Source organism: Variovorax sp. OK212, from assembly GCF_900112425.1.
Classification (GTDB): Bacteria; Pseudomonadota; Gammaproteobacteria; order Burkholderiales; family Burkholderiaceae_C; genus Variovorax.
Window position 1 is genome coordinate 1 of sequence record NZ_FOLP01000002.1, and the last position, 56277, is coordinate 56277.

Consider the following 56277-nt stretch of genomic DNA (forward strand, 5'->3'; position numbering starts at 1 on the left):
CCATCTTGAGCAGCGCTTCGTTGACCATGGCCCGGATCGGGCGCAGCGGATGATCTGCAGGCACGAAGTCCTCCAGGCGGCGCATCGTGAACAGGTTCTCGGTGAAGGTGTCGGCTCCGCGCATCGTCCTGGGATCTTGTTTGCAGCTGTCGGGGGATCAACTTCCAACGCTTGCGCAACATCGCGCGCTGACTGGTGAGAAGTATTTCAGCAGCCTGCTAGGTGGCATGGTCGCAAGGCCACGAAGCTTTCGGTACTACCGAACAACGTGAATGAAGAATTGGGAATTTTCCGAATGACTGCGATGAGTCAATTAAATCGATGACTTTACCGAGGATTGCCAACTTCGATAGCGTGCTTCGATCATGTGGGCGACAGCTTCGTACGTCTCCCAGCTATCGGGCAAATAATATTCAGATTGATATTTCGTATTGCTTAATTTTTCGTAGTCCGCGAGATAGCCCGAAGGCCCGCTCCTGTAATAGTCCCTTGCAAAATCCTCACCCTGTGCACTGAAATCAAGCAGCGACAGTTTTCCATCCATGAATTTCCAAAAGAACACTCCCGGGGCTACCTTCTTATTGCGAAGAGCGCTAATTTCACCAGCAAAACCAAATTCCAATGATTTGCTCAGAAGAGCATTAAGCGCGGCCCAGGCAAAGAACATTCCAATATGAGTAGCGCCCGCCTGTGATGGAAGGTCTCCAGAAAATTCAGTTCCGCCGTAATGCCAGCTTGCCTCATCAAAGCTCATGATGACTTCGCTTTCTTCTTTTGTAGCATAGTCAGCGCCTTTTTCAGCGTTTGCGAATCCGAGGTATCCGAATTTATATTTCTATCGAGTTGCTCTAACCATTTCAGATAGCCTACCCGAAAAACATCGAATCCTTCGGGTGTGACATCACGCAGGTAAATCACAAATTCGTCTGCAAGGTCTTGTGTATCTTCAGAGAGTATGCGGCGCACCAATCCATGCTCTTGCGCAAACTGCAAAAATGTCCCGACCACCTCCTTTTGCCGTCTGCGAGACCGCTCCGTTAATTCCGGCGTTGCCTCAACAGCAAATTGATTGACTCTTACTAATATCCAATCAGGATATTTAGATAGAAATTCCTTGTACGCGAGAGGTGCCCCTTTTGCCATCATGGCCTCCTTTCGATTCTTGAAATTTTGGCTACTAAGACCGTCTGATTCGTATTTCTATCCCAGACGTATACCCCACCTGCTGCTCGGGTATCTGCTTCATGTTGCATTTGCCTCGCCTTATCGGCGGTCAAACTGGTGGTCTCGACAACATCAATAACTTGCCCATTTTGAATCACAACATGATCCAATCGGCGGCCTGTTTGTGTGACGGGATCAAGAATAATATTGCCCTGTTGATCACGTAAGTATTGTTCATTTTGGATCGAGGCTCCGGGATAAATTCCGCACCATAGATACCGCATGCACTAAGCTGAACGATGGCACACGCAATCAAGCAACATCACATTGCCTCAGTCAATTTGCTCGCTCCGTGGTGATGCGTGCTTGGCATGCGAAAAATTTTCGCAGCATCAAAGATACCACCTTGGCCTTCATTCAATGCCAAAATTCCCTACCAAATCAAGAACAAAATTAGCTCTTTCATTGTATTCCGGGGCCAACTCCTGGAATGCTGAAATCAATTCCTTTTTGGTGTCGTCTGATGTTTTTTGAAGGGGCGCCGCAAGTTGTTCGGTCGCTTCAATGGCGGCATCTGGATCCAATAAATCCTCGGAGCAATACTCCAGAAATATTGCAATCTCAATAATTGATCGGGCAAGATTTTCATCCACCAATTGGAACCACCTTTACAGTAATAACGTTGTGCCCATCTACATTTGGTGTGATGTAGTTCTTTCACTAAAAAAACTGGTCGTCCATGCGGAATTAGGCTTCGTCATGGCTGCCGCTGCGCGACCACATTTGTGAAAAACCAAACTCGCGGGAGCGAAATTATGAAAGAACCTCACCGGCTTTCAAGGAATTTGTGCACGCTGTTGACCGCGAGATCAACTCAAAGTCGATCGAATCAACGCCTATGGATTAATTTCACTAGATTTATTCCAGTCGTCAACATTTGTTGAGAACTCCGGAGTTCGCCTGACCGGCTCAAACCGCCCGCACCCCCACCGCGTGCGCAATGAAATTCCGCACGATGCTCGACGTCTCCCCTCTGCGATACGCCAGCGTCAGCCGCGTCACCGGCGCCTTCCCCTCGATCGGCCGGTAGACCACCCCGTTCACCTGCAGTTGCGCCATCGAGGCGGGCACCACCGACACGCCCAGTTCCGCCGCCACCAGGGTCACGACCGAGCCGATCTGGGGCGCCGATTGCCCCAGCACCGGCTCGAAGCCCGCCTTGCGGCATGCCGACACCACCGTGTCGAACAGGGTCGGCCCGACGGCGCGCGGCGTCATCACGAAGGCATCGGCGCGCAACCGCCGCAGGTCGACGGCCTCCGACGCGGCAGCCGGATGGCGCGCGGGCAGCGCCACCACCATGGGTTCTTCGGACAGCAGCCTGAATTGCAGCCCCTCGCTGCCCGCCGAACCCGGCCGCAGAAAGGCAGCATCGAAATCCCCGTCGCGCACGCCGGCGCCCAGGCGGGTGGTGTTCGACTCCTCCAGCGTCAGGTCGACTGCCGGATAGGCACGGCGAAACGACCGTATCGCCGACGGCACCGCCGGGTTGAAGATGGCCGAGCCGGTCATGCCGATGCGCAACGCGCCCAGCTCGCCGCGCGCGCCGCGCTGCGCGGCCTGCATCGCCTTCTCGGCCTGCAGCGGAATCGCACGCACGCTCTCCAGGAAGGCCTGGCCCGCCGTCGTCAGCTCGGCGCCGTGCGGCACGCGGCGAAACAGCTGCGCGCCCACCTCGGCCTCGAGGTCCTTGATCTGCTGGCTCAGCGGCGGCTGGCCGATGCCGACGCGGGCCGCGGCACGCGTGAAGTTGCGTTCTTCCGCAACGGCGATGAAGTAACGGATGTGGCGCAGTTCCATAGGTATCTGTCCAACGTATCGAGATAAGCAGTGCCATATATTGGACTGGCAGGCGGCCGGGGCGTCAAATCGGGGCATGTCTTCCCTTGTTTCCTCGTCTCCTGTTTCCTCGTCTCCTGTTTCGTCGACCCCTGCTTCGTCGTCCCTCGTCACTCGCGGCTGCGCTACCTATCGCCGCATCAGCATCGCCCTCTTCCTCGCCGGCTTCGCCACGTTCTCGCTGCTGTATTGCGTGCAACCGCTGCTGCCGGCCTTCACGCAGGAGTTCGGCGTGAGCCCGGCGGCGAGTTCGCTGGCCTTGTCGCTGAGCACCGGTTTCCTCTCGCTCGCGATCCTCTGCGCCAGCGCGCTGTCCGAGGCGCTGGGCCGGCGCGGGCTGATGTTCGCGTCGATGTGCGGCGCGGCGGTGCTCACGGTGGGCGTGGCGCTCACGCCCAGCTGGCATGCGCTGCTGGTGGCGCGCGCGCTCGAAGGCCTGGTGTTGGGCGGCGTGCCGGCGGTGGCCATGGCCTACCTTGCGGAAGAGATCGAGCCCGACGGGCTCGGCTTGGCAATGGGCCTCTACGTGGGCGGCACGGCCTTCGGCGGCATGATGGGGCGCGTGGGCATCGGCGTGCTGACGGAGCTCAGTTCATGGCGCGTGGCAATGGCCACGCTCGGCGTGGTCGACCTGCTGGCGGCCATCGGCTTCGTGCTGCTGCTGCCGGCCTCGCGCAACTTCGTGCGCCGCACGGGTTTTGCGCCGCGCCGCCACATCGGGCACTGGCTGGGCCACCTGCGCAACAGCGGCATGGCGTCGCTGTTCATGATCGGATTCCTGCTGATGGGCGCGTTCGTCACTGTCTACAACTACGCCGGCTTCCGCCTGATGGCACCGCCCTACAGCCTGAGCCAGACGCAGGTAAGCCTGATGTTCGCGGTGTACATCTTCGGCATCGTCGCCTCGTCGGCGGCGGGCGCCATGGCCGACCGGCTGGGGCGCCGCCCCGTGCTGGTGGCAGGCATCGCGGTGGCAGGCCTGGGCGTGCTGATGACGCTGCTGCACGCACTGGCCGGCATGGCAACGGGCGTGGTGTTTCTCACCATCGGCTTCTTCATTGCGCACTCGGTGGCCAGTGGCTGGGTCGGGCGCATGGCGTCGCAGGCCAAGGGGCATGCGGCCTCGCTCTACCTGCTCGCTTACTACGCCGGGTCGAGTCTCATGGGGGCGGTGGGCGGATGGGCCTGGACGCACGGCGGATGGCCGGCCGTCGCAGGTTTCACCGGCGCGCTGCTGGGCGCTGCGCTGTTGCTGGCCCTCAACGTGGAGCAACGCACGCGGCAACAAGCCGCTGCGCAGGCCTGAGCGCGGTCAGGCCTGCGCCTGCCCGTCGCCGGTGCGGTCATGCACCCAGCGCATGGCCTGCTGCTCGGCATGGCGCAGGGCTTCCGCTTCGGTGCCGTAGGAGGCGTTGTCGGTATCGGCGGGCAGTTCGATGTCGGCCTGGTCCGCAGACTGTCCGCGGCAGATCACCACGGGTCTGTAGGTCTGGTCGTCGAGCCGCTCGGCACGGCACAAGAAGAGCCTGCCGCGGTAGCTGAAGGTGACGAGGCGTTCCTCGAAGGCGGGGGTACTGGCTTCCATGATGGCGTGGCTCCTTGATTGCTTGATGCCGGCTTTGTTGGCTCCAGTCTGCGACCCGCTCTCGCCCGCCCTTGTGAGACCCGGCCCACGCCGAGCGTCGGCAAGAAAGCACCCGCCGGCGCGCGCGCACCGCTTAGGTTTGCATGCATGGAAGACATGCTCTCGCTCATTCAATGGCCGGCGTTTGCCGCATCGCTCGCAGCCGCCTGGTTCGTCGCGTCGACGACCAAGGGCCGGCGCAACGCCGGCTTCTGGATCTTCCTTCTGAGCAATGCGCTGTGGGTGGCGTGGGGCCTGCACACGAGCGCGTGGGCGCTCATTGCGCTGCAGGTCTGCCTGGCCGCGCTGAACGTCCGCGGCCTGTTCAAGACCGAGGACAAGCAACAAACCTAGACCGCTGGACCGTGGGCTCAGCCCGGGTGCGGCTGGTCCTGTTGCGCGACAGGCGCGACAGGCCGGCCCTGCTGGTCGAGCGCGTAGCGCAACGCCGCCTGCAGCGCCGGCCAGCCCGCGAAGGCCAGCGCCTGGTTGAACGAATCCCAGCGTGCGCCCAGCGCCTTCATGCGCTGCGACAGCACCGGGTCGCACCCCACCAGCGCAGGCCGCGCATGGCCGTGCCGGGGCACGGCCTCCACCAATGTGCAACCCAGCCGCGAAGCCATTTCCGCGGTTCCCTCATTGCCTTGCCGTGGTCGACGGATCATCTCTGCTGCTCCTTTCGTGCGCCATGACCAACGAGGGTACCCAGCCGCATCGCCGTTGCCGGTCAGTTCGCGACACGGCGCGCTGTAGGAAAAACGGGAGTCATCGCACATGGCCTACAGACAAGATGCGCCCGCAGGGCCAAGGTGGCGCCATGACCCATCCCATCGAACTCACCATCGAGGAGCCGCTGCCGGGTGCTTTTGTCTGGCAGCTGCTCGAAACCGACGACAAGGGCACGCACCCGCGCGTGCTGAGCAAGGCGTACGACGCCGCGGAGAGCTACGAGCTGGCGCTGTCCGCCGGCCAGCGCGCGCTGAAAAGCGCGATTCGCGACAAGGCGAATACCGCGCCGGGCTGACCGGCACCGCTCCGCGCTAGGCGGGGTTCACCGACACAGGCCGCGTGAGAGCGCCGGGTGACCGGGCGCCTTCCGAGCGCGCCCCCTGCGTCATCTCGGTCATCCACGACACCAGCAACTGGCCGTAGGCCTGCCGCCACATCTGCTTGGACAGCGCGTGGTCGGCATCCGAGATCACGCGGTACGTGACCGACCGCACGCGCTTGAACGCGGCCAGGTAGTTGGCCATCACCGGGTGCGGCACGATCTGGTCGTGTTCCGATTCGACGATGAGCACGTCGCCGCGAAAGGCGGCGCACGCCGCCAGCGCGCGGTTGTCCTCGGGCCCCACCAGCGAGCGCCGGTACGCCAGCAGGTCGGAGCGGCTCAGTTGCCCCTTGGGCTTGTTCCATTCGCGGTCGCGGTACAGCGCCGGCGCGCGCAGTGCGAGCCAGCGCACGTGCCGCATCGCGCTCACCAGCGTGGCCAGGTAGCCGCCGTAGCTGCTGCCCACGATGGCAATCGATTCCGGGTCGACCGACGGGTGCCCCACCAGCGTGTCGTAGGCCGCGAGCACGTCGCGCAGGTTGTCCTCGCGCGTCACCTCCAGCCGTTGCGCCGCATGCCGCGCATGGCCGCGCAGGTCGAAAGTGAGGCACACGCAGCCCAGCGCGGCGATCTCGTGCGCCCGCGCAATGTATTGCTCCTGGCTGCCGTCCCAGCCGTGCACCAGCAGCACGCCGGGCACGACGTTGGAGGCGGCCACCAGCGTGCCGTCGATGTGCTGTCCGTCCACGGGAATGTCGATGGTGTTATGTCGGGTGGGCATGCGGGGTCAGCAAGGCGTATTTGGTCAGCGGGCCGACGCGGCTGTCGGTGCCCTGGTAGTGAACGATGGCGCCGGGCGGCGCGAGCACGCCCTCGCCGTATTCCTCGTGCGTGGAGGCCTGCACGCACCAGCAGGCGGGCTCCGCACCGAAGTGCTCCAGCGCCACCAGTTCGGCCCCGCTGGCGCCGCCCAGCCGCCACGACTGCTCGAGCACGCCCGAGCGCCACGCGCAGCGCGCGCCCACGCCCTGCGCCACGTCGTAGTTGACGCGCGAGGCGAAGAAGCCGGGATAGCAGTCGATCACGGCCTGGTGATAGCGCATCGCCTGGTCGATGGCAAGCCGCAGGTCGGGTGGCAGCCCGGTGCTGGCCAGCAACATGTCGAAGCCGCCGCGCACCAGCGTGAGGTCGGAGCCGCCGTACACCTCGGCGCCGGCGTTGTCGCGCGTGAGGCGCTGGCGGCCGTGGTAGCTCACCGTTGCGTGGCCGACGGTGACCTGCCCCACGCTGAAGGTGGCCGGCCGGTCGAGGTTCTCCTCGAGCACGACGCCGTGCTCGCCGATCTCGGCTTCGTCCATTTCGGCCAGGCATTCGTCGAGCGCATCGGCGCTCACGGCCACGCGCTGGCCGCGGCCGCCGGTGGCGCGCACCGGTTTCACGCGCACGGGCCCGGCCTCGAGCAGCCTGCGCCCGGCCCAGCGCGCGTCTTCGTGCGAGAACGACGAAAAACCACGGAGCACCGACTGCGACACACGCCCCGCGAACGACGGCGACCAGCCCTCGGGCCGCGCGGCCTCGCGCCCCGCAATGCCGTGCGTGATCGCCTTGGTCGCCACGAAGGCGTGCGGCACCACGCCGCCGAACAGGTCGTGCAGCGACGCGATGCCCAGCGACCGCGCAATGCCGGCGCTCGCGAGCGTGTCGCTCGGCACCACGTACAGCGGGCGCAGGTAGATGCCCGACGGGTCATGCTCACCCGCGAAGTCGAGGCCCTTCAGGGCCGCGAGCCGCTCCGCGAAGTTACGCCGCGTGGCGCGCTCGTGGTCGCTGCAGTAGGCCTGCGGGTCGGCACTCCAGGTCACGGTGCTGCCGCGCGGACTGGTGACTTCGCGCGCGGTGGCTGCAAGCGGTAGTGCACCGGACGCGTCCGGCACGGCGCAGTGTCTGGCCTGCGCATCGATGCTGACAAGGGACTCCATGGGCATCTCCTGCATGCGTGGGTGGCACATGCGCCACGCCCGTACCAACCGGCAAGGGCGTGGCAGCGAACTCGCTGAATGCGTGGCTTTGTCTCGGCGCCTGTCTTGTGGCTTGTTCAGGTGCTTGCCTGGCGGCTTGTCGTGGCGGCTTGTTTCAGCGGGTCACTTCGGCGTGCCGCCGGGCACCGGCTTCGGCTTGCCGGGCCGGCGCGCATCGCGCGTCTCGGCGCGGCGCTCGCCGGCCGCCGCGGCGCGGTCGGCACCCACGGCACCGCCTTCGGGCGTCTTCGACTCGTCTCCGGCGGGGGCGCGCACCATGCCCGGCGCACGGCGGTCCTTGCGGGCTTCACCCGCCATCTCCGACTTGCCGGTCGCCACGCCCGGTGTGTTGGGCGGCACGGCCACGCCGGGCGGATTCGACTGGGCATGAGCGGCACCGGCGGCCATGAGGCTGGCGAACATCAGCGCGGGAACAAGTTTCTTCATCGAAAGCTCCTGGAAGGCAAAAGGGGAAGGGACGGGGAGAAAGCGGAAAAACCAAGGTGCAGGGTCACCGTCACCGCCCACGCACCGCGTAGGAAATCGGCCCGTCCGCGTAGGAGAAAATCACGCCGCAACACCCGCACCCACACCCACACTCATGCTCACTCGCCTGAACGCCGCCCACGGCACATGCCGCAGCGCCTCGTGCAGCGGCAGCAACCCGCCGCGCAGCGTGACGCGCTCGCCGGTCAGCAGGTTCTCGAGCACGGTGCCCTCCTCCCACGCCGCCGGCAGCCGCACCGCGGTGCCGCGCCACGTATCGCCGCCCGGCAGTTCCGGCACGCTGCGCTGCCCCGGCGCAAGGCCGAGAAACAAGCGCCCCGCCACCACCAGCAGCGCCTCGTCGCCAAGCCGCCGCTCGAAGGCGACCACGTGCCGTGCCAACGCGCCTTCGGCCGCCAGCCCCTCGTAGCTGCCCTCGCCGAACAGCTCGGGCTGTGCGCGCCGCAGCGACAGCAGCCGCCAGATGAACCACAGCTTGGCGCGCCCGTCGTGCGGCGCGGCGGCCAGCGCCTGCACCCGCACCGCCAGCGCGTCGCCGGCCGAGGCCTCGGCCATTGCGCGCAGCTCGTCGAGCCGGCGCTGCCGCACCGCGTAGTCCACCGGGCGCCGGTTGTCGGGGTCGACCAGGCTCAGCTCGATCAGCTCGCTGCCCTGGTACAGGTCGGGCACGCCTGGCGACGCGTACTTCAGCAGCGTGAGCGTGAGCCCGTTCCACGCGCCGAACCACGAGAGCCGGTCGGCCAGCTTCTGCACGTCCGACAGGCATCCGCCGTCTTCCAGGTTGGCCAGCATGCTGCGCACGAAGCCCTCGAGCGCGGCCTCGTACTCGGCGTCGGGCTGGGTCCAGCGCGTGCGCGCCTTGGCCTCGCGCGCGGCCTTCTGCATGTACTGCCAGATGCGCTCGGTGAAGGCCGGCGCGCTGGCCGCATCGAGCCCGCCCGGCGGCAGCGTGCCCAGCAGCGTCTGGTACAGCAGGTACTCGTCGGCGCGCGAGGGCGCGTCGTCGGCCTCCAGCTTGCGGCGCGTGTCGCGGCACAGGCCGTGCCAGCGGGTCAGTGCCAGCACCCATTCGTTGGGCATCTCGGAGAGCACGTCGATGCGGTTGCGCACGTCTTCCGAGCGCTTGTTGTCGTGCGTCGAGGTCGCCAGCATGGTGTGCGGCCAGCGCAGCGCGCGGTCGGCGCTCAGCGCATGGAACTCGTCCACCTCGATGCCGAAGCGGTCGGGCTCGCCGCCCACCTCGTTGAGCGAGCTCAGCGGAAAGTAGCGGTAGAACGCCGTGTCCTCCACGCCCTTGGCCGTGACCGGCGCGCTGAACTGCTGGAAGCGCACCGCGAAGCGCCGCACGCGCTCGGCCAGCGCGGGCGGTGCGCCGTCCACCGCCTGGCCGCGCAGCGCGCGCCGCACGAAGCCGAACACCGAGCGGTCGGCGTCGCTGCTCTGGCGCTCGGCGGCGGCGGTGGCCTCGCGGATGAAGCGCTCGTCCTGCGCCGAGGGCGTGTCGACGATATAGGTGCGGTACACCGGCATGCAGGCGGCCACGTCGGCCAGCGCGCGGCGCAGCGCATTGAGGGTGTAGTCGCGCGTGCCGCGGTCGGCCCGCGCAATGCGCAGCAGCTCGCTCGACAGCACGTTGAGTTCCGACGACAGCGCGTTGCGCATCACCTCGCGCCGCCCGGCCTGCGAGAGCGCATGAAAGCTCTGCGTTTCGCCTGTGAAGCGGCGCCACGCATGGCCGATGGTCTCGGCGGCCGTGGTGTCGACCAGCACGCCGTTGGCCACGTTGGCAAAGCGGTAGCCGGTGGTGCCGTGCACGTGCCAGCCCTCGGGCACCTCTTCGTCGTTGGCCGCGATCTTCTCGGCCACCACGTACAGCGGGCGCACCGGGCGGCCCTGCGCGTCGTGCGCGGGCAGCACCAGGCCCGCGCGGCGCGCGTAGCCCTGCTGCAGCTTCTCGAAGTAGCGCGCGGGGTCGTACAGGCCGTCGGGGTGGTCGATGCGCAAGCCGTCCACCGTGCCGGCCGCCGCCAGGTCGAGCGCGAAGGACTGCGTGGCCTCGAACACGTCGTCGCGCTCCATGCGCACCGCGGCAAGGTCGTTGATGTCGAAGAAGCGGCGGTAGTTGATCTCGTCTGCCGCCACGCGCCAGTAGGCCAGCCGGTAGGCCTGCGCCTCGATCAGCGCATGCAGCGCATCGCGCGCGGCGGGCGTGGCCAGGTTCAGCTCGGCCACCGCCGCCGCCAGCGCCTTGGCCACCGACGGATGCCGCTGCGCGAGCCGCGCCAGGCGGGCCTTCAACAGCTCCTTGTCGCGCGCCCGTTCGGCGCGCTGCTCGGGCTCGGCCGTGTCGCGCCCAGGCAGGTGGCCGAAGGCGGTGGCAATGCTCGCGAGGCTGGCGGCATCGTCGGCCGAGGCGTCGAGCTGCGCCAGCGCGCGCGCCAGCACCGCCGGATAGCGCTCGGGTGCTAGCGGAAAGCGGTGGTCGAAGTACATCAGCGCAAAGCTGCCCTGCTCGGGCTCGAAGTGCACCGCCAGCTCGCCGCGGCCGAGCACCTCGCCGTAGTGGCCGCCGAGCACCGGCAGCAGCACCTTGCCGGTGAGCTCGACGTTCAGCGGCTGCCAGTCGATGTCGAAGTGCTGTGCGTAGAGCGAGGCCGGGCCGTTCTCCAGCACGTCCATCCACCACGCGTTGTCGGCGCCGAACACGCCCATGTGGTTGGGCACCATGTCCAGCAGCTGGCCCATGCCGTGCGCCTGCAGCGCCTGCACGAAGCGCGCGAAACCCTCCTCGCCGCCCAGCTCGGGGTTCACCTCGTCGTGCGCCACCACGTCGTAGCCGTGCATGCTGCCCGCGCGGGCCCGCTGGATCGGCGAGCAGTACACGTGGCTCACGCCCAGGCGGGCCAGGTACGGCAGCACGCGAATGGCGTCGTCGAAACCGAAGTCCTTGTGGAACTGCAGCCGGTAGGTGGCGCGCGGCACGCGGGCCTGCAGCGCCTGCGGCGTGCTCGGGTCGCGGCGCAGGCGCGGCGACGGCCGTGCCGCGCGCAGCTGCGCGGCCAGGCTCACCATGCGCTCGCTCTCGGCCAGCGCGCGCAGCGTCAGCGGCAGCTTGCGCCGCCAGTTGGGCTGCTCGCTCACCGTGCCGGGCATGTTGGCCTGCTCGACCACGCCCGCGGCGTCTTCGAGCTGCACCATCATCAGCGCCGACGGCGCGGCGGCCAGGTAGGCGTGCACCGCCTCCACGATGCGCGCGGACGGCAGCGCCTGCCCCGCGGCCTCGGCGATTTCCTCACGGCTCAGCAGGCCGCCGCGCTCCGCCGCCAGCATCAGCTCGATGCGTTGCTGCGCGCGGTCGAGCAGTTGCTTGTCGAACACGCGCTCGTCGGGGAACAGGCCCAGCTCGAGCCGCACCCGCAGGTCGTGGCCGGCCCACCAGCCCGCGAAGGTGGCCAGGTCGTGCGTGCTCACGGCCACCAGCGCGGCCGGCGGGTACGCCTGCGGCGGCTTGAAGCCCGGGCCTTCGTGCGGCGACAGGCGCTCGAAGTACAGCAGCCGGTAGGAGAGCACGTCGGCGCGGGCCAGCGCCTCGCGCACCGCGTCTTCGACCGTGCCCAGGTCTTCGCCCACCACCATGCAGCGGTGGCGATGGCTCTCGATGGCGACGATGGCCAGCATCTCGTCCAGCGGGTAGTACACGTAGGCGCCGTCGTGCGCGCCGCGCCCCGGCGGAATCCAGAACAGGCGCATGAGCCCCATGACGTGGTCGATGCGCAGCGCGCCCGCGCCCTGCATGCCCGAGCGCAGCGTCTGGATGAAGAAGCGGTAGCCGTCGGCGCGCAGGCTGTCGGGCCGCAGCGGCGGCAGGCCCCAGTTCTGGCCGGCGGGGTTGAACTCGTCCGGCGGCGCGCCGATGCTCGCACCCGCCGCGAGCACGCGCTGCGCGGTCCAGGCGTCGGAGCCGGCGCGGTCGACCGACACCGCCAGGTCCACGTACAGGCCCACGCCCATGCCCACCGCCTCGCAGCGCGCCGAGGCCTGCGCCAGCTGGCGCGCGGCCTGCCACTGCAGGAACTGGTGGAACTGCACGCGCTGCGCATGCTGCACGGCAAAGGCCGTCACCTCGGCGGAGTCGGGGTCGCGGCAGGCCTCGGGCCACACGGGCCAGCCCCACATGGCGGGGTCGGTGGCCAGGAAGTGGGCGTGCAGCGTCTCGAACAGCGCGTGCTGCCGCAGCCCCTCGCCGCGCTCGGCCACGAAGGCGAGAAAGGCCAGGCCCGTCGCGTCGGCCGCAGCCAGCTCGGGCAGGTGGCGCTCGCGGAAGTGCTCGAACAGCAGCTCGAGCACCTCGAACTTCACCGCCGCCACGCCGGGCAGGTCGACCAGCGGCTCGGCGCGCAGGGCCGCCAGCCGCGACTGGAACGCGGGCGAGCGCACCAGGTGGCGCGCCGGCTCGCAGTCGGCAAAGCCGTCGACCGCCTCGACGTCGATGTACAGCACGTTGAGCTGCTGGCGCGACGACGGGCTGTACGGGCTGGCATGCGCCGGGTTGGCCGCGAACAGCGCGTGCAGCGGGTTCAGGCCGACGATGTCGGCGCCCTGCGCGGCCATGCGCACCACCAGGTCGTCGAGATCGCCGAAGTCGCCGATGCCCCAGTTGCGCGGCGAGCGCAGGCTGTACAGCTGCACCGCCGGGCCCCACACGCGGCCGCCGTCGCGCACGGCGGCTGGCCGGTAGCAATGGCCGGGCGTGGCCAGCACCAGCGTCTCGCCGGGCAGGCCGTCGATGTGCAGCCGGTGGTAGCCGGGCGCCAGCGCCTGGGTCATGGGCAGGATGCGCTCGCACAGCTGCACGCCGTCGCGCTCGGCGCGCGCGCTTTCGTGCAGCGCGCCGGCATCGGCCTCGCCCTGCAGCGTGCGGCCGCTCTCGTCGGTCAGTTGCCAGCGCAGCGTGCGGGTCGAAAGCGGCAGGCGCAGCGGCACATGCCACTCGCGGCTGCCCGCGGCCACCGCGCGCACGGGCGGCAGCGCCTCGGCCCAGCGTGCGTGGTGCACGGCCTGCAGCGCGCGGTGCGCGTCGGCCACGCTATTGATGGGCACGCCGAACTCGGCCAGCAGCGCCAGCAGGCTGCGCGGCGTGGCTTCGCGCCGGATGCCGAACGCGTCGTGGTACGCCGTGGCAATGCCGAAGTGCTCGCACAGCGATGCGAGCACGCCGGCGGCGTCGCGACGGAAAACTTCTTCGTCCGCTTCATGCACCGTGCGCGTCCTCCAGCGTGACGAGCACCGCGCCGCTGTCCAGCCGCAGCGCGCCGCCCTGCCCGTGCGGGCCTTGCGGGTCTTGCGGGTCTTGCATGTGCACACCCTGGCTGTACACCTGCACGCCCGGCGATGCGGCGACCGGCTCCGCCGCCTGCGCACCGAAATGCGCCAGCATGTGCAGCCGGCCCGCGCCCAGGTCCCAGTGCACGCGCAGCGTGTCGTTCTCGCACAGGAAGACGCCCGCGCCGGCCGAGCCCGCCAGGCGCGGCACGATCAGCCGGTGCCGCAGCGCCAGCAGCTGCTGCACTTCGCTGAACTGCTCGAAGTGCTTTCTGGCGCCGCGTTCGCGCCAGTTGAGCTTGGAGGCGAGAAAGGTCGACTCGGCATTCGGATCGGGAATGCGCGCGCGCGCCGCCTCGTCGGCAAAGGCCGCGAAGCCGCCGAACTCCGAGCGTCGGCCGTTCGACACCGCCTCGGCCAGCTCGGGCCCGAAGTCGCAGAAGTACAGGAACGGCGTGGACGCAGCGAACTCGTCGCCCATGAACAGCATCGGCACGTGCGGCGACAGAAGCAGGCAGGCCATGGCCGCGCGCACGCGCACCGGGTCGCCCAGCGCGTGGATGCGCTCGCCGAAGGCGCGGTTGCCCACCTGGTCGTGCGTCTGCAGGAACGACACGAAGGCCTGCGGCGGCAGCCGCGTGCTGGGCTCGCCGCGCCGCTCGCCGTTGCGAAAGGCCGACGGCTGCCCCTGGTAGATGAAGCCTTCGGCCAGCGCGCAGGCGAAGCGGCACACCGGGTTGTCGGCGTAGTCGGCGTAGTAGCCGTCGCGCTCGCCGGTGGCCAGCACGTGCACCGCATGGTGCAGGTCGTCGTTCCATTGCGCGGTGCCCGCCACCGGCAACCCGTGGCCATCGCGCGCCAGCATCGAGGCCTGGTTGGTGTCGTTCTCCAGCACCAGGTGCACATGGCGCTCGCGGCCCGGGCCGGCCAGCACGGCCTCGCGGATCTCCTGCACGATGTGCGGATGCGAGCCGTCGCGAATGGCGTGGATCGCGTCCATGCGCAGCCCGTCGAAGCGGAACTCCTCGATCCAGTAGAGCGCGTTGTGCACGAAGAAGTCGCGCACCGTGCGCGAGAGCGGCCCGTCGAAGTTGATGGCCGAGCCCCACGGCGTGCGGTGCGCGGGGTTGAAGAACTCGGGGCAGTAGCCGTGCAGGTAGTTGCCCTCGGGCCCGAAGTGGTTGTAGACCACGTCGAGCAGCACCATCAGCCCGAGCCCGTGCGCGGCATCGACCAGCGCCTTCAGCTCGTCGGGCGTGCCGTAGGACGCATCGGGCGCGAACTGCAGCACGCCGTCGTAGCCCCAGTTGCGCCGGCCCGGAAAGTCCGCGAGCGGCATGAGTTCCACGGCCGTCACGCCCAGTTCGGCCAGTTCGCCCAGCCGCTCGCGCGCGGCGTTGAAGGTGCCTTCGGCGGTGAACGCGCCCACGTGCAGCTCGTACACCACGGCTTCTTCCCACGGCCGGCCGCGCCATGCGGTGTCGCGCCAGGCGAAGCGGCGCGGGTCGATCACCACGCTCGGGCCGTGCACGTCCTCGGGGTTGAAGCGCGAGGCCGGGTCGGGCACGGCCGTGCCGTCGGGCAGCTGAAAGCGGTAGCCGTCGCCGGCCACGGCGCCGGTGAGGTCGAGCCGGTGCCAGCCGTCGGCGTCGCGCGACATGGCATGCGTGGCGTTCTGTGCGCCCGGCGCTCGGTGCTCGAGCCGCACCTCGGCTTGCGACGGCGCCCAGAGCGCGAAGGCCACGCCGGTGTCGTGCGCGGTGGCGCCGAAGGGCATGCCGTGCGCGTGGTGTTGCGCGGTGGAGTTCATGTTGTTCATGTGGGTCATCGGGATCACGGCCTGACGTCGGGCCGGCTCAGCACCACGAGCGAGCGGCATTGCAGCGGGTACGCCGGCTCGGCCCAGGCCGGCGCGAGCGCGGCGGCGTCATCGGTGGTGGGCGGCGGCGTGGTGCTCGCGGTGTCCACCAGCAGGCGCCACGCGCCGTGCCGCATCACGGGCAGCGTGAAGTCGATCTGGTCGTGGTGCGCGTTCAGCAACAGCAGGAAGTCGTCGTCGTGCTGCGTCTCTCCGCGCGGCCCGCGGTCGGCAATGCCGCCGCCGGGGATGTACATGGCCATGCAGCGCGCATTGGCGTCGTTCCAGTCCTCGGTGCGCATCTCCTGCCCATCGGGCTTGAGCCAGTGCACGTCGGTCACGGTCTCGCCCGCGGCCGGCTTGCCCGCGAAGAAGGTGCGCCGGCGAAACGACGGGTGCGCGCGGCGCAGCGCGACCATGCGCTCGACGAAGGTGGTCAGCGCCAGCCGCTCGGGCGTGGCGGACCAGTCGAGCCAGCCCAGCTCGTTGTCCTGGCAGTAGACGTTGTTGTTGCCCTGCTGCGTGTGGCCTCGCTCGTCGCCGGCCAGCAGCATGGGCACGCCCTGCGACAGCAGCAGCGTGGCCAGCAGGTTGCGCTTCTGCCGCTCGCGCAGGGTCACCACCTCGGGGTCGTCGGTGGGGCCTTCCACGCCGCAGTTCCACGACACGTTGTGGCTGTTGCCGTCGCGGTTGTCCTCGCCGTTGGCGTCGTTGTGCTTGTCGTTGTACGACACCAGGTCGTGCAGCGTGAAGCCGTCGTGCGCGGTCACGAAGTTGATGCTCGCGCCGGGCTGCTTGCCCGACCAGCCGTACAGGTCCTCAGACCCGGTGACGCGCTTGGCCACCTCGCCGATGAGCCCGCCGTCGCCCTTCCAGAAGCCGCGCATGCCGTCGCGGTACTGGTCGTTCCACTCGGCCCAGCCCAGCGGAAAGTTGCCGACCTGGTAGCCGCCATGGCCCAGGTCCCAGGGCTCGGCGATGAGCTTCACGCGGTTGAGCGTGGGGTCCTGGCGGATCGCGTCGAAGAAGCCGCCGAGGTTCTCCACCTTGCCGCTCTCGCGTGCCAGCGCCGAGGCCAGGTCGAAGCGGAAGCCGTCGACGTGCATCTCCTCGGCCCAGTAGCGCAGCGAGTCCATCACCAGCTGCAGCGCGTGCGGATGCTCCAGGTTCACGGTGTTGCCGCAGCCGGTGAAGTCGTCGTAGTAGCGCCGGTTGTCGGCGTTCACGATGTAGTACGAGGCGTTGTCCACCCCGCGCATCGACAGCGTGGGCCCGAGCTGGTTGCCCTCGCAGGTGTGGTTGTAGACCACGTCCAGGATCACTTCGATGCCCGCCGAGTGCAGCGTCTTCACCATGGTCTTGAACTCCTTCACCTTGCCCGAGGCGCTGTAGCGCGTCTCGGGGGCGAAGAAGGCCAGCGTGTTGTAGCCCCAGTAGTTCTGCAGCCCCTTCTCGGCCAGGTGGCGGTCGTTCAGGAAGCTGTGCACCGGCAGCAGTTCCACGGTGGTCACGCCCAGGCGCTTCAGGTAGTCGACCACCGGCGCGCACCCCAGCCCGGCGTAGGTGCCGCGCAGCTCGGGCGGCACGTCGGGGTGGTTCATGGTGAAGCCGCGCACGTGCATCTCGTAGATCACCATGTCCTGCCGCGGCACCGAGGGGCGGCGGTCGTCGCCCCAGGTGAAGGCGGTTTCGAGCACGCGGCCCTTGGGCATCAGCGGCGCGCTGTCGCGGCGGTCGAACGACAGGTCTTCGCGCTTGCCGCCCACGGTGTAGCCGTACAGCGCGTCGCCCCAGCGCAGCTGGCCCACCAGGTCCTTGGCGTAGGGGTCGACCAGCAGCTTGTTCGGGTTGAAGCGGTGGCCCTCCTCGGGCTTGTAGGGGCCGTGCACGCGGTAGCCGTAGGCCTGGCCGGGGCGCGCCTCGGGCAGGTAGCAGTGCCACACGCCGTCGGTGCGCTCGCGCAGCACGATGCGCTGCAGCTCGTGGCGGCCGCGCTCGTCGAACAGGCACAACTCCACTTTCTGGGCGTGCAGGGAGAACAGCGCGAAGTTGACGCCCTCCCCGTCCCAGGTGGCGCCGCGCGGGTAAGGCTTGCCGGGCCAGACGGCCGTGATCGTTGGATTGGTTTTTCGTGTCATTCAGTGGCCGGGGCTGACTCAAGCAAGCGGGCAAGCAGGCGATGCGGGGACAGGCAAGGTTCAGCGCGGCGGCCGGTCGTCGTAGCGTGGCGGCGGGTTGGTCGTGCCCACCGTGGTGACGGAAGGTGTGTCTTTCACGGTCTTCGCGTCCTTCACCACCGCCTGCCGCGGCCACCAGCGTTCGATCTGCGCCTTCGCCCAGTCCTTGCCAGCCAAGCCGAATGCCAGGGCCAACGCAAAAACCACGCCCGCCAGGATCACCAGGAAGCTTTCGCGCACGATGTCGCCGCCCACCTTGATCTGGTCGAGCGCGATGAGGATCACGAAGGCCATCACCGCGTACTGCGCCACCTTCGCGAAAAGCATGGCGTCGTGCACCTTGACGCTGCGAAAGTAGCTGCCTACCGCCTCGCCCACGAAGCGCGCGAAGTAGGAGCCGAAGGCCAGCACCAGCAGCGCCACGAACACGTTGGGCACGAACCACACGATGCGCCCCAGCAGGTCGGCGATGTAGCTCAGCCCCATGCCGTTGAAGGCGATGAGCAGCGACGCCAGTATCACCAGCCAGTACGCCAGCACGCCGAACAGGCTGCAGGTGTCGCCCACCCAGCCGCCCTGGCGCAGGAAGTTGTCCAGCCCGGCGCGCTCGGTCAGCACGTTGAAGTTGATGGCGCGCAGCGCCCGGGTCACCGCGAAGCGCACCGCCTTGGCGATGAGCCAGCCGACCACCACGACCACCACCGCGACCAGCAGGCGCGGAATGAACGCGCCCACCTGATACAGGATGGCGCGCAGCGGCTCCAGGTGAATGCCGAAGTTTTCCATGATGAGTGTCTTCCGGGGGTGAGAGGCTTCGGGTCTTCGGATCGGGCGCGTCAGCCCTGCGGCGTGCCGACGAGCGCAAGCACGCCGTGCAGCGGCACCTGCACCCAGTCGGTGCGGTTGTTGAGTTCGTAGCGCAGCTCGTAGAGCGCCTTCTCCAGCTCGAACAGCGAAAGCAGCTCGGCGTCGATCGGCGCGCCGTCGGGCGCGGCCAGCGCTTCGGCGTAGCCCTTCAGGAAGGCCTCCCGCGTGGCGCGCTCCCAGGCGATGGCGGGCGGCGCGAGCTTCTCGGCCTCCTCGGGGCTTTGCGCCACGCGGCGCAGCGCCGACCAGCGCGCGTAGTTGAACGAGCGCAGCATGCCCGCCACGTCGCGCAGCGGCGAGCTCTTGGCGCGGCGCTCCTCGAAGCTGCGCGCGGGCTCGCCCTCGAAGTCGATGATGACGAAGTCGTTGTCCTTCACCAGCACCTGGCCCAGGTGGTAGTCGCCGTGGTAGCGGCTCTTCAGCGCCGCCCCGCCGCCGCCCTCGCCCACGAAGCGGCGCTGCGCGATGTTGGCCTGCAGCGATTCGGCCGCGGCCAGCAGGGTGTTGGCATCGGCCTGCGCGCCGGGCGGCAGCACGTCGATGCGCTCGCGCAGCAGCGCCATGGTGGCCGTGGCGTCCTGCGCGGCGTGCGTGCGGTAGCCCGCCACGTCGGTGGCCGCCAGCGGCTCGGGGTCGAAGGCGGCCGCGCCGGTGCGGGTGGCCAGCGCGCGATGCAGCTCGGCGGTGCGCCGGCCCAGCGTGGCCATCAGCGCGAGGAAGCCGCCGTGCACCGCGAGCACGTCGGGCGCGTCGGTGGCGCCGTCGGTGGTGGCCACGTCGCGCAGGAAGCGCTCGAGGTAGCCCATGGTGTAGTCCCAGCCGTCGCCCTGGTTGGCCACGTAGCTCTGCACCATGGCCAGCGTCATGGTGCGCCCGTCGTCGGCGATGTATTCGAGCGCGCCCAGCACCGGCACGCAGTTGGCATAGGCCACCTCGGTCAGGAAGCGGCCCATCTCCAGTTCGGGGTTGATGCCCTCGCGCACGTGGCGGTAGCCCTTGAGGAACAGCGTTTCGTCCAGCGTCACGGCCGTGTTGCTGCTCACGCCGCTGGGCCGGCCCACGGGCAGCGCGTCGATGTCCACGGCCAGCGCCGCGAACGCGGCGGTGGGCTTGAAGACCAGCTTGCCCTTGCCCGTGGCCAGCTCGGCACCCTGGCCGATGGCGCGCACCAGCTCGCGGCAGAAGGCCTCGTCGTAGAAGGCGTCGCCCATCAGGCCCACCTGCGCCTGCTGGCGCACCTTGGCGAGCGCGGCCTGCGCCACGCCGGCCATGCGTTCCTCGTCGCGCTCTTCCCAGGCCAGCGCCAGCGGCATGAAGTAGGTGGCGCCGCCGGGCGGGCCGTCGAGCTCGAGCAGCGGCAGCATCCAGCTCAGACCGTTGGCCTCCCACACCGCGTGGTCGACCATGCGCGCGCGCTCGATCGGCGTGCCCTTGGAGGCGTACCAGCGCTGGATCTCGATGTGGCGCGGCAGCGTGTCCAGCTCGAACTGGTTGCGCATGCGCTCGGCCATGCCCATGCGCCACGGCATCACGCGGTCGCGGAAAAAGCTGGTCCAGCCGTCGAACAGCACCAGCGTGGGCCACTCCTGCAGCGCCACGCCCTGGTCGTGCCAGCTCGGCGCGTCGGCTTCGGCCGTGAGCTTGAACCAGTAGAAGCCGTACGAGGCCAGCGTGAGCAGGTACGGCAGCTCGCCGATGGGCGGGAACGCCGAGCGTCCCAGCATCTCGATGGGCACGCGCCCCTTGAACTCCGACAGGTCGAGCTCCACCGGCTGCGCCGCGCGCGAGAGGTTGAACACGGTCAGGATCACGTCGCCGTCGTGCTCGCTCAGGTACGCCAGGATCTTGCGGTTGCCCGGCTTCAGGAAGCGCCGCTTGCCGCGCCCGAAGGCGTGGCTGGTCTTGCGCACGGCCAGCATGCGCTTGGTCCAGTTCAGCAGCGAGCTCGCGTCGCGCGCCTGCGTCTCCACGTTCAGCGCCTCGTAGCCGTACATCGCGTCCATGATGGGCTGCAGGTACAGGCGCTGCGGGTCGCTGCGCGAGAAGCCGGCATTGCGGTCGGGGCTCCACTGCATGGGCGTGCGCACGCCGTTGCGGTCGCCCACGAACACGTTGTCGCCCATGCCGATCTCGTCGCCGTAGTAGATGATGGGCGAGCCCGGCATCGACAGCAGCATGCCGTTCATGAGCTTCACGCGGTCGAGGTCGTTCTCCATCAGCGGCGCCAGCCGGCGGCGGATGCCCAGGTTGATGCGCGCACGCGTGTCGGCCGCGTACATGGCGTACATGTAGTCGCGCTCCTTGCTGGTCACCATCTCGAGCGTGAGCTCGTCGTGGTTGCGCAGGAAGATGGCCCACTGGCAGCCTTCGGGAATGTCGGGCGTCTGCGCCATGATCTCCACGATCGGGTGGCGGTCTTCCTGCGCGATGGCCATGTACATGCGCGGCATCAGCGGGAAGTGGTACGCCATGTGGCACTCGTCGCCGTCGCCGAAGTACTCGCGCACGTCCTCGGGCCACATGTTGGCCTCGGCCAGCAGGAAGCGGTTCTTGTACTGCGCGTCGATGGCCGCGCGCAGCCGCTTGATCACCGCGTGCGTCTCGGGCAGGTTCTCGTTGCTGGTGCCGTCGCGTTCCACCAGGTAGGGAATGGCGTCCAGCCGGAAGCCGTCCACGCCCATGTCCAGCCAGAAGCGCATGGTCTTCAGGATGGCTTCCATCACCGCCGGGTTGTCGAAGTTCAGGTCGGGCTGGTGGCTGAAGAAGCGGTGCCAGAAATACTGCTTGGCCACCGGGTCCCAGGTCCAGTTCGACGTCTCCGTGTCGGTGAAGATGATCCGCGTGCCCTGGTAGATCTGGTCGGTGTCGCTCCACACGTAGAAGTTGCGCTCGGGCGAGCCGGGCGGCGCGAGCCGCGCGGCCTTGAACCACGGGTGCTCGCTGGAGGTGTGGTTGATGACCAGCTCGGTGATCACGCGCAGGCCCCGCTTGTGCGCCTCGGACAGCATCTCGCGGAAGTCGTCCAGCGTGCCGTACTGCGGATGCACGTCCTCGTACTCGGAGATGTCGTAGCCGTCGTCGCGCAGCGGCGAGGGGTAGAACGGCATCAGCCAGATGGTGTTGACCCCCAGCTCCTTCACGTAGTCGAGCTTGGCCGTGACGCCCTGGAAGTCGCCCATGCCGTCGTTGTTGGAGTCGAAGAAGGCCTTGACGTTGAGCTGGTAGATCACCGCGTCGCGGTACCACAGCGGATCGTCGCTGTTGTCGATCTCGACGGTTTCTAGCGCGATGTGTGAAACGGGTGCATTCATGGGCGGGCGACCTCAGAGGAAGTAGTCGAAGTCGCGCTCGTCGCCATGGCGCCGCCGGACCACGAAGATGTGCGCGGGCGCGCTGTGCGGGTCGAGCCGCACGTAGTGCCAGTCGCCCTGCCAGATGAAGCGCTGCCCGCTGAGCAGGTCGTGCACCTGGAAGCCGCGCGACGGCGGGCTCACGCCCACGCTGGCGGGCTCCAGGCCCACCCAGCCCGACTGCACGTTGTGCGGGTCGAGGTTGACCACCGTCACCACCACGTTGCTGCCGTCGGCCGAACTCTTGGCGTAGGCCAGCAGCTGCGGGTTGTCGATGTGCAGGAAGCGCAGCGTGCGGTCCCACTGCAGCGCCGGGTTCTCGCGGCGGATGCGGTTCACCCGCGCGATGAAGGGCGCGAGGCTCTCGGGGTCGTCGTGGTTCCAGTGGCGCAGCTGGTACTTCTCGGAGTCGAGGTATTCCTCGCTGCCGTGCTCGCGCGGCAGGTGCTCGCGCAGCTCGTAGGTCGGCCCGTAGATGCCGTAGCTGGCCGACAGCGTGGCCGCCAGCACCAGCCGCGACATGTACACCGAGGCCTCGCCGCCCTGCAGCTGCTCGTGCAGGATGTCGGGCGTGTTGGGCCACACGTTGGGCCGGAAGTAGTCGATGCCCGGCGCCGTGGAAAGCTCGGTGAAGTATTCGACCAACTCTTCCTTGGTGTTGCGCCAGGTGAAGTAGGTGTAGCTCTGCGAGAAGCCCAGCTTGGCCAGGCGGTGCATCACCTTGGGCCGCGTGAAGGCCTCGGCCAGGAAGATCACCTCGGGGTGCTCGCGCTTCACCTCGCCGATGGCCCACTCCCAGAAAGGAAAGGCCTTGGTGTGCGGGTTGTCCACGCGGAAGATGCGCACGCCCTCGCCCACCCAGTGGTCGAGCACGCTCTTCAGCTCGGCCCACAGGCCGCGCCAGTCTTCGCTCTCGAAGTTGAAGGGGTAGATGTCCTGGTACTTCTTGGGCGGGTTCTCGGCGTACTGCACGGTGCCGTCGGGCCGCCACCGGAACCAGTCGGGGTGCGCCTTCACGTAGGGGTGGTCGGGCGCGCACTGGAAGGCGATGTCCAGCGCGATCTCCAGGCCGTGCTCGGCCGCGCGCGCCAGCAGGTGGCGGAAGTCCTCGGGCGTACCCAGCGCGGGCAATATGTCCTTGTGGCCGCCTTCGGCCGCGCCGATGGCCCACGGGCTGCCCACGTCTTCGGGGCCGCTCACCAGCTTGTTGTTGGGCCCCTTGCGCTGGATGCGCCCGACCGGGTGGATCGGCGGAAAGTACAGCACGTCGAAGCCCATCGCGGCAATGGCCGGCAGGCGCGCCTCCACGTCCTTGAAGGTGCCGTGCACGCCGGGCTCGGTGCCGGCCGAACGAGGGAACAGCTCGTACCAGCTGCTGAAGCGCGCGCGCTCGCGGTCGGCGAACAGCGGCAGCTCGACCGGGTGGCGCGCGGCATGGCGGCGGTCGGGGTGGCGCCGCGCGGTGTCGGCCAGTTCCTCGTCGAGCGCCAGCGCCTTCAGCGCCACCGCGTCGGCGCCGGGCGTGGCGGCCACGGCGTCGAGCTCGGTGGCCCAGCGCTGCAGCGCGGTGCGGTCGGCACCGTCGGCGCGCCCGGCGGCCGCGGCGATTTCCAGCGCGCCCACCTGCGAGGCGATGCGCACGTCATCGGGGTCGACGCGGCGCGTCATCTCGCTGCGCCACGACTCGAAGGGATCGACCCAGGCCACGGCGGTGTACACGTAGCGCCCGAGCGCGGGCGGCGAGAACGAAGCCTCCCACACGTCGTTGCCCAGCAGCTTCATCGGCACCTCGCGGAACTCGGCCTGGTCGATCGCGCGCCAGCACAGCATGACGCGCAGCACGTCGTGGCCGTCGGTGAAGCAGTGCGCGCGGATGCGCACGCGCTCGCCGGCCACGCATTTCACGGGGAAGCGGCCGTTGTCGACCGCGGGCAGCACGGCGTCGATCACCGCGCGCACGTTGCCGCTGGAGTTGTCGGCCAGGGTGTCGGAAGGAGACGCCGCCGCGTCTGCGTGGCGGGATGCAAAGATGTTCTTCATCATGTCGGGCGTTGTTCCAGGATGAGCGTCGAAAGCGGCGGCAGCGTGAGGCTCACCGACTGCATGCGGCCATGCGAACGCACGGGGGCGGCCTCCACGCCGCCAAGATTTCCCCAGCCCGCGCCGCCGAACTCGGCCGCGTCGGTGTTGATGACTTCGCGCCAGAGCCCGCCCTTGGGCACGCCCAGCACGTAGTTGGTGCGCGGCACCGGCGTCATGTTGCTCACCACCAGCACCGGCGGGCTGCCGTCGGCCGACTTGCGCAAGAAGGCGAACACGCTCTTCTCCTCGTCGTCCGCGGTGATCCATTCGAAGCCCGCGGCCGAGAAGTCGAGCTGGTGCAGCGCGGGCGCCTCGCGGTACACGCGGTTGAGCTGCGCCACCAGCTTCTGCAGGCCGCCGTGGTGGTGCTGCCCGGTCACCCACCACTCGAGCTCGCCGTCGTGCGTCCACTCGCGGCGCTGGCCGAACTCGCCGCCCATGAACAGCAGCTTCTTGCCCGGGTGCGCCCACATGAAGCCGAACAGCGCGCGCAGGTTGGCGAACTGCTGCCAGTTGTCGCCGGGCATCTTGTTGATGAGCGAGCCCTTGCCGTGCACCACCTCGTCGTGCGAGAGCGGCAGCACGAAGTTCTCGTGGAAGGCGTACACCAGCGAGAAGGTCAGCTTGTGGTGGTGGTACTTGCGATTGACCGGGTCTTCCTTCATGTAGGCCAGCGTGTCGTGCATCCAGCCCATGTTCCATTTCTCGCCGAAGCCCAGGCCGTCCATGTCGGTGGGCCGCGACACGCGCGGCCAGGCGGTCGACTCCTCGGCCACGGTGACCGTGTCGGGAAACTCGCGGTACACGGCGCGGTTGAGCGTGCGCAGGAAGTCGATGGCCTCGAGGTTCTCGCGCCCGCCGTGGCGGTTGGGAATCCACTCGCCGTGCTTGCGTGCGTAGTCCAGGTAGAGCATGGAGGCCACCGCGTCCACGCGCAGGCCGTCCAGGTGGTACAGGTCGAGCCAGAACAGGCCCGACGACACCAGGAAGCTGCGCACCTCCGAGCGGCCGTAGTTGAAGATGCTCGAACTCCACTCGGGGTGAAAGCCCTGGCGCGGATCGGCATGCTCGTACAGGTGCGTGCCGTCGAAGAAGCCCAGCCCGTGCTCGTCGGTCGGAAAGTGCGAAGGCACCCAGTCGAGCAGCACGCCGATGCCCTGCTGGTGCAGGTGGTCCACCAGGTACATGAAGTCCTGCGGCGAGCCGAAGCGCGAGGTGGGCGCGAAGTAGCCGGTGGTCTGGTAGCCCCAGGAGCCGTAGAACGGATGCTCGGTGACCGGCATGAGCTCCACGTGCGTGAAGCCCATCTTGTTCACGTACGCGGCCAGCTCGTGCGCCATTTCGCGGTAGCCCAGAAACTGCCCGTCATGCCGGCGCCAGGAGCCCAGGTGCACCTCGTAGACCGACATGGGCGCGTCCAGCGCGTTGCGCATGCCGCGCGTGGCCATCCACTCGTCGTCTTTCCATTCGTAGGAGAGCTCGCAGATGCGCGAGCCGGTGGCCGGCGGCAGCTCGGCGCTGAAGGCCACGGGGTCGGCCTTGTCGACGGTGTAGCCGCGCAAGCGCGAGCGGATGCGGTACTTGTAGGTCTGGCCGATGGCGGCGTGGGGCACATGGCCCTGCCAGATGCCGGTGTCATGGTCGGGCACCAGCGGGTCGGCGTCGCCGGACCAGTGGTTCCAGTCGCCCACCACCGAGACCGACTCGGCGTTCGGCGCCCACACCGCGAAGCGGGCGCCGCCCCCAGGTTGCGGGTGGCAGCCCAGCAGGTCGTACAGGCGGGCGTGGGTGCCCTCGTGAAAAAGATAGGCGTCTCGCTCGCCCGGGAGTGAATGGTTCAGAGGCACCGGCGTTCCTTGATTGAAGCCAGATGCACGGCTCGCACGGGCGGTTCGGCAAGGAACGCCTGCGGTGTTCGTCTGGCTCCGCCCAATTTGCGGGGGCGCCGGCTGTCGCGGATACGGTCTGGGCCTACTCGCCTTGTCGGAGAGTTGCCCGTGTCTTTTTCGTGACCTTTTCAGGCCACGCCGCGCTCAGGCGTGCAGCGCGAAATCGTCGATGGTCAGCGTGATCGGCTGGCGCTGCGCGGTGCGGTAGCGCGCCACGGCGGCAGGCTCGATCGCATAGAAGTGCAGGCGGCACGTCTCCAGCAGCTGGTCGCCGGTCTCGCGCGCGCCGAACTCGTCGTGCAGGGTTTCTTCGGAAATCTGCGCGAGCACGCGCGGGCCCGCCGGTCCTTCGGGGTAGAACGCAAAGCGCACGCAGGCCGTGTCGAAGCAGTAGATGCCTTCGAAGTTCATCTGTCTTGTCTCCTTGTCGGGTCGGCGGCGATTCAGCGCGCCGCAAGCCGCGTTGGAGAGGAGAAATACGCGCATGCGCGTGCAGGACGAGTCCTACAACCGGCGAGCCACCCGCTTGCATCCGGACACGACTTCGGCCTCGATGGCGGAGAGCGGAAACGGCGAAGATCGGGGCCTCCAGATCTACAGCTTCCGCCGATGACGCCCATCCATTCGCGCCTTTCGCGCCCGTTGCGCCCTTCGTGCCCTTCGCGCCCCGCCCTGCTGCGCTGCTGCGCCGCCGCATCCCTGGCTGCCGCATTCGTGCTCACCGCCTGCAGCGGCGCCAGCGAAGCCCAGCGGCAGGCCGCGGCCAGCGTGGTGCCGCCCACCGACTGCAGCGCCTGGGTCGGCACCGACCGCAACGCGACCATGGGCGGCTACCTGCTGCCGCAAAAAGCACGGGGAACGGGAAGCACGGGGAGCGCGGGCGCCAAGGTGTGCGTGCCCGTGCTCATGACGGCCAACCGCGCGCCCACGGGCTACGCGGGCGGCGACTACCACGTGGCCGAGTTCACCGACGAAAAGCTCAAGGCCCGCTGGAGCGCCTGCAAGGAAGACCCGGCCTGCTTCAAGCGCATCGACGCGCAGATGCAGCGCTGGCTGCCGCCCAACAAGGAGCGCGCCACGCGCTCGACCGGCGTGGTCGACCCCTCCGGCAGGATCGACCCCGACGGCCAGGTCGACCTGAAGCAGATCCGCCGGCCCGCCTTCTTCGCCAAGGCGCCCTACCGCGAAGGCATTGCCGAGGCCGACGCGCGCACCTACGTGGTGGAGTTCACCGCGCCGCGCGACACCTTCGAGCGCATCGACCTGAAGATGACCGGCGACATCAAGCTGCGCGGCTGGTACATCGAAGGCGCGGGCGTGGACAACGGCAAGGGCAAGAAGGTGCGCGCGCTGGCCATCATGGCGCCGGGCGGCGGCGGGCAGCTCACGGCCATCCAGCACCCCGAGGAGGCCTCCTACCGCGTCGACGGGAAGACCGGCAAGACCGTGCCCGTCAGCTTCCCCAACGCCACCACCGAGACCATGGGCCAGCGCTGGTGGCGCGAGAACCTCTATGCGCTGAACCAGGCCGGCTTCGACGTGCTGGCCTACGACCGGCGCGGCGAAGGCCTCTCGGGCGGCTTCAGCGACACCAACACGCTGGAACAAGGCGAGGACGTGTTCCGCGCGCTCAACGCGCTGGACAGCGGGCGCGGCCTGCGCATCCTCACGCCCAAGGGCGAACTGCTCGAGGGCGAGGCCACGCGCGGGCGGCTGCTCGCGGGCATGCCGGCCGGCGAGATTCCGCTGGTGCTGGGCGGCTACTCGCGCGGCTCGATGTCCACCGCCTGGGCCATGACGAAGAACTACGTGGCGCAGTGCAGCTTCGACATGCCGCAGCCCAGTTGCACGCCGCCGAAGAACATGCGCAACATCCGCGGCGCGATCCTTCTGTCTTCTTTTGCAAGCGGCGCGGGCTACGTGGGCGACTCGCCCGACCTGGCCGACCGCAACCTGTTCCTGGGCGGCATGGCGGCCGACCACCACATCGTGTTCTACCCGAACTCGTCCACGCTCGCGGGCATGGACCGCTGGCCCGCGGCCTTCTTCGGCAAGGGCCTGTGGGACCGCGCCGAGACGCTCGAAGGCACCGTGGCGGCCTACAACCGCATCCGCGGCGTGAAGGAGATCGTGCTGGCGCGCGGGCCGCATTCCATCGAGACCTGGCCCGCGTCCGACCGCGACTACCTGCGCGAGCGCATGGTGGTGTTCGCCAAGGCCGTCATCGTCGGCGGGCGCAGCATCTCGGGTGCGCGGCCGTGGAAGGACTTCAAGTCGCTGGTGGCGACCACGCCGGACTCGTGGGAGCCGTCGTCGAAGCCCAAGGCGCCTTGAGGGTGCGGGCACCTCGGTCTCCTGGAGCCCTTCAGTATTTGCGCGGGTTGTCCGGCCGGCGGTCGTAGCGGTCGGGCACGCCGTCGCCGTCGCTGTCGCGGTTGCGTTCGTAGCGGTCCGGAATGCCGTTGTGGTCGCGGTCCCGGTTGCGGTGATGGTGGTCGTGGCCGCAGCCGGCGAGGATGGCTGCTGCGGCCAGCAGGAGGGAAAGTTTCAGGCGATTCAATTGGCGTGGCCCGTTCTGTGCGGGCATGTCTTCTTCGGGAGGCCCAGTGTCGGCAGCGCGACTGAAGAATCGCTGAGCGCCTGCTGAAGGTTGTATGAAGACACGGGTCAGACAGGGCGTCTGCATTCGCGACCCGAGGCCACAAAAACCGGCCACAAAAAAGAACCCAGCGCCGGGCCGGGTTCAAGCCTCGTTGCCATCACGCAGCGAAGCCCTCGCAAGGGAGGAGATACGAGGGACGGCATCACCGTCGATCTCCAACGTAGCCATGGCGCCCGCACACGACGCAAGGGCAATGCCGCCTCCGGTGGACGGACAGCACCTACGCGCTTCGGACGGCAACGCATGCCGTGTCGGTGTGGGACGACACGGCTGTGCGCCGTGTGTCCTCAAGACAGCGCAAGGCGGGCGCTTACGGTGAAGGCTCCACTGCTCATCCAACCGACCTTCTTTTTCTGGAGCCCCCACATGACGACCACCACCACCGACCACAGCAAGCTCTGGGACCTCATCAAGGACACCCGCTTCGGCATGCTCACCCACCGCCACGGCGACGGCCAGCTGCACAGCCACCCGCTGACCACGCAGAACAAGAACGGCGACGACGTGGGCACGCTCTACTTCTTCGTGCCGAAGGACGGCGATGTCGCGCGCCACACCGCCACCGACCCGGCGGTGAACATCGCCTACGCCAACACCGGCGACGACAGCTATGTGTCGGTGTCGGGCCGCGCCGCGCTGCTCGAGGACCAGGCGAAGAAGGAAGCGCTCTTCAACAAGATGGCGCAGGCCTGGTTCCCCAACGGCCCCACCGACCCCAACCTCGGCCTGCTCGCCGTGACCGTGCTCGAAGCCGAGTACTGGGACGTGGACGACAGCAAGATGGTGCAGCTCTACAAGATGGCCAAGGCCGCCATCACGGGCGAGCCGCCGAAGAACCTGGGCGAGCACAAGAAGGTCGCGGTCTGAGCGCAGGGCCGCGGACGATGACGCAAGCGACCCCGCTGACACCCCACCCGCAGGCCACCACCAGCACCCAGGGCGCCACGAGCCCACCCGGTCGCCAAGCCGGCACCGCCCACCGCTGGCAGTTCATTCGCGCGGGCGGCACCGACCAGGTCGTGTTCCGCTCGGGCGAGGACATCGCCCGCATCGGCGAGCTGGACCAGAAGCTCTGGGTGGCGCTGGCCTGCCCCACGCGCGGCATCGACTTCGATCCGCGCACGCTCGACCTGATCGACGCCGACCATGACGGCCGCGTGCGCCCGCCCGAAGTGGTGGCCGCCTGCGAATGGGTGTGCGCGCGCCTGCGCAACCCCGACGTGCTGCTGCAAGGCAGCGACGTGCTCACGCTCGGTGACCTCGACGAGGACACGCCCGCGGGTGCGCGGCTGCATGAGGAGGCGCGCCGCCTGCTGCAGATCCAGGGCAAGCCCGAGGCCGACACCCTCACGCTCGCCGACATTGCCGACCGCGGCGAGCTGCTTGCCGCCATGCGCTTCAACGGCGACGGCATCGTCACGCCCGACACCGCGCAGGACGACGCGGTGCGCGCTGCCATCGCCGAAGTCATGCGTGTCCACGGCAGCGTGCCCGACCGCCACAAGGCAACGCCGGGCATCGACCGCGCGCGCACCGAGGCCTTCTTCGGTGAAGTGCAGGTGGCGCGCGACTGGCACGTGCAGGCGGATGCGGGCGACCGCACGCTGATGCCGCTGGGCGACGCCACGCTGGCCGCGGCCGACGCGGCCAACAAGGTGCAGGCCAAGCTCGACGACTTCTTCGCGCGCTGCCGCGTCGCCGCCTTCGACGCGCAGGCCGTGACCGCGCTCAACCCTTCGCCCAAGGCCTACGACGAGCTCGGCGCCAACACGCTCGACCTGCAGGCCGAGCCCATTGCCGACTTGCCGCTGGCCCCCGTCACGCCGCGCTGCGTGCTGCCGCTGCAGGGCACCAGCCTCAACCCCGCGTGGGCCGATGCCATCGCGGTCTTTGCCGCGCGCACCGTGGTGCCGCTGCTGGGCGCGCGCGACGAGTTTTCGGAAGCCTTTTCGGAAACCGACTGGCTGGCCGTCAAGCAGCAACTGGCACCGCTGCAGGCGCTGATGGCCAAGCGCCCCGGCAACTGGGCCGCCGAGCTGCCGCTGGACAAGCTCGACGCCTTGCTGGCCGCGCGCGAGCCCCTGCTCGCGCTCATCAAGGACGACGAAGCCGCGGAAGAACACAACGCGCTGCTGGTCGATCTGGAGAAGCTCATTCGCCTGCAGCGCGACCTGGTCGTGCTGCTGAACAACTTCGTGTCGTTCAAGGCCTTCTATCGGCGCGAAGGCGCGATCTTCCAGGCCGGCACGCTGTACCTGGACGGCCGCAGCTGCGAGCTCACGGTGCAGGTGCAGGACACGGCCAAGCACGCCGTGCTCGCGGGCCTGGCCAAGACCTGCCTGGCGTACTGCGACTGCACGCGCCAGGGCCAGAAGATGAGCATCGTCGCGGCCTTCACCGCGGGCGACGTCGACTTTCTCTTCGTCGGGCGCAACGGCGTCTTCTACGACCGCCAGGGCCGCGACTGGGACGCCACCATCACCAAGCTGATCGAGAACCCGACCAGCGTGGCGCAGGCCTTCTTCGCGCCGTACAAGAAGTTCGTGCGCGTGATCGAGGAGCAGGTGGCCAAGCGCGCCGCCGCGCAGGAGGCCGCCGGCCAGACCGGCCTGACCGGCTTTGCGACCAGGCTCACCACGGCCGACCAGGCCCACGCCGCCGACGCGGCGAAGGTGCCGACCGCCGTGCCCCGCCCCACGGGCCGCGTCGACGTGGGCACCGTCGCCGCCATCGGCGTGGCGCTGGGGAGCATCAGCGCCGTGCTGGTGGCCATCTTCGGCAAGTTCGTCGACCTGGGGCAGTGGATTCCGGTGGCCTTGCTGGGCATCGTGCTGGCCATCTCGGGCCCGAGCATGCTGATCGCGTGGCTCAAGCTGCGCCAGCGCAGCCTGGGGCCGATCCTGGACGCGAGCGGCTGGGCCATCAACGGGCGCATGAAGGTCAACGTGCGGCTCGGCGGCATGCTGTCGCAGACCGCGCGCGTGCCGCCGGGCGCGCGGCGCATCGCGCGCGACCCGTACCGCGACCGGCATGGCGCCACGGGCGTTGCCGCGGCGGCCGTGCTGGTGCTCGCGATGGTGGTGCTGGCCTGGCGCATGGACTGGCTGGACAACCGGCTGCCGGCGGCCTTGCAGCATGGGCCGACGGCGGCTGCGGCACCGGTGCAGTTGCACAACGGCTGAGGGGTGCGCGCAGGGCACGGGGGTGTGCGGGGCGTGTGAGGCCCCGCCGCCCTCATTCAGGCGAACAGGCCGGCGGTCAGGGCGGGCCCCTCGTATCAACGCGCCGGCCGGGGCCAATCGAAGCGGAAGGACAATAGCGGCAAACAGCCTGGAGAAAACCTTGTCCATCGTCACCATCACCCCCAAAGTCAGCACCGGCAACGGCCTTCCCTTCGTTCTGTTCGGCGGCGTCAACGTGCTGGAGTCGCGCGACCTCGCGCTGCGCAGCGCCGAGGAGTACGTGCGCGTCACGCAGAAGCTGGGCATTCCCTATGTGTTCAAGGGCAGCTTCGACAAGGCCAACCGCTCGTCCATCCACTCGTACCGCGGCCCCGGCCTCGACGAGGGCCTGAAGATCCTGCAGGCCGTGAAGGACGCCTTCGGCGTGCCCGTGCTCACCGACGTGCACGAGATCGCCCAGGCCGCCCCGGTGGCCGAGGTGGTCGACGTGCTGCAGCTGCCCGCCTTCCTGGCGCGGCAGACCGACCTGGTGGTGGCGCTGGCCAAAACCGGCCGCGTCATCAACATCAAGAAGCCGCAGTTCCTGAGCCCCTCGCAGATGCTCAACATCGTCGAGAAGTTCAAGGAAGCCGGCAACGACAAGCTCATCCTGTGCGACCGCGGCACCTGCTTCGGCTACGACAACCTCGTGGTCGACATGCTGGGCTTCGGCGTGATGAAGAAGATCACGCAAGACCTGCCGGTGATCTTCGACGTGACCCACGCGCTGCAGCAGCGCGAGTCGGGCGCAGCCGCTTCCGGTGGCCGCCGCGAGCAGGTGGCCGACCTGGCGCGTGCCGGCATGGCGGTCGGCCTGGCCGGCCTGTTCCTCGAGGCGCACCCCGATCCGGCGCAGGCCAAGTGCGACGGCCCGAGCGCGCTGCCGCTGGACAAGCTGGAGCCGTTCCTCACGCAGCTGAAGGCGCTCGACGACCTGGTCAAGTCGTTCGCACCGCTGAAGATCTGAACGCCGGCGCGGGCGGGCCGCCTCGTCAGATGGGAATCTCGTAAGCCTGGTTGCTGCGAACCCACGAGGCCAGCCCCGCCTGCACGTTCCTGGCCCGCCACGCGACGAAGGCCGCGTCGGCGTTGAGGGCGTCGAGCGTGGCCCCGAGCTTGGCCGCGGACTCGCAGCGCACGACGAATGTCATGTTGCCGATCTCGCCGACCTGCACGCTCCACAGGCTCACATCGGCCCCGTGCTTGCGCCACATTTCGGCGGCCTCCTTGATCATTCCGACCAGGTCCTGCATGTTGGTGCCGGGGTTGGGCTTGAACACGTACTGAACGACCGTTGCTGACATGGGTGTCTCCTTGGCGGTTCCGTGGCCGGCCGAAATGAGCGGCCGGCGCCATTACGCGGCGGGCCTACGGGGCAGTCAATTGGTATTACATTTCGATTTTTGCGAGGGGTAGGCCCGTACCCTTTGCACCGGCCCCGCCAGGGCCCGCGCCACCACCCTCAGAAAAAATAAGGGCTTCGTACTAAACATCCGGCCACACCTTCCGATAAGTCATCAAGCGCCCGAATCCGGCAGGAACGGCACGGCGCACAGGCCGCCCCCGGGGCGCGGATGATCAAAAAAGGAAAGGTCCAGGATGAACAGCGAAGCTTCGGCATTCGGACATGACTTCTCGAAGTGGGCGCGCCTGACCGAGCGGTATGCGGAAGAAGTGGAGGCGCTGCGGCGCCGGGAACCGGGCGCGTCGATGCGGCTCATGCAGATCGGCCATGCCCTGAAACACCACCAGGACCCGTTCGGCTCGGGCCTGCTGGGCTCGCAGTACGCGGCGCTGGCCGCCACCATGCCGCCCCGGTTCGCGCCGCCGAAGGTCCGCGGGCCGGCCTGGCGGGTGCGGGTGCGCGACACCCTGCGCAAGCTGCGCCAGCCGTTCCGCGGCGAGAGCGCCCACCCTGCGCCGGAGGATCCCCAGCCGCCAGCGGCTTGAAAACCCCGCGCGCCGCCGCCATTTCGAAGGAATCCGGCGACTGAAAGGTGCTCCATGGGCGCGCGCGACGACTTCCTTCTCGACTCTTACTCTGCCACCGTCACCCAGGTGGCCCACACGGCCAGCGCGGCTGTCGCGCACATCAAGGTGCGAAAGCCCGCGCAGCGCGGCACGGCGGCCGCGCACGGCAGCGGCTCGGGCTTTCTGTTCACGCCCGACGGCTTCACCATCACCAACGCCCACGTGGTCGAAGGCGCCGGCGAACTGCGCGCGGCCTTTGCCGACGGCACCGAAAGCGTCGCCCGCCTCGTGGGGCAGGACGCCTCGACCGACATCGCCGTGCTGCGCATCGAGTCGCACCCCGCCGCCTTCCTGCCGCTGGGCAGCTCGGCCGCGCTGCAGCCGGGCCAGGTGGCCGTGGCAGTGGGCAACCCGCTGGGCTTCGACTTCACCGTGACCGCCGGCATCGTGAGCGCGCTGGGCCGCAGCCTGCCCTCGCGCGGCGGCCGGATGATCGAGGACGTGATCCAGACCGACGTGGCGCTGAACCCCGGCAACTCCGGCGGCCCGCTGCTGGACAGCGCGGCCAACGTCATCGGCGTGAACACGGCCGTGATTCCTTCCGCGCAGGGCCTGAGCTTCGCGGTGGCCATCGACACCGCGCGCTGGGTGGCCGGCGAACTCATGCGCCACGGCGCGGTGCGCCGCGGCAAGCTCGGCGTGCAGTGCGCGGCGGTCGCCCTGCCCCGGCGCTGGGTGCGCGAGAACGACTGGCCCGTGGCCACCGGCGTGCGCGTGGTCGAGGTGGTGGCCGGCTCGGCCGCGGCGCGCGACGGGCTGCGCAGCGGCGACATCCTGGTCGGCTGCGACGGCACGCCGCTGGCGCAGCTCTCCGACCTGCTGAAGCGGCTCGCGGGCGAAGGCTACGGCCGGGCGCTGCTGCTGAAGCTGCTGCGGCCCGTGGCGGGCACGCTGACGCCGTTCTACCTGACGGTGCAGCCGGCGGGCTGAGCCAGGCCAGGCCGGCCTGGCCGGGGCGGCCTGGCCGGGGCGGGAATGCCCGCGGAAGAGCGGTCATGAAGACCGTGCATACTCGCGCGCCCCCGAAATTTAAGCGAATGCAAAGGACCTCATGTCAGGACACGGTTTTCACGTGCACGGCCCGCACGACCACGAGCTCGAACACGCCGCTTCCGGCGGCCATGGCCACGGTGCCGACGACGCGGCCGCGAAAGGCGGCGGCATGAGCACGACCAGCAAGATCGCCGTGTGCACCGCCGCCATTGCCACGGTGGGCGCGATCTTCTCGTACATGGGCGGGGCCACGCAGGCCAACGCCGGCCTCTACAAGAACAACGCCGCCATCAAGAAGACCGAGGCGTCGAACCAGTGGAATTACTTCCAGTCGAAGAGCACCAAGCAGGCGCTCGCCGAGTTCGCGCGCGACACCGCCACCGACGACGCGCGCCGCCAGGGCTGGCAGGCGAAGGTGACGCGCTACGAGCAGGAAAAGACCGAGATCCAGGCCGCCGCGAAAAAGCTCGAGGACGACTCGGCCCGCTGGGACGCGCAGTCCGACGAGCAGATGCACCAGCACCACCGCTGGGCGCAGGCCACCACCGTGCTGCAGGTGTCGATCGCGCTGGCCGCCATCGCGCTGCTGACAAAGAAGAAGTGGCTGGAGCGCGGCATGTACGGCGTGGCCGTCGCGGGCCTGGCCATCGGCGTGCTGGCCGCGATGCACCTCTGAGGCGGGCCGCGCCTTTCGCGGCCGCGGCTACTTCTTCGGTGCCGCGTCCGCGTCTTCGGGCCATTGCTGCGGCACGCGGCGCAGCTTGTCGACCGCGTAGCCCAGCGTCTTGAGCTGCGTCACGGCCGCCTGGTACACGGGCTCGGGAATGTCCGGCGTGCGCGCCATGATCCATGCGTAGTCGCGGTCGCTGCGGCCGACGATGGTGAGCTGGTAGTCGCGGTCGATGTCCACGATCACGTACTCCGCCTTGATCGGCCAGATGAACTGCATGCCCCACACCGCGTTGCTCGTGCCCGGCACCACGGTGCCCGTGGGGTTCATCGTTTTCAGCGGGCCGTCGAAGCCGCCCTCGCGGTAGCGAAAGCGCGTGTCGATGCTGCCGTCGGGCTTCAGGCTGTACGACTCCACCGCATTGAACGCATTGCGCTCCGGCCGCGTGGGGATGTTGCCGATGACGTACCAGTCGCCCATGAAGCGCTGCAGGTCGACCTGCTTCACGGGCGTGATGGTCGGCGGCGACACGGCGCAGCCGGCCATCATGAAGGCAGCCACAACACCCAGGGCCATGTGCAGCGGCGGGCTGGCAAGAAGGGTTCGCGGGTGTTTGGGCATGTCGTCGGTTCCTGGATTCGGAGCAACCACGCTAACGGGCGCCCATGCGCGGTTGCGTCGGACGAAGCCTCCAACCGTCGCCAAGAACGAGCTACTGGCGCTCCCATGAACGGGGGAGGTGAAGCCCGGCTTTAGGGATCAGACTGCACGCGCAGTCGCCGCGAACACCTGCGCCATGTTTCGACCTTGTTCGCCACTCACTCCACGGAGGACTTCCATGAGTCATGAGTCAGGGGAAGAACTGGGCAAGCCGTCGCTCACGAAGCAGGTCAAACGGGCAACTGGCGGGGCGTTCGGTGCTGGGCTGGTGCTCATCGTGCTGCCCAGTATCGCGCTGGTCCTGGGCATCAAGAGCCTGGAGAAGCACTCCGCCGTTGGCCTTCCCATCGTGGCCATCTTCGGGATCATGATCCTGTTCGGCGCGCTCTCGCTCATATCGACCGTGTTCGCACGGCTGGACCTCAGTTGCAAGTCCGAGGCGCTCGCACTGCCACCTGGATCGATTCGCGCGGCCATTGCGCTCTCATTGATCGTGCTGTTCGCACTCATCTCGGTGATGCTCTATCAGTCGCTGAGCAGCCCCTACGAGGTCTCCCACCTGAGCCTCGCGCAGAAAAATGCGATGGTCCAGGAGCCCTCCAATCGCGTACTGGGAGTGCTTGCAGAGTCATGCGGCGGCGCCGGAGAGCCAGCCTGCACGCCGGAGACCATGATGTACACCGTGCACCTCCGACAGTCACCGGGCACCGAGTCGACAGATCTTGCCAAGCAGCTCCTGATTCTGGTGGGTACTCTGATGACCTCGGTGACCAGCTTCTACTTCGCGTCACGGACCGCAGAGGCAGCGGTAAAGGCCACGCGCAAGACTCTTGCGCCCGACGCAACGGCCAAGGACCCCATCGCAAAGACACCCGAGGCCGCGCTACCGCCTGAGGCGAATGCATCGACCGGGCCTGATGACCACGAAGACCACGTCGACGGCTGCGACGCCGCCATAGAGAACGTCACGGACGACGCTGACCTTCCGCCTGCCACAGGGGGGGTCGCATCATGAGCTTCTCACTCACATGGCTGCCGGCGGTGCTCGAATCCGCAGGCTTGAAGGTAGCGCCGGTGCCCGGCTGGGAATCGCGCGGCCGCGCCGAGATGGGCCGCGTGCTCGGTGTCATGTGCCACCACACGGCGGGCCCGCGACAAGGCAACATGCCGAGCCTTCGTACCTTAATCGAGGGGCGCCGCGACTTGCCAGGGCCGCTGTCCCAACTCGGGCTTGGCCGCGACGGCACGTATTACATCGTGGCCGCGGGACGGTGCAACCACGCGGGCGCTGGCTCATGGCAAGGGCTGACCGGCGGAAACACCAACTTCATCGGCATCGAGGCGGAAAACACGGGCCTGCCTGACAACAGGCCCTGGCCTGAAGTTCAACTGGACGCCTACCGCAGGGGCGTCGCGGCAATCCTGCGGCATGCTGGGCGAACCGCCCTCTTCTGTGCCGGGCACAAGGAGTACGCGTTGCCGAGCGGCCGCAAGAACGACCCGGACTTCGACATGGACGCGTTCCGTCGGGCGGTGGCGGCCATCATCGACGACACGGCACCGCCGCCAAGCCTGATCCCCAAGGCGGAGCCGCAACCATCGGCAGGACAACCAGCCGCGCGCGCGACTCTGCGAAGAGGATCGGTGGACGAACTGGTAAAGGTCGTCCAGAAAAAATGCGGCCTTCCCGATGACGGCGTGTTCGGCGCAAACACCGAAGCAGCAGTCAGAAGATTCCAGAACTCGCGCGGCATGGTTCCAGACGGCATCGTGGGCCCGAAGACCTGGGCCGCGCTCGACACAGCCTGAGCCGACTAGCGCTTGTCCGCAGCCCGCGACACAGCCGAAGCGCTCCGGCGTTCGCTCGCCTTGTCGCGTTGCAGGCCCGGCGACAGCAGGACCGCCTTCGCGCAGCCGTACGCAAACATCGCGAGAATGAGCACGCCGAAGGTTTCCATGCCGGCGTTCACGATGAACCAGACGGGTTCCTTGGCGAAGCGCACGACGTGCGTACCGCTCGAAAAGCGGCTGCCGCTGCTCGCGAGCCGGCCGGAGAACAGGCCGGTCACGAGCGCAACGAAATTGTTCAGCGTGAGCAGCGCCAGGAAGATGCCGACCACGCCCACGGTAACGCGCGCGGGCATCGACAGCGACGGCGAATCGAACGCCGGGGCTTCAACGACCTCCTGCAATGGCACCGCCGATGGCTGGGGCGCGTGCCGGCCGGCACGTCGCCGGCGCGGTGAGGCCGCAAGAGCGGCCGCCGTGCCCGGCGACGCCAACGACGGGCTCGCGCCGGCGCGATGGCTTGGAGGCGCCCACTTGCGCTCCTTGAGCGCCAGCAGCAGCCGCGTCCACTCGTCCGCGTCCTTCACCGGCGCGGGCCACGTGCTCTCGAAGAAATCGGCCAGCGCGCGCAGGTAGTTGTCGGCGCGGGCCGAGCCGGGGTACAGCATCACCGATTCGAAATGCAGCCGGTGCGGCTCGCCATCCCGGTCGACCATCACCGGCAAGAGATGCGTACAGGCCTCGCGACTGGCCTCCCGCAGGTACAACCCGCGCATGCCGTCGAGCGGAAACTCCTCGCCGATCCGGCGGCGCAGGCCGAACACGTTGCAGGTGATGCGCCAGCCGCGCGCATCGCTGCGCGACAGCACCAGCGTTTCACGCAGGGGCCAGAACCACAGGCCCGCGGGACCGGCCAGGCAGACCATGCCCAGCGCCAGCACGCCCAGCAACTGCGCCATGGCGTTCTGCCCGTTCAATGCATCGAGCGGGTCACGGCCCGTCACCATCTCGTAGCCGAAGCCCAGCGGAATGCCCATGAGCGCCACGCACAGCAGCACGAGCATCGCGGTCAGCGGCACTTGCCTGAGGCGCACGCGCAGCGTGCCGGGTGCGGGGGTGTCGAGTCGGTAGGCGAGCAGGGAGTCGAGCATGGATGCGAGAGGCGTCGGCGGGGAGCGGTGTGAACTGTGGCGCCACGCTTTTTACATCAGCCCGCCCGCAGGCTCTTCCCTTTGCGGCGGACCTTCAAGAGGAGCGCGCCGCACCTTGCGAGCGCCGAAGCCACAGCGCAATCACCAACCCCACCGCCGCCGCACCCGCGCCGATGAGGAACACATTGCCGTACCCGGCCCTGTCGGCCAGCAAGCCGGCCAATGGCCCCGTGAGCCCATAGGCGACGTCCTGGAACGCGGAGAACCCGCCCAGCGCCGCACCGCGCAGATGCGGCTGCACCAGGCGCACGACCTCGCGGCCCATTGCCGGAAAGATCATCGAGCAGCCGAGCCCCGTGAGGAACGCGCCGGCCAGCGCGAGCAGGGGGTCGGTCGCGCGCCAGATCAGCACTTGCCCCACTGTCTCGACCGCGAGCGAAGCGATGGCCACGGGCAGGCCGCCCACGCGGTCCGGCAGGTGACCGAAGAGCACGCGCACCAGCACGAAGCCGCTGCCGAAGGCCGTCAGGCCCAGCCCCGCATGGCCCCAGCCGCGGTCCATGAAATGGAGCGTGAAGAACGCGCCGATGGCGGCGAAGCCGATGCCCTGCAGGCAGACCACCGCGCCGTGCCACCCGGTGCTGCCGACCACGCGCCAGAACGACGGCCGCTGCGCGCCGGGGTGCGCGGCCACGCCGGCAAGGCGCCAGATGGCCAGCAACCCGAGGCCGGGCAACACCGCGCCGATGCCCATCGCGCCGGCGAAGCCGAAGCGCTCGAACAGCGCGAGGCCGATGGGCCCGCCCACGGCCAGCGCACCGTAGATCGCGGCGCCCACCAGCGCCAGCACCCGCCCCGAGCGCGCGGGACCGACGAGGCCGATGCCCCAGCCGATGACGCCGACCGCAACCAGGCTCTCGCCCAGCCCGATCAGCAGGCGGCCCGCGATGAGCACCGCAAAGGCCGTCCACGGTGAAAGGCCCGGCAGGCCCGCGACCAGCGAGATCAGCGCGCCGGCCATGTAGAAGGCCAGCCCGCGGCCCGCCGCCACCTTGGCGCCGCGGCTGTCCGACAGCGTGCCGGCATGCGCGCGCGTGAGCACGGTGGAAAGAAAGGCGATGCCCACGCCAAGCCCCGCCCAGACGTTGCCCAGGCCGAGTTGCCCGGTCACGAAGATCGGCACCACGGGCAGGGACATGCCGACGCAGAGGTACGAGATGAAGAGAACGGCCGCGAGCAACAGCAGGCGGCCCTGCGCCGGATGGCGCGCGGAAGATGCATCCGGCGCGGGTTGCGTGGATGGGTTGGATGGGTTGGATGGGAGAGACATGGTTCCTGCAGTCCAGGCTGTCCTCACCGGCGGGCGTGCATGAAAAGAAAAGCACGCACCCCGATCGATGAAGACCGTTGAGTGCGTTGCTTGACGTCAAACGCTTACGGCCAGTGCGACTGGCACGGAGAAAGCCGCATGCGCCTGCATGGCGCACGCATCAGGTCTACGAGGCGTAGTACCCCGGCTGGTCGATGTCCGCCAGCAGGCCGGGCTCGCTCGGCGTCCAGCCCAGCGCGGCGCGCGTGCGCTCGCTCGATGCGGACATGTCCGCACCCGTGAAGTCCGCGAACCAGCCGAAGTGCTCGCGCCCGCGCGATTCGACCGGCAGGCCGAGCCGGCGGCCGATGACCTCGGCGATGTGCCTGAACGGCACGCCCTCTTCCGCCACGGCATGGAAGACGGCCTCGGTGGCACCCTGCTCCATCGCGAGCCGGAAGACACGCGCGGCGTCCAGCCGGTGCACGCCGGCCCAGCGGTTCAGGCCTTCGCCGAGGTAGGCCGACACACCCGTCTCGCGCGCCATGCGGATCAGCATCGGCACGAAGCCGTGGTCGCCCAGGCCGTGCACCGACGGCGCGAGCCGCACCGTGGCAACGCGCACGCCGCGCGCGGCCAGTGCCTGCGCGGCCGCGTCCGACTGGCGGGGCGACGAGGCGCCGGGCATGTCCGCCTCGGTGGCGGCGCGGCCGGTGGCGAGCTTCGCGAGGCCCGATGTCACGAGCAGCGGGCGCTGCGAGTGCTCAAGCGCGGCCCCCAGCGTCTCGATGGCGCGGCGGTCCTGCTCGGCGTTCTGCGCGAACTTCGAGAAGTCGTGGTTGAAGGCGGTGTGGATCACCGCGTCGGCCGCGCGGGCCGCGCTGCGCAGGGTGTCGAGGTCGTCGAGCGTGCCGCGCACGACCTGCGCACCCGCCGCGGCGAGCGCGGCGGCCTTGTCGTCGGAACGCGCGAGGCCGGTCACGCGATGGCCCGCGCGGGTCAGCTCCTGCACCACGGCAGAGCCGACCCAGCCGGTGGCGCCGGTGACGAAAACGTTCATTGGGTTTTTCATGGGCTCTTTCATTGGCTCTTGTTCAAGGTGATCTGCTTTCAGCCGAGCCGCATCGACAGCTCGACGTCTTCCGCGAACGGCGTCGACAGGTAGCCCGCGGCCGTCGAGCGCACACGCGCCAGGTAGTCGGGGCTGTGGTCGGCGTTGTCAGCGACGATCAGCGCGCCCGGCCGCAGGCGGCTTTCCACCAGGCTCAGGATTTCCGGGTAGAGCGCCTTGGCGCCGTCGAGCAGCAGCAGGTCGATGGTGTCGGGCAGGTCGGCGGCGAGCGTCTGCAGCGCGTCGCCCACCCGGATTTCCACCAGGTCGTCGAGGCCGCCGGCCTTCAGGTTCTCGCGAGCACGCGCCACCTTCGAGGGTTCGAACTCGGTGGTGACGAGGCGGCCGCCGCCGTTGTCGCGAAGGGCCGCGGCGAGGTACAACGTCGAGATGCCGAACGAGGTACCGAACTCGACGACGGTGCGTGCGCCGCTGTTGCGCGCCAGCATGTAGAGCAAGGTGCCGGTTTCGCGCGACACGGGCAGCGGCAGGTCTTTCAGGCGTGCGTAGAGGTCGATGTATTCGGTCTTGCTGCGCATGAGCCGTGTGCGCTCTTCGCTGGAGAGATCGGCGATGGCCGCGCTGGTGCGCGGCGAAAGGGTGGCGACTTCTTCGAACAGGCGCTCCAGCAGGGGCGCGAGCGGTGCAGTGGTGAGTGTGGTCACAGGGTGTTCCTTGCGGATGAAAGATGGATGAGGGAATGAATGAGGGAGTGCTTGCTTGGCAGCAGCGGCGAGTGAAAGCAATAATATGAATAATCCTTCACGTTTTCCATTCGCATTGCGAGCCCCCCAGATGACCGAACGCAAAAGCGCCCCGATCTCCTCTAGAAGACAGCCCAAGCAGGCCCGCTCGAACGACCTGGTCGCGGCAATTCTTCAAGCCGCTGTTCAGGTTTTGGCCAAGGAAGGCGCGCACCGTTTCACCACCACGCGCGTGGCCGAGCGCGCCGGCGTGAGCGTGGGGTCGGTCTACCAGTACTTTCCGAACAAAGCGTCGATCCTGTTCCGGCTGCAGAGCGACGAGTGGCGCGACACCACCGAGATGCTGGGCGGCATCCTGCAGGACACGACGAAGCCGCCGCTCGCGCGGTTGCGCCTGCTGGTGCACGCCTTCATCCGCTCCGAGTGCGACGAGGCCGAGGTGCGCGGCGCGCTCGATGCCGCCGCGCCCTTCTACCGCGACGCGCCCGAGGCGCAGCAAGCCCGCGCCGCCGGCGACCGCACCATGGAGGCCTTCATGCGCGAGGCGCTGCCCAAGGCCTCCAAAGCCAGGCGCGCGCTGGCCGGCGACCTGATCACGTCGACCTTCGGCGCGGTGGGCAAGAGCTTTTCGGAAACGCCGCGGACCGATGCGCAGGTCAAGGCGTATTCGGATGCGATGGCGGACATGTTCTGTGCGTACCTCGTGAGCCTGGGGCATGGCGCGACAGAGCCGACGGCCCGCGCGCGGCTGCCTCGCCGGGCCAGCGAGAAATGAAGGAACCCGCTGTGACAAGCCCTTCGACGCGCCGCGAATCCGGATGGATCACCCGGTACATCGCCCCCCTGCTCCCGGTCGGCCTGGCGGCGTACGGGCTCTGGATACTGTTGACTGGTCGCGCGACCTATCGGCCCGGTCGCGGAAGTTCGACGGTGACATTGCTTGCGCCGGACGCTTGCCTTGCAGGGCTTTTCTTCGTTTTTCTCGCGTTGCTTGTGACGGCGCTCGGCACGTCGGGTCGCATGGAGAAATGGCTGTTTCGCGTCGGGCTGTGCGGGTCGCTGTGCTGCCTTGTCGTTGAAGGCGCCCGGCAACTGATGGGGCTGGCGGTGTACGCGCCGCCGCACTGAGCTGCAAAAAAGGCCCGCCATGCTTGGCGGGCCTGCCTCCTTCTGCCGCCTTATGCCTCGTTACCGGGCAGCGGCAGCCACCTCCTGGTACAGCTCGCCCGCTTCGCGCGACAGGTCGGCGGCCAGCCACAGCACGTTGCTCAGGAGATCGAAGGACGAGCAATGGGCCAGCAGCCCGTCTTCACCGTGGCAGCAGGTCAGGAGCGAAGTGAGCTGCGTCTGCTTGTTTTCGAGGAGGTCCGACGCGCTGGGCTTGCTTGCGCAGGCGGAGGCGGTGGAGGCGTTCGGCTTGGAGGGCCGGGCTATAGTTCGTTCAGCCATTTGGGGTGCGCTTTCTATCTAGTGGTTGCACTTCACTTGGTCAGACGGTCGGGGTGTTTCAGCACGCCGGCCGTCGCCTTTTGTGCCTCGCATTCGTACCGGTGCCGGTGCACTCGGTGGTCCGCCGCGAGGCGTGCGGGTCGGTTGCTTTTGCTGGTGGGTTCCTCCTTGATTGCCTTGTGGGTGTCTGTGTGACAGGGGCACCCACTGTAGGCATGACGGGGGTGGCGAGGGGCGATGAGTTCGCCCACTAAGTCTCGAAATGCGAGGGCGGATGCGCGGGGCAACAAAAGCCTGGGAGTGTTTCGTGAAACGTAGTGTTTGTGTCTTGTCCTGCAGATACAGAGACATACGCAAACTGATCGCGCAGCAGGTCGCGCGAAGAAGAATCGGCCACGTTCGAAGCAAACGAACAACCGCCCCTCTTCTTTCGAAGGACCCGCCATGCCCATTCGCTCACCCGCCCGCTCCCCCGCCCGTTCCCCCGCCATGTTCTTCGCCGTGACCCTTGCGGCTTCGGCGGCGGCACTGACGCTGACCTTTGCCTCGCCCTCGTTCGGCGGCGGCGACATTCCGGCCACCGAGGCACAGGCCGCGCCGGAGTTCCACAACATCGACACCTGGCTCAACTCGCAGCCGCTGAAGCTCGAAGAGCTGCGCGGCAAGGTGGTGCTGGTCGACTTCTGGACCTACACCTGCATCAACTGCCTGAACCACCTGCCCTACGTGAAGGACTGGAACGACAAGTACAAGGACAAGGGCCTGGTGGTGGTGGGCGTGCACACGCCGGAGTTCGCGTACGAGAAGTCGACGAAGAACGTGAAGGACGCCATCCAACGCCTGCAGATCAAGCACGCGGTGGCGCAGGACAACAGCTACGGCACCTGGAAGGCGTTCAAGAACCAGTACTGGCCTGCGGTGTACCTGATCGACAAGCAGGGAAAGATCGTCTACTCGCACTTTGGCGAGGGCAGCTACGGCACGACGGAGAAGAAGATCCAGGCGCTGCTGGCGGAGCCTTCGCCGGTATCCGCAGTGTCTTCTGCTGCGGCTTCACCGGCCAAGGGCTCGTGAGATGAAGAAGCTCTGGCTCGCCCTGCTGTTCCTGGCGGGCGGCATCGCGCACGAAGTGCGCAACCCGGTGAGCTGCCAGTGCATCACGGCGCGGCAGCTCACGGGGCCTGGCACGCGCCGCAAGCGGCGCGATGCATCAGGCTGAAGCGGACTGCGGTGGACCGAGGCGGACCGTGCCGCTTCAGTCCAATGCCTCGACCGTCGAAGCGAACACGTAGCCCTCGCTTCGCACGGTCTTGATGTAGCGCGGCTCGCGCGCGTCGTCGTTCAGGCGCTGGCGCAGCCGGCTCACCAGCAGGTCGATGGAGCGCTCGAAGAGTTCGGCCTCGCGGCCCTGCGTGAGGCTGAGCAGCTGGTCGCGGCTCAGCACCTTCTGCGGATGGTCGAGGAACACGCGCAGCAGCCGGTACTCCGCGCCGCTGAGCGCGATCATGGTGCCGCTTTCGTCGAGCAGGTGGCGCGCGGTGGTGTCGACCTGCCACTCGCCGAAGGCCAGCTTCGAGGCCGACTCGGTCGAGCGCATGTTGGGCGGCAGCATGCGCGTGCGGCGCAGCACGGCGCGCATGCGCGCGAGCAACTCGCGCGCCGAGAAGGGCTTGGCCAGGTAGTCGTCGGCGCCCATCTCCAGGCCCAGGATGCGGTCGGCCTCCTCGCTGCGCGCGGTGAGCATGAGGATGGGCGTGGCCTTCCACTTGCCGGTGCGCAGGTCGCGGCACAGGGTGAGGCCGTCTTCGCCGGGCAGCATCAGGTCGAGGATGATGAGGTCGAACGGCCCCGACTCTTCCAGCGCCGCGCGCATGTGCCGCCCCGTGGGCACGGCCACCACGCGCAGGCCGTTCTTGACCAGGTAGGTGGTGAGCAACTCGCGGATTTCCCGGTCGTCGTCGACGATGAGGATGTGGTCGGAGGTCTTGGGGATCATGGCCTTGCCGCGCGCCGGCGCGGGTATGGAAGAGCTGGAAGGAAAGCGCAAGCCCGCAATGTAGCCCGGCTGGCGCGCGGAACAAGGGGCTTTGTATGCCTGTGTATCCGGCGCGCCGGGCGGCCACACTACGTTGCGCGGCGTTGTGCTGTGCTGTGCCGGGCGGCGCCTATCATGGCGGCCGAAATGAATTACCGCCTCCTGCTTCCCCTCCTCGCATTGCTTCCCGGCGCCGCGCTCGCCGCCACTCTGTCCGGCACCTTGCGCGGCGGCGGCGGCACCGACGACATGCACATCGTCGTGCAGTCGGCCACCGGCGAGCGCGTCACCGCCTACTGCGACGGCCACTGCGGCGACTGGTTCGACGAGGACGCCGCCTCGGGCGGCTCGACCCTCAAGAAGAAGCTGGTGGGCCGGCAGGTGCTGCTCGACCACCGGCGCGAGCCCAACCGCGACCGCATCGCCGGGCCGGGACCGGAGGAACAGCTCGACTTCGCCCGGAAGATCGAGCTGCTCAAGTAGGCCGAACGGCCCGGCGCCGCGCGAGCAGTGCCGGGCAGCGTCCCGTTAGGCCCGCCGCATGCGGCCTACCTGGGCATGTCTGGGCATGTCTGGGCGTGCCGACAGGTAATGTTGTATGTCCCGTTCCACGGGCCAACACACTGGCATACAAAAGGCGGGCCGCCGGGGCACACCCAGGGCTATAAACCTGACCATGCCCACCCCAGCGAGCCTCCCCATGCCGATTGCACCCACCGCCACGGCAGCGCCTGCGCCCCAGGACGGCTGGCGCAGGCTGCTTCCGCGCACGCTGTTCTCGCGGGTCACGCTGATCATCGTGGTCGGCCTGGCCATTGCGCAGCTGCTGACCTTCACCGCCATCCGCTACGAGCGCGGCATTGCGATGCGCGAGCTGATGATGACGGGCATCGAGCGCGACATTGCGAGTTCCGTGGCCGTGCTCGACCGCCTGCCCGCCGACGAGCGCGCCGGCTGGCTGGCGCGGCTGGAGCGGCGCAACTACCACTTCACGCTGGGCGGCGCGGCCGAGGGCGTGCCGCCCGAGGCGCCGGCGCTGCAGCAGTTCGCGGGTGCCATCGCCGATGCGATGCGCCCGTTCGAGATCGTCAAGATCGCCCAGGTGGCCAGCCCCACGCAGGAGCTGCAGATCCAGGTGCGGCTGAGCGACGGCGCCGCGCTGATCGTGCATGCGCGCCGGGTCGACATGCCGGTGTCGGGCTGGGTCATGTGGGTGTTGTGGCTGCAGCTGCTGGTGCTGGCCGTGTGTGCCTGGTACGCGGTGCGGCTGGTGACGCGCCCGCTGGCGCAGCTGGCCGACGCGGCCGACGAGCTGGGCCCCGACCTGAAGGGCGCCGAGCTGGCCGAGGAAGGCCCGACCGAGGTGCGGCACGCGGCACGCGCCTTCAACGCCATGCAGAAGCGCATTGCGGGCTACATGTCGGAGCGCGTCGAGATTCTCGCGGCCATCTCGCACGACCTGCAGACGCCCATCACCCGCATGCGCCTGCGCACCGACCTGATGGACAGCGACCACGACCGCGACAAGTTCCGCCAGGACCTGGACGCCATGCATGCGCTGGTGCGCGAGGGCGTGACCTATGCGCGCACGCTGCACGGCGCCACCGAGCCGCCCTGCCGCATCGATGCCGACGCGCTGTTCGAGAGCATGGTGGCCGACTACGAAGACGCGGGCCAGCAGGTGCTGCTGGAGGGCCGCACGGGCGCGCCGATCGTGACGCGGCCCAACGCGCTGCGCCGCATCCTGATGAACCTGATCGACAACGCGCTGAAGTTCGGTGACGACGTGCGCCTGCAGGTGCACGCCGGCGCGCAGGCCGGCCGGCTGGTGGTGGCGGTGGTCGACAACGGCCCCGGCATTCCGCCCGACCAGCTGGACAACGTGCTCAAGCCCTTCTACCGCGTGGAAGGCTCGCGCAACCGCAGCACGGGCGGCACCGGCCTGGGCCTGGCCATTGCGCACCAGCTGGCGGTGGCCATGGGCGCCGAACTGGCGCTGCGCAACCGCGGCGAGGGAGGGCTGGAGGCGCGGCTCACCCTGGACACCACAGCGCCGCTGCCGGACTGAGCCGCGGCCCAGGCCCGGCCCGCCCCACAACCCCCTGCTGCCCACGCGGCTCGCACAGCGCGAGACCGTGAGGACCCCGTTCGCCCTTTTTCAGTCATCAACCCTTCGCCGAGACCGACGCCATGCTGCTCCTCATCGTTGCCTACCTGGGTGGTGTGCTCACCATCCTGAGCCCGTGCATCCTGCCGGTGCTGCCCTTCGTGTTCGCCCGGGCCGACCGCCCGTTCCGCTCGCACGGCCTGCCGATGCTGCTGGGCATGGCGCTGGCGTTCGCCGCCATTGCCACGCTGGCGGCCGTGGGCGGCAACTGGGTGGTCACGCTGAACCAGTACGGGCGCTACGCGGCCATCGCGATGCTGGCGCTGTTCGGCGTGACGCTGCTCTTTCCGTCGGTGGCCGACCGCCTGGCGCGCCCGCTGGTGGCGCTGGGCATGCGGCTGTCGGGGCGGGAGCAGAACCAGGGGCAGGCCCATGCGTCGGTGTTCTCCGCGCTGCTGCTGGGCGTGGGCACGGGGCTGCTGTGGGCGCCGTGCGCGGGCCCGATCCTCGGGCTGATCCTGACCGGTGCGGCGCTCAACGGCGCGAGCATCGGCACCTCGCTGCTGCTGCTGGCCTATGCGGCGGGCGCGTGCACCTCGCTGGCGGCGGCGCTGCTGTTCGGCGGGCGGCTGTTCTCGGCGATGAAAGGCTCGCTGCATGCCGGCGAATGGCTGCGGCGCGCGGCCGGCGTGGCGGTGCTGGCCGGCGTGGGCGCAATCGCGCTGGGGCTGGACACGGGCCTGCTGAGCCAGATTTCCTTCGGCACCACTTCCGCGCTGGAGAAGGCGCTTGTAGAGAAGATCGATGCCGGGCTGCCGCGGCACCAGGCGCCGCCTGAGCCGCAAGCCGGCGCCGACCGCGGCGGCCTGATGCTGGCCGCCGCGCAACCCGAGGCGGTGGCCTCCGCGCCAGCCGCGTCACCCGCATCACCCGCATCACCCACATCAACCGTGCCGGGCAAGCCCGCGCTGAACCTGCGCGATGAAGGCGCCATCGCACCGCTCACCGGCGCCACCGAGTGGATCAACAGCACCCCGCTCACGGCCGAGAGCCTGCGCGGCAAGGTGGTGCTCATCGACTTCTGGACCTACTCGTGCATCAACTGCCTGCGCACGCTGCCGTACATCAACGCATGGGCCGAGAAGTACAAGGACGCGGGCCTGGTGGTGCTGGGCGTGCACACGCCGGAGTTCGCCTTCGAGAAGCTGCCGGCCAACGTGCGCCGCGCCACCAGGGACCTGGGCGTGGGCTTCCCGGTGGCGGTGGACAGCAACTACGCCATCTGGCGCGCCTTCGGCAATCAGTACTGGCCGGCGCTGTACTTCGTCGACGCGCAGGGGCGCATTCGCCACCACCAGTTCGGCGAAGGCATGTACGACAAATCTGAGCAGGTCATTCAGCAGCTGCTGGCCGAAGCCGGCCGCGGCGCGGTGGCGGGGCCGTTGGTGAAGCCCGAGGGCCGGGGCACGCAGGCCGCAGCGGCCGACACGCTGCCCGAGTCGGGCGAGACCTACCTGGGCTACGAGCGCGCGAACCGCTTCGCCTCGCCCGGTGGCATTGCGAACGACCGCGCCCGCGCGTACCAGGCGCCGGCCTCGCTGCGCACCAACCAGTGGTCGCTCGACGGCGAATGGAAGATCGACGCCGAGCGCGCCATGCTCGAGCGCGCGAACGGCCGCCTCGCCTACCGCTTTCATGCGCGCGACCTGCACCTGGTGCTCGGGCCAGCGCCCGGCGGCAAGCCGGTGCGCTTTCGCGTGACGCTCGACGGCCAGCCGCCGCTCGCCGACCACGGCGCCGACACCGACGCGCAGGGCAACGGCGTGATCGACGGGCAGCGGCTGTACCAGCTGGTGCGGCAGAAGGCGAGCGAGAAAGACCGGGTGTTCGAGATCGAGTTTCTCGACGCGGGCGCGCAGGCCTATGTGTTCACCTTCGGGTAGCGCCCTGCAGGGCGACGGTGTATGCGCGCACCGGCGGCATCCTGCTGCCGCTGCGTGCGCCCGAGCGGCAGCAGTACCGCGTGACGGAGCTGCGGCGCTGGTGCACGCGCCTGGGCGTTCATGTCAACGCGAGCCCGAAGTTCATGTGCCCCGATGCGGCGCTGGCGTCGCGCATCGTCATCGCGGCCAGTGCCAGTGCCAGTGCCAGTGCCAATGCCAGTGCCGATGCCAGTGCCGATGCCAATACCAGCGTCGAAGCGCATGACGTGGTGGCGCTGTACAAGGCCATCCTGCGGGCCGAGTGGTGCGAGGAGAAGGACATCTCGGACGCGGCCACGCTCGCCGGCATCGTGGCCGACTGCGGCCTGGACGCACAGGCCTTGATGCGCGACGCGGGTACGGACGAGGTGGCGCGTACCTATGCCGGCTTCACCGATCGCGCGGTGGCGGCCGGCGTGTTCGGCTCGCCGTCTGGCGTGCACCGCGGCGAGCTCTTCTGGGGACAGGACCGGCTCGACTTCCTCGAAGAGGCTGTCTCGGCGACGCTGGACTGAAACGGCAGGCTGCGCGGCTCGGCTTCAGAGCAGGCCGAGCGTCAGCGCCTTCAGCGTGGCGGCCGCGCGCGTGGTGCAGCCGAGCTTGCGGAAGATGTTCTCCAGGTGGGCGCGCACGGTGCTCGGGCTGATGCCGAGCGAACGCGCCGCCTCCTTGTTGCTTTCGCCGAGGCTGATGCGCCCGAGCACTTCGACCTCTCGGCCGGAGAGCAGTGCCGATGCGTCGGCAGGCGACGCTGCAGCGGCGCTCGCCGGATGGCCGGTGAGCGCCGCGATGGCCTGCGCATCGAGCCGGCCGGCATCGCCTTCGGCACGCAGCGCGGCCACGGCCTCGGCCTGCGCCAGCGCAGGCTTGCCGGGCCTTGCGGTGTTCAGCGACACCCAGTGCGCGGCGGCGGCCAGCACGCGGCCTTCGGCGTCGATGGCCGCGCCCTTCACGCCGCGGAAGAAGCCCGAGCCGTCGAGCCGCTCGTCGACGAAGGAGGCGATCTCGGCCTCGGCGCGCAGCGTGTCGATGCGGCGCGCGGCGCGCTCCGTCCAGTAGGGCACGAGGCGCAGGCGCTCGGCATCGGCCTCGCTGCGCACGCCGGGCGAGTCCCACACGCCGTTGGGCACCGATGCGCGGCCGATGCCGTGGATGAGCCCCGCGCGGTAGATGCGCTGCTGCTGCGCAGGCTCCAGCCCCATGGCGGCGGCGCCGCGCTGCGCGGCCTCGGCCACGCGGCGCGAGTAGCCGGTCATCCACGGCAGCTTGAGGTCGATGACGTCGGCGATGAGCTCCAGCGGCGCGGTGATGTCTTGCAGCGCGGTGGGCACCGGCATCGGCTCGGTGGAAGCGCCCTGCTCCAGCATGTGCAGCCAGTCGACCGCGTGGCGGTGCGCCGCGTCGACCAGGAAGGCCGGGTAGCGCGCATCGGCGCGTTCGGCGATGTAGCGCAGCGCGTTGTTCAGGCCGTGCACGCGCGAGAAGATCTCGAGGTCGCCCGCCACGGTGACGATGAACACCTCGAGTGGAATGCGCGCGGCCTCCAGGCCCAGCGGCTTGCCCTGCCCGTCGAAGGTTTCGAACATGTGGCGCAACGGCAGTTCCACCGCCGCGGGCATGCCCAGCGTGCGCGCGATGTCGCCCGACACCTCGCAATGGATTTCGGCCAGCGGGCTGATGGAGCCCGCGAAGTCCGCCGCGGCGCGCGCCGACGCGGTCGCCAGCATGGTGCGCCGGCCGCCCACGTCGTCGCCCAGCAGGTCGGAGAACTCGGGTGCGTTGGCGGTGCAGCCCGACCAGCGCAACAGCGACGCGCAGGCCGCGTGGCCCTGCACCGCCTCGTCGCAACCGGCCGCGGCGGCCAGGTGCGACGCGAGCCACGCCGTGCGCGCCGAATGGTCGATGGGCTGGCCCATGCTGAGGTCGCCGACGAATGCGAGCGCGCGGATGGCGTCGAAGACCTGGATGGGGGAAGAAGGCTGCACGGGAGATGGAGAGAGAAGTAGGAAACGTGCCGGCCGCGGGGAGCCCCGCGGCCGGCACGCGGCACCTTACTTGGATTGGCGCACAGCGTCCAGGATGACCTCGGCCACCTTCGCGGGCTGCGACTGCTGCGGCACGTGGCTGCTGTTCACGCGCGTGAGGTGCGCGCCGATCTTCTTCGCCATGTCGAGCTGCAGCGCCGGCGGGATCATGTGGTCGGCGGTGGCGGCCAGGTACCACGAGGGCTTGGTCTTCCACGCGGCGACGGGCAGCTTCTGCTCGAACGACTTGCCGAGGATCGGGCCCTGCGTGGCCGTCATCACGGCCGTTGCCGAGGCCGGCAGGTCTTGCGCGAAGTGCTTGCTCATGCCCTCCTTGGTGAGCGACAGGAAGCCCGAAGCGTCGGCCACGATGTGCGCGAAACCGGGCGCCGGGGGGTAGTCCTTGCCGAGCTCGGCGGAGGTCTGGCCGGCGTCGGGCGCGAAGGCCGCCACGTAGACGAGCGAGGCGACCTTGTCGTTCGCACCCGCCTCGGTGATGACCGAGCCGCCCCACGAGTGGCCCACCAGCACCACCTTGCCCGGCTGCGCGTCGATGGCGCGCTTGGCGGCGGCCACGTCGTCCTCGAGCGAAGTCAGCGGGTTCTGCACCGCCACCACATGCAGGCCCTTGGCCTGCAGCAACGGGATCACCTTGGCCCAGTCGGAACCGTCGGCGAAGGCGCCATGGACGATGACGACGCTGGGCTTGGAGGTGTCGGGTGTGGCTGGCGCGTTGGGTGTCGCGGCCGTTGCACCGAGGGCGGAGAACGACAGGCCGATGACGGCGGCAGCGGCTGCGAGCTTGAAGCGATGGGTGGTTTTCATGAGGGCTTTCCTTGCGAAGTGACAGAGGTGGAGGGAGAACCCGTACTGTCCGCTTCGCGGGGGGAAGCCGCTATTGGATGAATGTCCGATGGGGGGTTGGGGTGGGCCGTTGCGCCTGTGAGGGCTGCCTTGCGCCGCAACCGAGCCGTTGGCTCAGGTCCCTGCTTGTTGGCTGCGCTGGCTAGAAGTGCTGGACCACCAGCACCGCTGCGCCTGCAAGGGAAATGGCGCCGCCGATGATCTGCCTGACTGTCTTCATGATGTTCTCCGTGCTGCCCAGTGGATGAACATCGATGGTGCCGGAAGCCCCACTGTCCGGGGTTTGGCAATCTTCATGCGCGGGATAGGCAAATCGGAAAACGACCGCCCTCGCCGCTCCTCACTCCTGCTTCTCAGCACTGCCGCATCAGCAACTGCGCCTCCTTGAGCGAGAGCCGCTCCCTTGCGAACTGGCTGGCCCGCAGCCGCACACGCGCCAGCGCCGCTTCGAGCGACGGCTGCTGCATGAACACCAGCGTGCCCCACTTCAGCCCGCGAAGACTCAGCTCCGCCACGCCCGCATAGCAGCCGTTGGTGGTCTGCTTGATATCGACACGGCTGGACCAGCCATCGGGCAGGTCGACGAGGAGTTGTTGTTGTGGTGTGCTCATGGTGCGATCGAGGATAGGCGTGGGTCGCTTGTCGCCCCAAGGAACTAATTCCTTGGTGTTAACGTTTATTTGCGATGGTTGGCTTTGTTGTCGAAGCCGCCTTCTGCTGAGTCGGACAGTGGTGATGACGTAGCCGTGGGCCCAGCAGCCCGACGCGTTCGTCGACCTGGCTTGACGACCGATCGCCCAGGTCATCCCTCGAACGGCAGCCCAAGCCCCTGCGGACCCAAGCGGCGCAGGCAGCGGTGGCGACCTTGGCGCCCGGATCGCAAGCGTCGACGCGACGATGGCGAAGTCACTCAGCCTGGACAGGCCATGCGGAGCGCATGGTGATCCGGTTCGCCCCGCCGGAAGTGTCTGGTGGCCATGGACTGAGACCACTGGACGTGGCGCTCGAGGCCGCATCGCAGCCCGCGCCCCATGCCGCGGCACGTCGGAACCTCGTAGCAGATCAACTGCCTGGCGCAGGCAGCAGTTGCACGGGGATCGAGTAGGCACCGCGCCCCCGTGGATTGCCGCCACGCAAGACAGGCCCAATGGGAAGGCAATTGTCAGGGCCAAAGAAAAACGGCCTACGCCTTGTGAGCGTAAGCCGTTGATCTAACTACTGTCTTTGGTCGGTGTGAAAGGATTCGAACCTTCGACCCCTTGCACCCCATGCAAGTGCGCTACCAGGCTGCGCCACACACCGAAGCTCTCGATTATAGCCGTTGAAATTCAGCGTCCGACGGTCAACAGCTCACGAATTTCAAAGAGTTCGCGGCGAAGGTGCAACAACTGCGACAAGTCGGGCGCCTGGGCGCCCTTTTCAGCACCCGCATGCGCCGGTTCCTGCGTGTCCTGCACGATGGCCGCGTCGAATTCTTCCTGGTCGATCTCGATGGCTTCCATGCCTTCGAGCGGCACCTCGCCAGCCTTGCGGCGGTCGCGCTCGCCCTGCACGAGTTCCTGCAGCTTGTTGCGCGCACCGCTGATGGTGAAGCCCTGGTCGTAGAGCAGGTCGCGGATGCGGCGGATCATCAGCACCTCGTGGTGCTGGTAGTAGCGGCGGTTGCCGCGTCGCTTCATGGGGCGCAGCTGCGTGAACTCCTGCTCCCAATAGCGAAGCACGTGCGGCTTGACGCCACAGAGTTCGCCGACCTCACCGATGGTGAAGTAGCGTTTGACAGGAATCGGCGGGAGCGTTTTCTCCATTGAAATCAAGACTGTGCGCGGGAAACCTTAGAGATTACTCCACGCAGGCGCACAGCACCAAGCACTATTCGGCGCCCAGGCTCCACTCGACTTCCGTCGAAGCACCCTGCTCGGCGCTGCCCTGGATCTGTTCCTTGAGCTTGGCGCTCGCGTGGAAGGTGGCCACGCGGCGCTCGCCGATCGGAATGGCCTCGCCGGTGCGCGGGTTGCGGCCCGGGCGCGGCGCCTTCACGCGGATCTGGAAGTTGCCGAAGCCGGAGATCTTCACGTCGGTGCCTTCGATGAGGCTGCCGGCCACGAGCTCGAAGAACGCTTCGACCATGTCCTTGGACTCACGCTTGTTCAGGCCGATCTGCTCGAACAGCAGGTCGGCCAGATGCGCCTTGGTGAGCGCAGGCGTTTCGAGGGCCTCGAGCGTGAATTCGGCAGCGTTCATTCTCATCATCCCCTCAATCGGCCGCCGACCTTGGCGCCCAGTTGTTCGACGATCGCGCGCACGGCAGGTTCGACCTGCTCGTCCGTCAGGGTGGCGCTGTCGCTCTGGAAGCTCAGGCGCACCGCCATGCTCTTCTCGCCCTGTGCCAAGGCACCAGGCGCGGCCACGGCACCGTCGCGCAGCGGTTGCGGACGGTAGATGTCGAACAGCGTTGCATCACGCAGCAGGCCCTGCGCGCCGGTCGTGCCGCGAATGACTTGCATGAGCGCGTCGTGCGTCACGGCCTCTGCCACGACGACGGCAATGTCGCGCTCCACGGCCTGGTGCTTCGGCACCGGCTGTGCCACCGGCACAGGCCGCGCGATGACGGCGTCGAGGTCGAGTTCGAACAGCACGGGCGCCTGGGCGAAGTCCCACTTCTGGCGCCAGCGCGGATGCAATTCGCCGACGACACCGATGGCCTTGCCGTCGACCATCACGCGTGCCGAACGGCCCGGGTGCAGCGCGGGATGCTCGGCCGCCTCGAAGGTCGGCACCAGCGGCGCCAGCAGCGCCTCGACGTCGCCCTTGACGTCATAGAAGTCGATGCGCTGCGGCTTGCCGTCCCAGCGCGCTTCGTCGGCGTCGCCCCATGCCAGGCCCGCCACGCGCATCGGCTGGTTGACGCCGCGCACGGTGCTGTCGGTGGTGACGACGCTGTCGTCGCGCATGAACACGCGGCCCAGTTCGAACACGCGCACGCGCGGCGCCTTGCGGTCGAGATTGAACTTGAGCACCTGCAGCAGCGAGCCGAGCAGCGACGAACGCATCACGCTCATCTGGCTGGCGATGGGGTTCAGCAGCTTGACCGGGTTGGCGTTGCCCGCCAGGTCCTGCTCCCAATGCGCTTCGACGAAGCTGAAGTTGATCGTCTCCTGGTAGCCCAGTGCGGCGATGCCGCGGCGCACCGCGAAGCGGCTGCGCTGTGCCTCGGGCCGCACGCGAGCGGTGATGGGTGCGAGCGGTGCGGTGGTCGGCAGGTTGTTGAAGCCGACCAGGCGAGCGACTTCTTCGATCAGGTCTTCTTCGATCAGCAGGTCGAAGCGGTGCGGCGGCGGCGTGATGGTGAGCGTGCCTTCGCCTTCGGTGATGGCGAAGCCGAGGCGGCCGAGCGCGTCGGCGCATTGCGCCTGCGTGAGCGGCATGCCGATGACGCGCGAAGCGCGCGCCACGCGCAGCGTGACGGGCACGGCGGCGGGCACGTGCAGCGTCTGGTCGTCGATGGTGCCGGCCTGGCCGCCGCAGATCTCGACGATGAGCTGCGTGATGCGCTCGCTGATCTGCACCGTGCGGCTCGGATCGACGCCGCGCTCGTAGCGATGGCCCGCGTCGGTGGAAAAGTTGAAGCGGCGCGAACGGCCCTGCACGGCCTCGGGCCACCAGAACGCGGCTTCGACGTAGATGTTGCGCGTGTCGTCGGACACCGAC

The 56277-nt window shown here is 68.5% G+C and carries 52 protein-coding genes, 1 tRNA gene and 1 pseudogene (1 of these 54 only partly in view); 20 read left to right on the top strand and 34 right to left on the bottom strand.

Going from position 1 to position 56277, the window contains the following annotated elements; translation table 11 throughout:
• The 5 genes and pseudogenes from BM004_RS40580 to BM004_RS06635 all read right to left on the bottom strand — a co-directional run.
• A pseudogene (locus BM004_RS40580) lies at positions 1-124 on the bottom strand (IS5/IS1182 family transposase); the annotation flags it as partial.
• 189 nt (positions 125-313) lie between these two features.
• The gene (locus BM004_RS40585) at positions 314-754 is read right to left on the bottom strand and encodes a DUF7832 domain-containing protein (RefSeq protein ID WP_143072405.1); all 441 of its coding nucleotides are present in this window, start codon (positions 752-754) and stop codon (positions 314-316) included.
• Positions 751-1143 (bottom strand): hypothetical protein, encoded by a 393-nt coding sequence (locus BM004_RS40590; RefSeq protein WP_143072406.1) that lies wholly within the window; start codon positions 1141-1143, stop codon positions 751-753. Before BM004_RS40590 ends, BM004_RS40585 begins: the two co-directional genes overlap by 4 nt.
• 434 nt (positions 1144-1577) lie before the next feature.
• Positions 1578-1817: a hypothetical protein gene (locus BM004_RS06630; protein WP_218152677.1), complete on the bottom strand. Its 240-nt coding sequence runs from the start codon at positions 1815-1817 to the stop codon at positions 1578-1580.
• A gap of 316 nt (positions 1818-2133) precedes the next feature.
• Complete coding sequence (locus tag BM004_RS06635; RefSeq protein WP_093212068.1) at positions 2134-3024, bottom strand: LysR family transcriptional regulator; 891 nt, start codon at positions 3022-3024, stop codon at positions 2134-2136.
• 76 nt (positions 3025-3100) lie between these two features.
• Here BM004_RS06635 and BM004_RS06640 point away from each other — a divergent pair, with 76 nt between their 5' ends.
• Complete coding sequence (locus tag BM004_RS06640) at positions 3101-4369, top strand: MFS transporter (protein WP_093212070.1); 1269 nt, start codon at positions 3101-3103, stop codon at positions 4367-4369.
• A gap of 6 nt (positions 4370-4375) precedes the next feature.
• On the opposite strand, the gene BM004_RS06645 is transcribed toward BM004_RS06640, so the two are convergent.
• Positions 4376-4648 (bottom strand): hypothetical protein, encoded by a 273-nt coding sequence (locus tag BM004_RS06645; RefSeq protein WP_093212072.1) that lies wholly within the window; start codon positions 4646-4648, stop codon positions 4376-4378.
• A 147-nt stretch (positions 4649-4795) separates the two neighbouring features.
• Between BM004_RS06645 and BM004_RS06650 the strand changes: the two genes are divergently transcribed.
• Complete coding sequence (locus BM004_RS06650; RefSeq protein ID WP_093128704.1) at positions 4796-5041, top strand: hypothetical protein; 246 nt, start codon at positions 4796-4798, stop codon at positions 5039-5041.
• A gap of 17 nt (positions 5042-5058) precedes the next feature.
• On the opposite strand, the gene BM004_RS06655 is transcribed toward BM004_RS06650, so the two are convergent.
• Positions 5059-5310, bottom strand: a complete 252-nt coding sequence (locus BM004_RS06655) for a hypothetical protein (protein ID WP_093128703.1) — start codon at positions 5308-5310, stop codon at positions 5059-5061.
• Between the two features lie 194 nt (positions 5311-5504).
• Between BM004_RS06655 and BM004_RS06660 the strand changes: the two genes are divergently transcribed.
• Entirely contained in the window at positions 5505-5711 is a 207-nt protein-coding gene (locus tag BM004_RS06660; protein ID WP_093128702.1) for a hypothetical protein, read from the top strand.
• A gap of 16 nt (positions 5712-5727) precedes the next feature.
• Here BM004_RS06660 and BM004_RS06665 read toward each other — a convergent pair whose 3' ends face one another.
• From BM004_RS06665 to BM004_RS06715, 11 genes are all read right to left on the bottom strand, one after another.
• Positions 5728-6519 (bottom strand): alpha/beta hydrolase family protein, encoded by a 792-nt coding sequence (locus tag BM004_RS06665; RefSeq protein WP_093128701.1) that lies wholly within the window; start codon positions 6517-6519, stop codon positions 5728-5730.
• Positions 6503-7717: a DUF3182 family protein gene (locus tag BM004_RS06670; RefSeq protein ID WP_093212077.1), complete on the bottom strand. Its 1215-nt coding sequence runs from the start codon at positions 7715-7717 to the stop codon at positions 6503-6505. Before BM004_RS06670 ends, BM004_RS06665 begins: the two co-directional genes overlap by 17 nt.
• Positions 7718-7879: 162 nt before the next feature.
• Positions 7880-8203 (bottom strand): hypothetical protein, encoded by a 324-nt coding sequence (locus BM004_RS06675; protein ID WP_093128699.1) that lies wholly within the window; start codon positions 8201-8203, stop codon positions 7880-7882.
• Between the two features lie 120 nt (positions 8204-8323).
• A complete protein-coding gene (locus tag BM004_RS06680) occupies positions 8324-13522 on the bottom strand; it encodes a malto-oligosyltrehalose synthase (RefSeq protein ID WP_256219813.1) in 5199 nt (1732 codons plus the stop codon).
• Positions 13515-15413: a malto-oligosyltrehalose trehalohydrolase gene (treZ, locus tag BM004_RS06685; protein ID WP_256219814.1), complete on the bottom strand. Its 1899-nt coding sequence runs from the start codon at positions 15411-15413 to the stop codon at positions 13515-13517. Before treZ ends, BM004_RS06680 begins: the two co-directional genes overlap by 8 nt.
• Positions 15414-15418: 5 nt before the next feature.
• On the bottom strand, positions 15419-17581 hold the full coding sequence (gene glgX, locus BM004_RS06690) for a glycogen debranching protein GlgX (RefSeq protein WP_093212081.1): 2163 nt from the start codon (positions 17579-17581) through the stop codon (positions 15419-15421).
• 60 nt (positions 17582-17641) lie between these two features.
• Positions 17642-18406 (bottom strand): mechanosensitive ion channel family protein, encoded by a 765-nt coding sequence (locus BM004_RS06695; RefSeq protein WP_093212083.1) that lies wholly within the window; start codon positions 18404-18406, stop codon positions 17642-17644.
• A gap of 50 nt (positions 18407-18456) precedes the next feature.
• Entirely contained in the window at positions 18457-21798 is a 3342-nt protein-coding gene (gene treS / locus BM004_RS06700; RefSeq protein ID WP_093212085.1) for a maltose alpha-D-glucosyltransferase, read from the bottom strand.
• A gap of 12 nt (positions 21799-21810) precedes the next feature.
• On the bottom strand, positions 21811-23877 hold the full coding sequence (locus tag BM004_RS06705; protein ID WP_093212995.1) for an alpha-1,4-glucan--maltose-1-phosphate maltosyltransferase: 2067 nt from the start codon (positions 23875-23877) through the stop codon (positions 21811-21813).
• On the bottom strand, positions 23877-25766 hold the full coding sequence (gene glgB / locus BM004_RS06710; protein ID WP_093212087.1) for a 1,4-alpha-glucan branching protein GlgB: 1890 nt from the start codon (positions 25764-25766) through the stop codon (positions 23877-23879). The genes BM004_RS06705 and glgB overlap by 1 nt, the downstream gene beginning before the upstream one ends.
• Positions 25767-25952: 186 nt before the next feature.
• The gene (locus BM004_RS06715) at positions 25953-26219 is read right to left on the bottom strand and encodes a hypothetical protein (RefSeq protein ID WP_093128694.1); all 267 of its coding nucleotides are present in this window, start codon (positions 26217-26219) and stop codon (positions 25953-25955) included.
• A 198-nt stretch (positions 26220-26417) separates the two neighbouring features.
• Here BM004_RS06715 and BM004_RS06720 point away from each other — a divergent pair, with 198 nt between their 5' ends.
• A complete protein-coding gene (locus tag BM004_RS06720; RefSeq protein WP_256219815.1) occupies positions 26418-28142 on the top strand; it encodes a lysophospholipase in 1725 nt (574 codons plus the stop codon).
• Between the two features lie 31 nt (positions 28143-28173).
• Here BM004_RS06720 and BM004_RS06725 read toward each other — a convergent pair whose 3' ends face one another.
• Complete coding sequence (locus tag BM004_RS06725; RefSeq protein ID WP_256219816.1) at positions 28174-28368, bottom strand: hypothetical protein; 195 nt, start codon at positions 28366-28368, stop codon at positions 28174-28176.
• Between the two features lie 468 nt (positions 28369-28836).
• Between BM004_RS06725 and BM004_RS06730 the strand changes: the two genes are divergently transcribed.
• The 3 genes from BM004_RS06730 to kdsA all read left to right on the top strand — a co-directional run bounded on the left by BM004_RS06730 (position 28837) and on the right by kdsA (position 32658).
• Entirely contained in the window at positions 28837-29337 is a 501-nt protein-coding gene (locus tag BM004_RS06730; protein ID WP_093212089.1) for a pyridoxamine 5'-phosphate oxidase family protein, read from the top strand.
• Positions 29338-29354: 17 nt separating this feature from the next.
• Positions 29355-31652, top strand: a complete 2298-nt coding sequence (locus tag BM004_RS06735) for a hypothetical protein (RefSeq protein WP_256219817.1) — start codon at positions 29355-29357, stop codon at positions 31650-31652.
• Positions 31653-31812: 160 nt separating this feature from the next.
• Positions 31813-32658, top strand: a complete 846-nt coding sequence (kdsA, locus tag BM004_RS06740) for a 3-deoxy-8-phosphooctulonate synthase (protein WP_093212091.1) — start codon at positions 31813-31815, stop codon at positions 32656-32658.
• A gap of 25 nt (positions 32659-32683) precedes the next feature.
• On the opposite strand, the gene BM004_RS06745 is transcribed toward kdsA, so the two are convergent.
• Positions 32684-32995, bottom strand: coding sequence for a hypothetical protein (locus tag BM004_RS06745; RefSeq protein WP_093128690.1), 312 nt, complete (start codon positions 32993-32995; stop codon positions 32684-32686).
• Positions 32996-33290: 295 nt separating this feature from the next.
• Here BM004_RS06745 and BM004_RS06750 point away from each other — a divergent pair, with 295 nt between their 5' ends.
• The 3 genes from BM004_RS06750 to BM004_RS06760 all read left to right on the top strand — a co-directional run bounded on the left by BM004_RS06750 (position 33291) and on the right by BM004_RS06760 (position 35391).
• On the top strand, positions 33291-33641 hold the full coding sequence (locus tag BM004_RS06750; protein WP_093128689.1) for a hypothetical protein: 351 nt from the start codon (positions 33291-33293) through the stop codon (positions 33639-33641).
• Between the two features lie 54 nt (positions 33642-33695).
• Complete coding sequence (locus BM004_RS06755) at positions 33696-34652, top strand: S1C family serine protease (RefSeq protein ID WP_093128688.1); 957 nt, start codon at positions 33696-33698, stop codon at positions 34650-34652.
• 121 nt (positions 34653-34773) lie between these two features.
• A complete protein-coding gene (locus BM004_RS06760; protein ID WP_093212093.1) occupies positions 34774-35391 on the top strand; it encodes a DUF4337 domain-containing protein in 618 nt (205 codons plus the stop codon).
• A 27-nt stretch (positions 35392-35418) separates the two neighbouring features.
• Here BM004_RS06760 and BM004_RS06765 read toward each other — a convergent pair whose 3' ends face one another.
• The gene (locus BM004_RS06765; protein WP_256219818.1) at positions 35419-36006 is read right to left on the bottom strand and encodes a lipocalin family protein; all 588 of its coding nucleotides are present in this window, start codon (positions 36004-36006) and stop codon (positions 35419-35421) included.
• A gap of 217 nt (positions 36007-36223) precedes the next feature.
• Here BM004_RS06765 and BM004_RS06770 point away from each other — a divergent pair, with 217 nt between their 5' ends.
• Together BM004_RS06770 and BM004_RS06775 are read left to right on the top strand one after the other, a co-directional pair.
• On the top strand, positions 36224-37060 hold the full coding sequence (locus BM004_RS06770) for a hypothetical protein (protein WP_093212097.1): 837 nt from the start codon (positions 36224-36226) through the stop codon (positions 37058-37060).
• Positions 37057-37854 (top strand): peptidoglycan recognition protein family protein, encoded by a 798-nt coding sequence (locus tag BM004_RS06775; RefSeq protein WP_093212100.1) that lies wholly within the window; start codon positions 37057-37059, stop codon positions 37852-37854. Before BM004_RS06770 ends, BM004_RS06775 begins: the two co-directional genes overlap by 4 nt.
• 5 nt (positions 37855-37859) lie before the next feature.
• On the opposite strand, the gene BM004_RS06780 is transcribed toward BM004_RS06775, so the two are convergent.
• From BM004_RS06780 to BM004_RS06795, 4 genes are all read right to left on the bottom strand, one after another.
• Positions 37860-38984: a hypothetical protein gene (locus BM004_RS06780; RefSeq protein ID WP_093212102.1), complete on the bottom strand. Its 1125-nt coding sequence runs from the start codon at positions 38982-38984 to the stop codon at positions 37860-37862.
• 94 nt (positions 38985-39078) lie between these two features.
• Complete coding sequence (locus BM004_RS06785) at positions 39079-40314, bottom strand: arabinose transporter (protein ID WP_093212104.1); 1236 nt, start codon at positions 40312-40314, stop codon at positions 39079-39081.
• Between the two features lie 166 nt (positions 40315-40480).
• Positions 40481-41353, bottom strand: coding sequence for an SDR family oxidoreductase (locus BM004_RS06790; RefSeq protein ID WP_093212106.1), 873 nt, complete (start codon positions 41351-41353; stop codon positions 40481-40483).
• 50 nt (positions 41354-41403) lie between these two features.
• Complete coding sequence (locus BM004_RS06795) at positions 41404-42069, bottom strand: O-methyltransferase (RefSeq protein WP_093128681.1); 666 nt, start codon at positions 42067-42069, stop codon at positions 41404-41406.
• 130 nt (positions 42070-42199) lie between these two features.
• Between BM004_RS06795 and BM004_RS06800 the strand changes: the two genes are divergently transcribed.
• Together BM004_RS06800 and BM004_RS06805 are read left to right on the top strand one after the other, a co-directional pair.
• On the top strand, positions 42200-42883 hold the full coding sequence (locus BM004_RS06800) for a TetR/AcrR family transcriptional regulator (RefSeq protein ID WP_093212108.1): 684 nt from the start codon (positions 42200-42202) through the stop codon (positions 42881-42883).
• An 11-nt stretch (positions 42884-42894) separates the two neighbouring features.
• Positions 42895-43236 (top strand): hypothetical protein, encoded by a 342-nt coding sequence (locus tag BM004_RS06805; protein WP_143072407.1) that lies wholly within the window; start codon positions 42895-42897, stop codon positions 43234-43236.
• 60 nt (positions 43237-43296) lie between these two features.
• Here BM004_RS06805 and BM004_RS06810 read toward each other — a convergent pair whose 3' ends face one another.
• On the bottom strand, positions 43297-43557 hold the full coding sequence (locus BM004_RS06810; protein WP_093212112.1) for a hypothetical protein: 261 nt from the start codon (positions 43555-43557) through the stop codon (positions 43297-43299).
• A gap of 444 nt (positions 43558-44001) precedes the next feature.
• On the opposite strand from BM004_RS06810, the gene BM004_RS06815 reads away from it, so the two are divergent.
• Both BM004_RS06815 and BM004_RS41355 read left to right on the top strand, forming a co-directional pair.
• Positions 44002-44631, top strand: coding sequence for a thioredoxin family protein (locus BM004_RS06815; RefSeq protein WP_371268857.1), 630 nt, complete (start codon positions 44002-44004; stop codon positions 44629-44631).
• Between the two features lies 1 nt (position 44632).
• Positions 44633-44776, top strand: coding sequence for a hypothetical protein (locus BM004_RS41355; RefSeq protein WP_177206401.1), 144 nt, complete (start codon positions 44633-44635; stop codon positions 44774-44776).
• A 36-nt stretch (positions 44777-44812) separates the two neighbouring features.
• Here BM004_RS41355 and BM004_RS06820 read toward each other — a convergent pair whose 3' ends face one another.
• Positions 44813-45553, bottom strand: coding sequence for a response regulator (locus BM004_RS06820; RefSeq protein ID WP_093128676.1), 741 nt, complete (start codon positions 45551-45553; stop codon positions 44813-44815).
• A 186-nt stretch (positions 45554-45739) separates the two neighbouring features.
• Here BM004_RS06820 and BM004_RS06825 point away from each other — a divergent pair, with 186 nt between their 5' ends.
• The 4 genes from BM004_RS06825 (at position 45740) to BM004_RS06840 (ending at position 50196) form a co-directional block, all read left to right on the top strand.
• Entirely contained in the window at positions 45740-46075 is a 336-nt protein-coding gene (locus BM004_RS06825; RefSeq protein WP_093212116.1) for a hypothetical protein, read from the top strand.
• Between the two features lie 217 nt (positions 46076-46292).
• Entirely contained in the window at positions 46293-47660 is a 1368-nt protein-coding gene (locus tag BM004_RS06830) for an ATP-binding protein (RefSeq protein WP_256219819.1), read from the top strand.
• Positions 47661-47782: 122 nt separating this feature from the next.
• Positions 47783-49642, top strand: coding sequence for a cytochrome c biogenesis protein DipZ (locus BM004_RS06835; protein ID WP_093212120.1), 1860 nt, complete (start codon positions 47783-47785; stop codon positions 49640-49642).
• A 17-nt stretch (positions 49643-49659) separates the two neighbouring features.
• Positions 49660-50196 (top strand): 2-hydroxychromene-2-carboxylate isomerase, encoded by a 537-nt coding sequence (locus BM004_RS06840; protein WP_093212122.1) that lies wholly within the window; start codon positions 49660-49662, stop codon positions 50194-50196.
• A gap of 24 nt (positions 50197-50220) precedes the next feature.
• Here the strand turns inward: BM004_RS06840 and BM004_RS06845 are convergent, their stop codons facing one another.
• The 7 genes from BM004_RS06845 to pheT all read right to left on the bottom strand — a co-directional run.
• Complete coding sequence (locus BM004_RS06845) at positions 50221-51666, bottom strand: HD domain-containing phosphohydrolase (protein WP_093212124.1); 1446 nt, start codon at positions 51664-51666, stop codon at positions 50221-50223.
• 66 nt (positions 51667-51732) lie between these two features.
• Complete coding sequence (locus BM004_RS06850; protein WP_093212126.1) at positions 51733-52530, bottom strand: alpha/beta fold hydrolase; 798 nt, start codon at positions 52528-52530, stop codon at positions 51733-51735.
• Positions 52531-52922: 392 nt separating this feature from the next.
• Positions 52923-53180, bottom strand: coding sequence for a hypothetical protein (locus BM004_RS06855; RefSeq protein ID WP_093128666.1), 258 nt, complete (start codon positions 53178-53180; stop codon positions 52923-52925).
• Between the two features lie 614 nt (positions 53181-53794).
• Positions 53795-53871: transfer RNA gene (locus BM004_RS06860), tRNA-Pro, on the bottom strand.
• A gap of 26 nt (positions 53872-53897) precedes the next feature.
• Positions 53898-54374: a MerR family transcriptional regulator gene (locus BM004_RS06865; RefSeq protein ID WP_093128665.1), complete on the bottom strand. Its 477-nt coding sequence runs from the start codon at positions 54372-54374 to the stop codon at positions 53898-53900.
• 64 nt (positions 54375-54438) lie between these two features.
• Positions 54439-54810: an integration host factor subunit alpha gene (locus BM004_RS06870; RefSeq protein WP_093128664.1), complete on the bottom strand. Its 372-nt coding sequence runs from the start codon at positions 54808-54810 to the stop codon at positions 54439-54441.
• A 5-nt stretch (positions 54811-54815) separates the two neighbouring features.
• A protein-coding gene (gene pheT, locus BM004_RS06875) for a phenylalanine--tRNA ligase subunit beta (protein WP_093212128.1) crosses the window boundary here: on the bottom strand, positions 54816-56277 show its 3' portion. Its footprint extends 980 nt past the window's final position; only the last 1462 of its 2442 coding nucleotides appear in the window; the start codon falls outside the window, past its right edge; it ends in the stop codon at positions 54816-54818.

Bases quoted from the DNA above. Each gene is read 5' to 3' on its own strand.
- BM004_RS40585 (WP_143072405.1), bottom strand. From the start codon at position 754: ATGAGCTTTGATGAGGCAAGCTGGCATTACGGCGGAACTGAATTTTCT.
- BM004_RS40590 (WP_143072406.1), bottom strand. From the start codon at position 1,143: ATGGCAAAAGGGGCACCTCTCGCGTACAAGGAATTTCTATCTAAATAT.
- BM004_RS06635 (WP_093212068.1), bottom strand. From the start codon at position 3,024: ATGGAACTGCGCCACATCCGTTACTTCATCGCCGTTGCGGAAGAACGC.
- BM004_RS06640 (WP_093212070.1), top strand. From the start codon at position 3,101: ATGTCTTCCCTTGTTTCCTCGTCTCCTGTTTCCTCGTCTCCTGTTTCG.
- BM004_RS06645 (WP_093212072.1), bottom strand. From the start codon at position 4,648: ATGGAAGCCAGTACCCCCGCCTTCGAGGAACGCCTCGTCACCTTCAGC.
- BM004_RS06650 (WP_093128704.1), top strand. From the start codon at position 4,796: ATGGAAGACATGCTCTCGCTCATTCAATGGCCGGCGTTTGCCGCATCG.
- BM004_RS06655 (WP_093128703.1), bottom strand. From the start codon at position 5,310: ATGGCTTCGCGGCTGGGTTGCACATTGGTGGAGGCCGTGCCCCGGCAC.
- BM004_RS06660 (WP_093128702.1), top strand. From the start codon at position 5,505: ATGACCCATCCCATCGAACTCACCATCGAGGAGCCGCTGCCGGGTGCT.
- BM004_RS06665 (WP_093128701.1), bottom strand. From the start codon at position 6,519: ATGCCCACCCGACATAACACCATCGACATTCCCGTGGACGGACAGCAC.
- BM004_RS06670 (WP_093212077.1), bottom strand. From the start codon at position 7,717: ATGGAGTCCCTTGTCAGCATCGATGCGCAGGCCAGACACTGCGCCGTG.
- BM004_RS06675 (WP_093128699.1), bottom strand. From the start codon at position 8,203: ATGAAGAAACTTGTTCCCGCGCTGATGTTCGCCAGCCTCATGGCCGCC.
- treZ (WP_256219814.1), bottom strand. From the start codon at position 15,413: ATGACCCACATGAACAACATGAACTCCACCGCGCAACACCACGCGCAC.
- glgX (WP_093212081.1), bottom strand. From the start codon at position 17,581: ATGACACGAAAAACCAATCCAACGATCACGGCCGTCTGGCCCGGCAAG.
- BM004_RS06695 (WP_093212083.1), bottom strand. From the start codon at position 18,406: ATGGAAAACTTCGGCATTCACCTGGAGCCGCTGCGCGCCATCCTGTAT.
- treS (WP_093212085.1), bottom strand. From the start codon at position 21,798: ATGAATGCACCCGTTTCACACATCGCGCTAGAAACCGTCGAGATCGAC.
- BM004_RS06705 (WP_093212995.1), bottom strand. From the start codon at position 23,877: ATGAAGAACATCTTTGCATCCCGCCACGCAGACGCGGCGGCGTCTCCT.
- BM004_RS06715 (WP_093128694.1), bottom strand. From the start codon at position 26,219: ATGAACTTCGAAGGCATCTACTGCTTCGACACGGCCTGCGTGCGCTTT.
- BM004_RS06720 (WP_256219815.1), top strand. From the start codon at position 26,418: ATGACGCCCATCCATTCGCGCCTTTCGCGCCCGTTGCGCCCTTCGTGC.
- BM004_RS06730 (WP_093212089.1), top strand. From the start codon at position 28,837: ATGACGACCACCACCACCGACCACAGCAAGCTCTGGGACCTCATCAAG.
- BM004_RS06735 (WP_256219817.1), top strand. From the start codon at position 29,355: ATGACGCAAGCGACCCCGCTGACACCCCACCCGCAGGCCACCACCAGC.
- BM004_RS06745 (WP_093128690.1), bottom strand. From the start codon at position 32,995: ATGTCAGCAACGGTCGTTCAGTACGTGTTCAAGCCCAACCCCGGCACC.
- BM004_RS06750 (WP_093128689.1), top strand. From the start codon at position 33,291: ATGAACAGCGAAGCTTCGGCATTCGGACATGACTTCTCGAAGTGGGCG.
- BM004_RS06755 (WP_093128688.1), top strand. From the start codon at position 33,696: ATGGGCGCGCGCGACGACTTCCTTCTCGACTCTTACTCTGCCACCGTC.
- BM004_RS06760 (WP_093212093.1), top strand. From the start codon at position 34,774: ATGTCAGGACACGGTTTTCACGTGCACGGCCCGCACGACCACGAGCTC.
- BM004_RS06765 (WP_256219818.1), bottom strand. From the start codon at position 36,006: ATGCCCAAACACCCGCGAACCCTTCTTGCCAGCCCGCCGCTGCACATG.
- BM004_RS06770 (WP_093212097.1), top strand. From the start codon at position 36,224: ATGAGTCATGAGTCAGGGGAAGAACTGGGCAAGCCGTCGCTCACGAAG.
- BM004_RS06775 (WP_093212100.1), top strand. From the start codon at position 37,057: ATGAGCTTCTCACTCACATGGCTGCCGGCGGTGCTCGAATCCGCAGGC.
- BM004_RS06780 (WP_093212102.1), bottom strand. From the start codon at position 38,984: ATGCTCGACTCCCTGCTCGCCTACCGACTCGACACCCCCGCACCCGGC.
- BM004_RS06785 (WP_093212104.1), bottom strand. From the start codon at position 40,314: ATGTCTCTCCCATCCAACCCATCCAACCCATCCACGCAACCCGCGCCG.
- BM004_RS06790 (WP_093212106.1), bottom strand. From the start codon at position 41,353: ATGAACGTTTTCGTCACCGGCGCCACCGGCTGGGTCGGCTCTGCCGTG.
- BM004_RS06800 (WP_093212108.1), top strand. From the start codon at position 42,200: ATGACCGAACGCAAAAGCGCCCCGATCTCCTCTAGAAGACAGCCCAAG.
- BM004_RS06810 (WP_093212112.1), bottom strand. From the start codon at position 43,557: ATGGCTGAACGAACTATAGCCCGGCCCTCCAAGCCGAACGCCTCCACC.
- BM004_RS06815 (WP_371268857.1), top strand. From the start codon at position 44,002: ATGCCCATTCGCTCACCCGCCCGCTCCCCCGCCCGTTCCCCCGCCATG.
- BM004_RS41355 (WP_177206401.1), top strand. From the start codon at position 44,633: ATGAAGAAGCTCTGGCTCGCCCTGCTGTTCCTGGCGGGCGGCATCGCG.
- BM004_RS06820 (WP_093128676.1), bottom strand. From the start codon at position 45,553: ATGATCCCCAAGACCTCCGACCACATCCTCATCGTCGACGACGACCGG.
- BM004_RS06825 (WP_093212116.1), top strand. From the start codon at position 45,740: ATGAATTACCGCCTCCTGCTTCCCCTCCTCGCATTGCTTCCCGGCGCC.
- BM004_RS06830 (WP_256219819.1), top strand. From the start codon at position 46,293: ATGCCGATTGCACCCACCGCCACGGCAGCGCCTGCGCCCCAGGACGGC.
- BM004_RS06835 (WP_093212120.1), top strand. From the start codon at position 47,783: ATGCTGCTCCTCATCGTTGCCTACCTGGGTGGTGTGCTCACCATCCTG.
- BM004_RS06850 (WP_093212126.1), bottom strand. From the start codon at position 52,530: ATGAAAACCACCCATCGCTTCAAGCTCGCAGCCGCTGCCGCCGTCATC.
- BM004_RS06855 (WP_093128666.1), bottom strand. From the start codon at position 53,180: ATGAGCACACCACAACAACAACTCCTCGTCGACCTGCCCGATGGCTGG.
- BM004_RS06865 (WP_093128665.1), bottom strand. From the start codon at position 54,374: ATGGAGAAAACGCTCCCGCCGATTCCTGTCAAACGCTACTTCACCATC.
- BM004_RS06870 (WP_093128664.1), bottom strand. From the start codon at position 54,810: ATGAACGCTGCCGAATTCACGCTCGAGGCCCTCGAAACGCCTGCGCTC.